56 protein-coding genes and 1 other annotated feature (2 of these 57 running past the window's edge) are annotated in these 57,671 nt (G+C 43.3%); of the genes, 44 read left to right on the forward strand and 12 right to left on the reverse strand.

Annotated elements, in window-relative coordinates; all coding sequences use genetic code 11:
• The 7 genes from L6I86_RS11840 to L6I86_RS11870 all read left to right on the forward strand — a co-directional run.
• Nucleotides 1-479, forward strand: the end of a protein-coding gene (locus L6I86_RS11840) for an acetyl-CoA C-acetyltransferase (RefSeq protein WP_236287281.1). It extends 688 nt beyond the left edge of the window; 479 of the gene's 1,167 nt are visible here — the last part of the coding sequence; the start codon falls outside the window, past its left edge; the stop codon is at nt 477-479.
• Nucleotides 480-538: 59 nt separating this feature from the next.
• Nucleotides 539-1,393 (forward strand): 3-hydroxybutyryl-CoA dehydrogenase, encoded by an 855-nt coding sequence (locus L6I86_RS11845; protein ID WP_236287283.1) that lies wholly within the window; start codon nt 539-541, stop codon nt 1,391-1,393.
• A gap of 127 nt (nt 1,394-1,520) precedes the next feature.
• Entirely contained in the window at nt 1,521-1,946 is a 426-nt protein-coding gene (locus L6I86_RS11850; protein ID WP_236287285.1) for an HIT family protein, read from the forward strand.
• Nucleotides 1,947-2,068: 122 nt separating this feature from the next.
• Nucleotides 2,069-2,467 carry a DUF1871 family protein gene (locus tag L6I86_RS11855; RefSeq protein WP_236287287.1) on the forward strand — a complete coding sequence of 133 codons (399 nt, stop codon included), beginning with the start codon at nt 2,069-2,071 and terminating at the stop codon, nt 2,465-2,467.
• Nucleotides 2,460-2,720, forward strand: a complete 261-nt coding sequence (locus L6I86_RS11860; RefSeq protein WP_056625290.1) for a hypothetical protein — start codon at nt 2,460-2,462, stop codon at nt 2,718-2,720. Before L6I86_RS11855 ends, L6I86_RS11860 begins: the two co-directional genes overlap by 8 nt.
• Nucleotides 2,721-2,869: 149 nt before the next feature.
• Nucleotides 2,870-3,427: a DEAD/DEAH box helicase family protein gene (locus L6I86_RS11865; RefSeq protein ID WP_236287289.1), complete on the forward strand. Its 558-nt coding sequence runs from the start codon at nt 2,870-2,872 to the stop codon at nt 3,425-3,427.
• Between the two features lie 34 nt (nt 3,428-3,461).
• The gene (locus L6I86_RS11870) at nt 3,462-3,914 is read left to right on the forward strand and encodes a GNAT family N-acetyltransferase (protein ID WP_236287415.1); all 453 of its coding nucleotides are present in this window, start codon (nt 3,462-3,464) and stop codon (nt 3,912-3,914) included.
• A gap of 87 nt (nt 3,915-4,001) precedes the next feature.
• On the opposite strand, the gene L6I86_RS11875 is transcribed toward L6I86_RS11870, so the two are convergent.
• A complete protein-coding gene (locus tag L6I86_RS11875) occupies nt 4,002-4,850 on the reverse strand; it encodes an SDR family NAD(P)-dependent oxidoreductase (protein ID WP_236287291.1) in 849 nt (282 codons plus the stop codon).
• A gap of 167 nt (nt 4,851-5,017) precedes the next feature.
• Here L6I86_RS11875 and L6I86_RS11880 point away from each other — a divergent pair, with 167 nt between their 5' ends.
• The 11 genes from L6I86_RS11880 (at nt 5,018) to L6I86_RS11930 (ending at nt 12,726) form a co-directional block, all read left to right on the forward strand.
• Nucleotides 5,018-5,431, forward strand: a complete 414-nt coding sequence (locus L6I86_RS11880) for a MerR family transcriptional regulator (protein ID WP_236287293.1) — start codon at nt 5,018-5,020, stop codon at nt 5,429-5,431.
• A 216-nt stretch (nt 5,432-5,647) separates the two neighbouring features.
• A complete protein-coding gene (locus L6I86_RS11885; RefSeq protein WP_173108208.1) occupies nt 5,648-6,130 on the forward strand; it encodes a DUF6530 family protein in 483 nt (160 codons plus the stop codon).
• A 5-nt stretch (nt 6,131-6,135) separates the two neighbouring features.
• Complete coding sequence (locus L6I86_RS11890) at nt 6,136-6,519, forward strand: GIY-YIG nuclease family protein (RefSeq protein ID WP_236287295.1); 384 nt, start codon at nt 6,136-6,138, stop codon at nt 6,517-6,519.
• Nucleotides 6,520-6,674: 155 nt separating this feature from the next.
• On the forward strand, nt 6,675-7,658 hold the full coding sequence (locus L6I86_RS11895) for an aldo/keto reductase (protein WP_236287297.1): 984 nt from the start codon (nt 6,675-6,677) through the stop codon (nt 7,656-7,658).
• 38 nt (nt 7,659-7,696) lie between these two features.
• Nucleotides 7,697-8,311 carry a DUF3990 domain-containing protein gene (locus L6I86_RS11900; protein ID WP_236287299.1) on the forward strand — a complete coding sequence of 205 codons (615 nt, stop codon included), beginning with the start codon at nt 7,697-7,699 and terminating at the stop codon, nt 8,309-8,311.
• Nucleotides 8,280-8,576 (forward strand): hypothetical protein, encoded by a 297-nt coding sequence (locus L6I86_RS11905; RefSeq protein WP_236287301.1) that lies wholly within the window; start codon nt 8,280-8,282, stop codon nt 8,574-8,576. The genes L6I86_RS11900 and L6I86_RS11905 overlap by 32 nt, the downstream gene beginning before the upstream one ends.
• A 65-nt stretch (nt 8,577-8,641) precedes the next feature.
• Nucleotides 8,642-9,460 (forward strand): class I SAM-dependent methyltransferase, encoded by an 819-nt coding sequence (locus tag L6I86_RS11910; RefSeq protein ID WP_236287302.1) that lies wholly within the window; start codon nt 8,642-8,644, stop codon nt 9,458-9,460.
• Nucleotides 9,461-9,494: 34 nt separating this feature from the next.
• Nucleotides 9,495-10,640, forward strand: coding sequence for an MFS transporter (locus L6I86_RS11915; RefSeq protein WP_276574845.1), 1,146 nt, complete (start codon nt 9,495-9,497; stop codon nt 10,638-10,640).
• 115 nt (nt 10,641-10,755) lie between these two features.
• The gene (locus L6I86_RS11920) at nt 10,756-11,244 is read left to right on the forward strand and encodes an SRPBCC family protein (protein WP_236287307.1); all 489 of its coding nucleotides are present in this window, start codon (nt 10,756-10,758) and stop codon (nt 11,242-11,244) included.
• A 143-nt stretch (nt 11,245-11,387) separates the two neighbouring features.
• On the forward strand, nt 11,388-12,218 hold the full coding sequence (locus L6I86_RS11925; RefSeq protein WP_236287309.1) for a sugar phosphate isomerase/epimerase family protein: 831 nt from the start codon (nt 11,388-11,390) through the stop codon (nt 12,216-12,218).
• Between the two features lie 88 nt (nt 12,219-12,306).
• Nucleotides 12,307-12,726 carry an HIT family protein gene (locus L6I86_RS11930; protein WP_236287311.1) on the forward strand — a complete coding sequence of 140 codons (420 nt, stop codon included), beginning with the start codon at nt 12,307-12,309 and terminating at the stop codon, nt 12,724-12,726.
• A 66-nt stretch (nt 12,727-12,792) separates the two neighbouring features.
• On the opposite strand, the gene L6I86_RS11935 is transcribed toward L6I86_RS11930, so the two are convergent.
• Both L6I86_RS11935 and L6I86_RS11940 read right to left on the reverse strand, forming a co-directional pair.
• Nucleotides 12,793-13,212, reverse strand: coding sequence for a DUF3995 domain-containing protein (locus L6I86_RS11935; RefSeq protein ID WP_236287313.1), 420 nt, complete (start codon nt 13,210-13,212; stop codon nt 12,793-12,795).
• Between the two features lie 73 nt (nt 13,213-13,285).
• Nucleotides 13,286-13,744, reverse strand: a complete 459-nt coding sequence (locus L6I86_RS11940) for a TetR/AcrR family transcriptional regulator (protein WP_236287315.1) — start codon at nt 13,742-13,744, stop codon at nt 13,286-13,288.
• Nucleotides 13,745-13,888: 144 nt separating this feature from the next.
• Nucleotides 13,889-14,114, forward strand: a binding site (T-box leader).
• Between the two features lie 45 nt (nt 14,115-14,159).
• Here L6I86_RS11940 and L6I86_RS11945 point away from each other — a divergent pair.
• The 7 genes from L6I86_RS11945 (at nt 14,160) to L6I86_RS11975 (ending at nt 21,140) form a co-directional block, all read left to right on the forward strand.
• On the forward strand, nt 14,160-14,972 hold the full coding sequence (locus L6I86_RS11945) for a class I SAM-dependent methyltransferase (RefSeq protein WP_236287317.1): 813 nt from the start codon (nt 14,160-14,162) through the stop codon (nt 14,970-14,972).
• A 4-nt stretch (nt 14,973-14,976) separates the two neighbouring features.
• Complete coding sequence (locus L6I86_RS11950; RefSeq protein WP_236287319.1) at nt 14,977-15,609, forward strand: NUDIX hydrolase; 633 nt, start codon at nt 14,977-14,979, stop codon at nt 15,607-15,609.
• Nucleotides 15,610-15,627: 18 nt separating this feature from the next.
• The gene (locus L6I86_RS11955; protein ID WP_236287321.1) at nt 15,628-16,149 is read left to right on the forward strand and encodes a YfiT family bacillithiol transferase; all 522 of its coding nucleotides are present in this window, start codon (nt 15,628-15,630) and stop codon (nt 16,147-16,149) included.
• Nucleotides 16,150-16,494: 345 nt separating this feature from the next.
• A complete protein-coding gene (locus tag L6I86_RS11960; protein ID WP_236287324.1) occupies nt 16,495-17,739 on the forward strand; it encodes a stalk domain-containing protein in 1,245 nt (414 codons plus the stop codon).
• A 121-nt stretch (nt 17,740-17,860) separates the two neighbouring features.
• The gene (locus L6I86_RS11965; protein ID WP_236287326.1) at nt 17,861-18,811 is read left to right on the forward strand and encodes a copper amine oxidase N-terminal domain-containing protein; all 951 of its coding nucleotides are present in this window, start codon (nt 17,861-17,863) and stop codon (nt 18,809-18,811) included.
• 267 nt (nt 18,812-19,078) lie between these two features.
• Nucleotides 19,079-19,978 (forward strand): alpha-amylase family protein, encoded by a 900-nt coding sequence (locus tag L6I86_RS11970; RefSeq protein ID WP_236287328.1) that lies wholly within the window; start codon nt 19,079-19,081, stop codon nt 19,976-19,978.
• On the forward strand, nt 19,953-21,140 hold the full coding sequence (locus L6I86_RS11975; protein ID WP_236287330.1) for an Ig-like domain-containing protein: 1,188 nt from the start codon (nt 19,953-19,955) through the stop codon (nt 21,138-21,140). The genes L6I86_RS11970 and L6I86_RS11975 overlap by 26 nt, the downstream gene beginning before the upstream one ends.
• 120 nt (nt 21,141-21,260) lie before the next feature.
• Here the strand turns inward: L6I86_RS11975 and L6I86_RS11980 are convergent, their stop codons facing one another.
• A complete protein-coding gene (locus tag L6I86_RS11980; RefSeq protein ID WP_236287332.1) occupies nt 21,261-23,039 on the reverse strand; it encodes a cache domain-containing sensor histidine kinase in 1,779 nt (592 codons plus the stop codon).
• Nucleotides 23,036-24,610: a response regulator gene (locus L6I86_RS11985; protein ID WP_236287334.1), complete on the reverse strand. Its 1,575-nt coding sequence runs from the start codon at nt 24,608-24,610 to the stop codon at nt 23,036-23,038. Before L6I86_RS11985 ends, L6I86_RS11980 begins: the two co-directional genes overlap by 4 nt.
• A gap of 186 nt (nt 24,611-24,796) precedes the next feature.
• On the opposite strand from L6I86_RS11985, the gene L6I86_RS11990 reads away from it, so the two are divergent.
• The 6 genes from L6I86_RS11990 to L6I86_RS12015 all read left to right on the forward strand — a co-directional run bounded on the left by L6I86_RS11990 (nt 24,797) and on the right by L6I86_RS12015 (nt 35,247).
• Complete coding sequence (locus tag L6I86_RS11990; RefSeq protein ID WP_057315568.1) at nt 24,797-25,714, forward strand: ABC transporter permease; 918 nt, start codon at nt 24,797-24,799, stop codon at nt 25,712-25,714.
• A 27-nt stretch (nt 25,715-25,741) separates the two neighbouring features.
• Nucleotides 25,742-26,641: a carbohydrate ABC transporter permease gene (locus tag L6I86_RS11995; protein WP_056625360.1), complete on the forward strand. Its 900-nt coding sequence runs from the start codon at nt 25,742-25,744 to the stop codon at nt 26,639-26,641.
• A 72-nt stretch (nt 26,642-26,713) separates the two neighbouring features.
• The gene (locus tag L6I86_RS12000; RefSeq protein WP_236287336.1) at nt 26,714-28,285 is read left to right on the forward strand and encodes an ABC transporter substrate-binding protein; all 1,572 of its coding nucleotides are present in this window, start codon (nt 26,714-26,716) and stop codon (nt 28,283-28,285) included.
• A gap of 162 nt (nt 28,286-28,447) precedes the next feature.
• Nucleotides 28,448-32,059, forward strand: coding sequence for a glycosyl hydrolase 53 family protein (locus L6I86_RS12005; protein ID WP_236287338.1), 3,612 nt, complete (start codon nt 28,448-28,450; stop codon nt 32,057-32,059).
• Between the two features lie 26 nt (nt 32,060-32,085).
• On the forward strand, nt 32,086-33,078 hold the full coding sequence (locus L6I86_RS12010; RefSeq protein ID WP_236287340.1) for an Ig-like domain-containing protein: 993 nt from the start codon (nt 32,086-32,088) through the stop codon (nt 33,076-33,078).
• Between the two features lie 147 nt (nt 33,079-33,225).
• Nucleotides 33,226-35,247, forward strand: a complete 2,022-nt coding sequence (locus L6I86_RS12015; RefSeq protein ID WP_236287417.1) for a beta-galactosidase — start codon at nt 33,226-33,228, stop codon at nt 35,245-35,247.
• 246 nt (nt 35,248-35,493) lie between these two features.
• Here the strand turns inward: L6I86_RS12015 and L6I86_RS12020 are convergent, their stop codons facing one another.
• Nucleotides 35,494-36,051 (reverse strand): NADPH-dependent FMN reductase, encoded by a 558-nt coding sequence (locus tag L6I86_RS12020; RefSeq protein ID WP_056625375.1) that lies wholly within the window; start codon nt 36,049-36,051, stop codon nt 35,494-35,496.
• Between the two features lie 306 nt (nt 36,052-36,357).
• Between L6I86_RS12020 and L6I86_RS12025 the strand changes: the two genes are divergently transcribed.
• Nucleotides 36,358-36,576 (forward strand): hypothetical protein, encoded by a 219-nt coding sequence (locus L6I86_RS12025; protein WP_236287342.1) that lies wholly within the window; start codon nt 36,358-36,360, stop codon nt 36,574-36,576.
• A gap of 75 nt (nt 36,577-36,651) precedes the next feature.
• On the opposite strand, the gene L6I86_RS12030 is transcribed toward L6I86_RS12025, so the two are convergent.
• Nucleotides 36,652-37,131, reverse strand: coding sequence for a hypothetical protein (locus L6I86_RS12030; protein WP_236287344.1), 480 nt, complete (start codon nt 37,129-37,131; stop codon nt 36,652-36,654).
• A 77-nt stretch (nt 37,132-37,208) separates the two neighbouring features.
• Nucleotides 37,209-38,087, reverse strand: a complete 879-nt coding sequence (locus L6I86_RS12035; RefSeq protein WP_236287346.1) for a LysR family transcriptional regulator — start codon at nt 38,085-38,087, stop codon at nt 37,209-37,211.
• A gap of 105 nt (nt 38,088-38,192) precedes the next feature.
• Between L6I86_RS12035 and aroA the strand changes: the two genes are divergently transcribed.
• The gene (aroA, locus tag L6I86_RS12040; protein ID WP_236287348.1) at nt 38,193-39,539 is read left to right on the forward strand and encodes a 3-phosphoshikimate 1-carboxyvinyltransferase; all 1,347 of its coding nucleotides are present in this window, start codon (nt 38,193-38,195) and stop codon (nt 39,537-39,539) included.
• A gap of 19 nt (nt 39,540-39,558) precedes the next feature.
• Entirely contained in the window at nt 39,559-40,614 is a 1,056-nt protein-coding gene (gene aroC, locus L6I86_RS12045) for a chorismate synthase (protein ID WP_236287350.1), read from the forward strand.
• 49 nt (nt 40,615-40,663) lie between these two features.
• Here the strand turns inward: aroC and L6I86_RS12050 are convergent, their stop codons facing one another.
• Nucleotides 40,664-41,698, reverse strand: coding sequence for an S-layer homology domain-containing protein (locus tag L6I86_RS12050; RefSeq protein WP_236287352.1), 1,035 nt, complete (start codon nt 41,696-41,698; stop codon nt 40,664-40,666).
• A 170-nt stretch (nt 41,699-41,868) separates the two neighbouring features.
• Nucleotides 41,869-43,302: a MocR-like pyridoxine biosynthesis transcription factor PdxR gene (gene pdxR / locus L6I86_RS12055; RefSeq protein WP_236287354.1), complete on the reverse strand. Its 1,434-nt coding sequence runs from the start codon at nt 43,300-43,302 to the stop codon at nt 41,869-41,871.
• Between the two features lie 388 nt (nt 43,303-43,690).
• On the opposite strand from pdxR, the gene L6I86_RS12060 reads away from it, so the two are divergent.
• The 4 genes from L6I86_RS12060 to L6I86_RS12075 all read left to right on the forward strand — a co-directional run bounded on the left by L6I86_RS12060 (nt 43,691) and on the right by L6I86_RS12075 (nt 48,636).
• Nucleotides 43,691-45,256 carry a putative bifunctional diguanylate cyclase/phosphodiesterase gene (locus tag L6I86_RS12060; protein ID WP_236287357.1) on the forward strand — a complete coding sequence of 522 codons (1,566 nt, stop codon included), beginning with the start codon at nt 43,691-43,693 and terminating at the stop codon, nt 45,254-45,256.
• A 98-nt stretch (nt 45,257-45,354) separates the two neighbouring features.
• Entirely contained in the window at nt 45,355-45,669 is a 315-nt protein-coding gene (locus tag L6I86_RS12065; RefSeq protein WP_236287359.1) for a GNAT family N-acetyltransferase, read from the forward strand.
• Between the two features lie 250 nt (nt 45,670-45,919).
• Nucleotides 45,920-48,151 (forward strand): alpha-galactosidase, encoded by a 2,232-nt coding sequence (locus L6I86_RS12070; protein WP_236287361.1) that lies wholly within the window; start codon nt 45,920-45,922, stop codon nt 48,149-48,151.
• 278 nt (nt 48,152-48,429) lie between these two features.
• Nucleotides 48,430-48,636: a hypothetical protein gene (locus L6I86_RS12075; protein WP_236287364.1), complete on the forward strand. Its 207-nt coding sequence runs from the start codon at nt 48,430-48,432 to the stop codon at nt 48,634-48,636.
• A 54-nt stretch (nt 48,637-48,690) separates the two neighbouring features.
• Here the strand turns inward: L6I86_RS12075 and L6I86_RS12080 are convergent, their stop codons facing one another.
• The gene (locus L6I86_RS12080) at nt 48,691-49,602 is read right to left on the reverse strand and encodes a LysR family transcriptional regulator (protein ID WP_236287366.1); all 912 of its coding nucleotides are present in this window, start codon (nt 49,600-49,602) and stop codon (nt 48,691-48,693) included.
• A gap of 346 nt (nt 49,603-49,948) precedes the next feature.
• Between L6I86_RS12080 and L6I86_RS12085 the strand changes: the two genes are divergently transcribed.
• The 6 genes from L6I86_RS12085 (at nt 49,949) to L6I86_RS12110 (ending at nt 56,532) form a co-directional block, all read left to right on the forward strand.
• On the forward strand, nt 49,949-50,932 hold the full coding sequence (locus L6I86_RS12085) for an SLAC1 anion channel family protein (RefSeq protein WP_236287368.1): 984 nt from the start codon (nt 49,949-49,951) through the stop codon (nt 50,930-50,932).
• Nucleotides 50,933-51,201: 269 nt separating this feature from the next.
• Nucleotides 51,202-51,879, forward strand: a complete 678-nt coding sequence (locus L6I86_RS12090; RefSeq protein ID WP_236287370.1) for a DUF7002 family protein — start codon at nt 51,202-51,204, stop codon at nt 51,877-51,879.
• Nucleotides 51,880-51,908: 29 nt separating this feature from the next.
• Nucleotides 51,909-52,835 (forward strand): hypothetical protein, encoded by a 927-nt coding sequence (locus L6I86_RS12095; RefSeq protein ID WP_236287372.1) that lies wholly within the window; start codon nt 51,909-51,911, stop codon nt 52,833-52,835.
• A 111-nt stretch (nt 52,836-52,946) separates the two neighbouring features.
• Nucleotides 52,947-54,029 (forward strand): GerAB/ArcD/ProY family transporter, encoded by a 1,083-nt coding sequence (locus L6I86_RS12100; protein WP_236287374.1) that lies wholly within the window; start codon nt 52,947-52,949, stop codon nt 54,027-54,029.
• Nucleotides 54,026-55,429 (forward strand): spore germination protein, encoded by a 1,404-nt coding sequence (locus tag L6I86_RS12105; protein WP_236287376.1) that lies wholly within the window; start codon nt 54,026-54,028, stop codon nt 55,427-55,429. The genes L6I86_RS12100 and L6I86_RS12105 overlap by 4 nt, the downstream gene beginning before the upstream one ends.
• Nucleotides 55,426-56,532 (forward strand): Ger(x)C family spore germination protein, encoded by a 1,107-nt coding sequence (locus tag L6I86_RS12110; protein ID WP_236287378.1) that lies wholly within the window; start codon nt 55,426-55,428, stop codon nt 56,530-56,532. Before L6I86_RS12105 ends, L6I86_RS12110 begins: the two co-directional genes overlap by 4 nt.
• Nucleotides 56,533-57,224: 692 nt before the next feature.
• Here L6I86_RS12110 and L6I86_RS12115 read toward each other — a convergent pair.
• On the reverse strand, nt 57,225-57,671 hold the 3' portion of the coding sequence (locus tag L6I86_RS12115; RefSeq protein WP_236287380.1) for an SMI1/KNR4 family protein. Its footprint extends 24 nt past the window's final position; 447 of the gene's 471 nt are visible here — the last part of the coding sequence; its start codon lies beyond the right edge, outside the window — the gene reads right to left on this strand; its stop codon occupies nt 57,225-57,227.

The raw sequence follows: 57,671 nt of genomic DNA on the forward strand, positions 1-57,671 counted from the left end.
TATTCGATAAGCAAGGAAGCATTACGGCCGGAAATGCACCAGGTGTGAATGATGGTGCAGCAGCTTTGGTCGTTATGGCGAGAGAAGCTGCTCTTGAACAGGGTGTAATTCCACTCGCTACGATACTAGGCCATACCAGTGTAGGCGAGCGAGCGCCTTATATCGCGACGACACCTGCGCTGGCCATTCGGAAACTGCTGCAGCAAACGGGTGTGACGCTAGATCAAATTGATCGATTCGAGGTGAATGAGGCTTTTGCCGCTGTCGTGCTCACATGCGAGCGTATGCTAGGGTGGAATTCACAGCGCGTTAACATTAATGGCAGTGCCATTGCACTCGGCCATCCTATTGGCGCGAGCGGAACACGGATCATTCTCACATTGATCCATGAGCTTCGCAGAATTGGCGGTGGCTATGGGATTGCAGCGATCTGCAGCGGTACGGCGCAAGGTGATGCGATCTTACTTCGTGTGGAATAGTCGAGGTTTCAATTAGGTAATGATAGTTCGGTTCAATGAAGCTGTAGGAGCGATGAACGATGTCTATACAAACCATCATGGTAATTGGGGCTGGGCAGATGGGAAGCGGCATTGCGCAAGTGGCTGCCTCTGCAGACCGCAAGGTACTTTGGCATGATCTATCTATGCCTTTGATCGATAAGGGCATGTTGGTCATTAGCAACCAATTAGATCGGAATGTTGCGAAAGGGAGGTTAACGGAGGAGGCGAAAGTAAGCATTCTTAGCCGCATTCAACCGACGGGAGACATGGAAGAGGCTGCACAAGTGGATCTGGTGATTGAGGCCATATCTGAGAATATGGCTTGGAAAACAGCACTTTTTCAGAAGTTAGATGGGATCTGCCCGCCTCAGGTGATTATGGCAACGAATACGTCATCGCTGCCGATTACTGAGATTGCTGCTGCGACAACACGCCCTTCGCAAGTTATCGGGATGCATTTCATGAACCCGGTTCCCGTGATGCCGCTGATAGAAATTATTCGAGGACTCGAAACGTCCCAGAATGTATTCGATGCTATCTTTCAGCTTAGTAAGGAACTTGGTAAAACACCTGTTGAGGTGCAGGATTTTCCAGGATTCGTTTCAAATCGTATTCTCATGCCGATGATTAATGAAGCCATTTTTACGGTATATGAAGGTGTAGCAACGGTTGAGGCTGTAGATACGGTGATGAAGCTCGGGATGAACCATCCGATGGGACCGCTGGAGCTCGCTGATTTCATTGGGTTGGACACGTGTTTATCGATCATGGAAATTCTCAACGAAGGGTTTAAGGATTCCAAATATCGCCCCTGTCCGCTCCTCAGGAAATATGTGAAGGCGGGGCGACTTGGACGTAAGTCTGGGCAAGGATTTTATACGTATTCAACTTGAGCGGTTAGCTTTGCAGTCACTCTGAGGAGGGGCTGTTTTTTGTTTCAGCAGGTAATTTAAAGGGATGGATGGAATTGATAAGAAGTGAATAACACTAAACGGTGCTCTGAAAGGATGGAAGTGTAAGATGGAAGGTACGTGTTTAGGCTGCCAGCTAGCGAACGGACAAGCTCAAGCTCATGTAGTATACGAGAGTGAGTGGTTGACCTGTCTCTTAGATATCGCTCCGTTAAATGAAGGACATGTTCTATTGCTTCCTAAGCGTCATGTGGTTGAATTGGAGCAAATGGATGAAGAGACATCAACAGCCATGTTGAAAGCCGTGATGAAGATGTCACGCGTAATTAACACACGCTATCAACCAGATGGCGTTACGATCCTCCAAAATGGCGGTACATTCAATGATTTAGGCCATGTGCATGTTCATATGTTCCCGAGATATGAAGGGGATGGCTTTGGTTGGTTGGAGCCGGAAGATCGAAATGACAATAGAAATAGATTGGCTGAAACGAGATTGTCTATAGTTAATGCCGTTAAAGATTTATGTGATTAAATATATAAAGTTGGCATCCTTCAGCTAACATGATAAACTGCTAGGGGCGACACTGCAGCGGATTGATCTGTTTGAACGGAATCAGCAGATAAAGCTGGTGTCCAACTAAGGAGGCAAACGCTGTGGAATTTCGTGCTGTATCGCAAGAGACCAAGATGAATTATATGCTCTGGAGTATAAAGAAGGAAATCAGGAAAGAGAATAAGTACTTAGCATCCTTACCGTTTGATCCTTCGCCGATTATTGGCGTTGTGAAGTATCATCTGGATCAGTGGGATCCGATTCAATTACTAGAAGATGGAAGTCAAGACGATGAATACGATGGTGAGGCTCGCAGCGTTACCATTTATATAATTAAGCATATGGAAGAGATAAGTGTTGCCGGGTTGGGACAAGAGATCCAATCAATTTTCAGAAAATCCTTTCTGGATGAATTTCAGTCAGATGAGGATACTTTTGAAATCGCAATTGGCATTCTGCGTGATTTGACTAATGGAAATGAGGATGTTTCGAGTGAGTGAAATGGTCGGGAAGTACTGTGCGAAGTTTTTTGGTAAGACAGGTGTCATTCTTGAAATTGGTGTTGTGAAAAAGGTCGCGAGTCGTACCATTCATGTGGATTGGGGTACGAAAACGTGGGTGTACCAGAATCGAGATTTCAATTGGACACCACTGACGAAGGAAGAATTCGAAGTTAAATACAAAAAGCCGAAATTCTCTGACGCAGCTCTGGTGCGTGCCGCAGAATTGGGCCTCAAAATTACGTATAATTAAGTTGCGGCTGCCTCGGGGCGGCCGTTTTTCTATTAGCTGAGGGCAGCTTGCCTAATTCGGAAAGATTGAATTTACTTATTTTATACAAATAAAGGGCCATTAGGCATGATAAAATAGGAGTAAGGGATGAACGATAGTGAGGTGCTGCGATGAAATTTGTACTCATTTTCGGCCCGCAAGCTGTTGGTAAAATGACAGTCGGCCACGCACTTGAAGAAACTACTGCATTGAAGCTCGTTCACAATCATATGACGATTGATCTCCTCCATCCCTATTTCGGGTTTTCGCAAGAAACTTGGCGGTTAGTTGATTTGTTTCGTTGTGAGATTTTTGAGGCTGTCGCAAATAGTGAGTTGTATGGATTGATTTTCACGTATGTGTGGGCTTTTGATAAGCAAGCCGATTGGGATTTCGTGCAGAAAGTTTGCTCGATTTTCGAAGCCAAAGGTGGTGAGATTTATTTCGTTGAACTTGAAGCACCTATGGAAGAGAGAATGGAACGGAATAAAACCCCTCATCGACTCGCGCATAAGCCTACCAAACGAAATGTAGCACAATCGGAACAGAATTTACTTGAAAGCTTGGAAAAGAATCGTTTAAACTCGCTAGATGGTGAAATCACTAGAGAAAATTACATGCGTATCAACAATGCAGGGGTAAGTCCAGAGGATGTCGCAGCGATGATTAAAGCAAAGTTTCATTTCTGAAACCCATCACACTTGGATGGAGGCATACAGCATGTTGCATATTCGAGAATTACAGCTAACGGAAGAATATCCGATTCACTTATTTCTATTGGCTGACCCAGAGCTTGCGATGGTCGAGTCGTATGTGTACCAAAGCAAGTGCTACGTCTTGGAAGAAAACCATGAAATTATCGGTGCTTATTTGCTGCTTCCAACGAGACCGAAGACGATTGAACTGGTGAATATCGCGGTGATTACGAAGAAACAAGGCCGTGGCTATGGCAAGGAACTCGTGAAACATGCGGTGGAAACGGCAAGAACGTTAAATTATAAGACGATAGAGATCGGCACAGGCAATTCTGGTGTCCAACAGTTGAGTCTCTATCAGAAATGCGGATTTCGTATTTATGGCGTGGATCTCGATTTCTTTACTAGGCATTATAAGGAACCTATTTTTGAAAATGGTATTCAGTGTCGCGATATGATTCGACTACGTCAGGACTTATAGTAAAGTAGGAAAAACTCCTGCAAAAGTGCTAGTCAAGCACGATTGCAGGAGTTTTTCTGTATAGACAACGCCGTTCGCGTCTACTCATTATTTCCCAACTTCTTTATACATATACTCGTAAATGGCACGAACTTTCTCAAGCACCCTTGGTGCATGCTGGACGAATTTCAGCTCGACAAGCTTGTTTTTCGTCAGGTAAGCACCAGGTATATGGTCACCTAGGGCACCTTGATAGAGCAGTGAGGCCCCTTTGCTAGGATGTGGAAAAAATAAACGGATGATCGGCTTGAGATAGAAAGGAATCCCCGATTGTTTGCCTTTGCGCATTGTATTATTGCCGCCAGGGTCAACAGTGATCATCTTAATCCCTTCTAGGGCGAGATGGGGAGCAAGTTCTTGCGTCCATAAGGATAGCGCGAGTTTAGACGCCGCGTAGGGGCCGAACAGCATTTTAAATTGCGCGGGGTGATCTAATGTTTCAGGGTCAAAACGCTTCATCGTTTTGAACGCGTTAGTGGAGGTATGCACGACTCGTTTCAGCGTACCCTTCTTCAAAAGCGCCATTAACTCCATCGTGATGATATAGGGTACGACGGTTTGTAGTTCATAATGCAGTTCTCGACCTTGCTTTGATAACATGAGTTCGGGGAAGCTGCCACCTGCATTGTTGTAAAGGAGATCAATTTTCGTTTCATTGTTTTTAATTTGCTCTAGCGCTACCTTTAAGCTTGTAAAATCACTTAAATCCGCTTGATAGACACGCAACTGTCGCGTTCCTATTGCTGCTTGAATCGCTGTATCGTCTTCAGGGAATCCTGTGCGAATCAGCGCTATGATCTGTGCACCTTCTAGCAGCAACTGGTGAGTTAAAGCCAACCCTATCCCGCTGCTGGCGCCTGTAATGAGGACGATTTTACCTGATAAATTCGTATTCATGTTTACTCCCTCCATATTCAAAAGCATGTATGTTTGTATGGATTTGACTATACAACTTGGAGTCGACTTCAAGTCAACCCTATATGGATTAAATGATTATGTATTGACTTCGAGTTAACTCCAAGTTTTATAATGAAATCAATGTAACTAAAGGGAGTTGGAGATTCATGAGTGAGGCGGCAGGATTTTCAATTAAAGAAGCAGCGGAGCAATCCGCTTTATCCGAAGATACGATTCGATACTATGAAAAAATTGGACTGTTACCTCAGGCGGATCGGAAGAAGAACCGTCATCGTATTTATCATCCGGAAGATCTCCAAGTCATGCAACTAATCACTTGTCTGAAGAAGACAGGGATGTCATTGGACGAAATGAAGCCGTTTCTAGGTTTGACTTATGAGTCCGATTTGACTGAGCATCCAGATCTGCAAGTCAAGCTGCAGCAGCATAGGGAGAAAATCCAACACCAGATTAATTCCTTACAAATGATCATAGATGTGATTGATTCGAAAATGACGTCCGGCAACATGCTGCCAGAGGCATGCGAGCTTGCTGAGCCCACGAAACGGATACAGCGGTAGCGCATAGCGGATAGGCAGAAATAAAACACAGTGCTTCCCTGTTGGGGTGGTTCTGTGTTTTTTTGGCTCAGATCTCCTAGGATCTGTCATACCGCTTCATACAGGCATCCATTGACTTGAAAAAGAAGCTGCGGTATACTTCATTCATCGGATCTATATTTAGTAAATTAGTAAATTACTAAATATATAATTTATTTCAAACATGGAGGAATTACAATGAAAATCCCAACAACACTCAAACATAAACCTGTTATCGTAGCTGAGAACTATGCCAATATTGACGGTAGATATACGCAAAACACGGACACACAAGGTCTTTCCTTAGGTCTAGCTCAGTGGAACGACAGAGGAAAGGTTGATATCTCGGCTAAAGTATGGCGCTATACAGGCGAGAAATGGTCACGCCAATCCGAAGAGCTGCCTTTACACCGTGTGTTGGATCTAGCGATCCTCGTGTGTCGTACGAAGCTGCATTTCCAAGAGGACGCTTATCGGTATGAGAACGGGTATGATGCCGAGAATCCAGTAATCGACAGAATCGGCCTGCAAGGGGATGCGATGACCGTAGGTGTATGTACCGATAATGAGAAAATTAATGAAGATATCAAGCTTTTCAGTCAAGCGTTAAGTGATGACGGAGAGTTGATTGGAGAACGTTTAAGTACGCTTTCCAGGATTTTAAAAGAGATGGGGTATTAATTACCATGTTAGACAAACAGAAGAAGAAGGAGCTTGCGACCCATTATAAACAAACGTTTCGTGCCATGGGTGTTTATCAAATTCGAAATATCCAGAACGATAAAATACTTGTAAACGGCAGTATGGATCTCGATGGCATGAAGAATCGGCTCGAATTTTGCAAGCAGATGAATACCAATACGTTCAATGAACTTCAGAAAGACTGGGCGACGTTCGGTGGCCAATCGTTCGTGTTTGAGGTATTAGATCGCATCGAGCCTCGAGATGAAATCATTTTGGATGCCGCGGAGTTGAAAAACTATCGAGCTGAAGTTGATGCATTGCTTGAGTTATGGCTCGAAAAGCTGGAGCCGTACGAAGAGAAGGGTTACAATAAACGCAAGCGTTAGTCTCTCATTTCACGATCGACTCAGGGGGTTCCGTCATAAGCGGACTCCTTTTTTTTGCATAAAGAGGGAGGTTTCCTCTTATCCTATGGCGAAATGGTGATAGATGAAATCATTGGAAGTAGGTTTATGAGATCTACATAGAAGGAGTGGGAATGATGAAATACCGTCAACTTGGTGATACAGAACTTCGAATTAGTGAGGTTAGCTTCGGTACTTGGGCTATTGGTGGAGGCTGGGGTGAAGCGAATGACGAAGAGTCTATTCGAGGCTTACACCGTGCTATGGAGGCAGGTGTGAACTTTTTTGATACAGCAGATGTATATGGCTCGGGTCATGCTGAAGAGCTCCTTGCGAAAGCGACGAAAGGGAAAGAAGATGAGGTCCACATTGCCACGAAGTTTTGCCGTTCGGGTGATATTCATGACCTTGCGACTTACTCCGAGCAAGCGGTTCGCCAATTTGCGGAAAACAGCTTGAAACGGTTAAATCGAGAGCGAATTGACCTGTATCAAATTCACTGTCCACCGCTTGCGATCTTAAAGGATGGTTCGGTCTTTGAGGTGCTTGAGAAATTGAAAGCTGAGGGTAAAATTCGTCACTATGGGGTGAGCGTTGAGACGGTGGAGGAAGGTTTGTTCTGTCTCACTGTTCCTGGTGTCAAAGCGCTGCAAGTGATTTTTAACTTGTTTCGTCAAAAGCCTGCTGACATCCTTTTCCCGCAAGCAAATGCTGCTGGGGTAGGCATCCTGGTTCGTCTTCCGCTGGCTAGCGGCTTACTAACAGGAAAATTCACGACTTCTAGCACATTTGCAGCGGATGATCACCGGAATTTCAATGCAAATGGCGACCAATTTAACGTAGGTGAGACGTTTGCAGGACTGCCGTTCACGAAAGGCGTAGATCTCGCTCAGGAGTTGGCTTGGATCGGTGAAGGTCGTGGGAACATGGCACGTGCTGCGATGCGTTGGATTTTGGAGAATCCGCACATTACTTGTATTATCCCTGGTTTTAAGAACGTCAAGCAGATTGAAGATAATCTAGCTACCCTTGATGTTCCAGCGTTCACTTCGGAAGAGCTAGTTCGTCTGAAGAGCTTCTATGCGACTGACGTTCACGCTCATATTCGTGGTGCTTACTAGCCTATTTAGAAGGGAAAGGGGTTTCAGAGGAAAGCGAAATGGATATAATAACACCACAACGTTTATATCATGGAACAACGAATAATCTTGTCAACCTTTTCCAAGATAAATTATTGGATAGCAGGTATTGGCGACCTGGCCGTGATTTCGGCGAAGGATTTTATACAACCATCTCAACAGCGCAGGCGAGAAATTGGGCACGTAAGGCAGCTGCTCGATCGATTATGGGGCATGAGCTTGCCTGTGTGCTTGAAATAGAGCTAATCTCGATTCCTGCGAAGATGGAACCGCTCATTTTTCTAAGTGATTCCTTAGCTTGGGCTCAATTTGTCATGTCGCATCGCAGTGTTATGAATAAGGGAGAAGATGACCCATGTCACAAACATCCGGATATCATTATAGGCCCAATGGCGGATGGTGATACTGGACGAATTATTGAAGAAGCAGTACAATTAAATAAAGATGTACATTGGTTTTATGATCAAATTTTACGCACCACACGCGGTCGGAAATTGGATGCGTTGCGTCTTGGCAATCAAGTGGTATTTTCCTCTGAGAAGTGGGAAGCATCCCTTCGGTTTGTTGGTTATAACATTTTTACGGGAGGCAGGTGGATCTACTATGAAAACACAAGTTCGGCTGAATCTGTATGAACGCGGAATCGTTGATGCTCTTGTTCAGAATTTCGGTTACACCTCGCAAGGTGCTCGAAAGCTTGTTGTCGAATATGTTGATGTCATTCGTAAATTAGGTGGCTATGACACCTGTTATGATCATGCAGAGCGATTAGTCCAAGCAACAACTAACAATTATAAGCCAGAAGAGTGGTTGAAACGAATCAATGTCCTCGCGAAGGAAGCTGTCCAAGATAAAGGCATACTTCACTTAGAGGGACGATTACACGTTCATGTACGTTAAATATGTCGAGTAGAAGCTCATCCTATGGTTGAGCTTTTTTTGTGAGCACTCAGAGGAGGGAAACGATGATTGAACATATTCGCACGAGTAATGTACAGCGATTTACCGGATTCGGTACGTTGTATGATGAAAGCCGGCCAACTGCACCGCAGGAAATGATCAAGATTTTGACAGCTTATTTGGGAAACAAACCCCAAACTGTTGTAGATGTAGGCTGCGGCACAGGGTTATCTTCGTTTCTATGGTTGAATGACGCAGAGCGGATCATCGGCGTTGAGCCTAGTGATGACATGCGTGCAGTAGCACTAGCCAAATGGGAGAATATGAACAAGCCAGAGGTTATTCAATTCGTTAAAGGTTTGTCTCATGAACTTGATCTGCCTTCTAATTCTACAGACGTTGTAACATGTTCTCAATCGTTTCATTGGATGGAGCCACAAAGCACTTTGCGTGAATTCGCACGTATCCTTCGCCCTGGTGGCGTATTCGCCGCTTATGATTGTGACTGGCCGCCTGTTATTGACTGGGAGATCGAACAGCAATATACGAAGCTAACATCGCTCGGTGATAAGCGGGCTGCCCAGCTGGCACCGAAGCACGAGCAAGCGCACAAATGGAACAAGGACGAGCATTTGAAGCAAATCCAATCATCGGGTTTATTCCGCTATGCCAGAGAAATTGTGTTTCATAATTGGGAGTCTTGCGATGCAACTCGCTATGCCAACCTCGCATTAAGCCAGGGCAGCTTACAATCCGCGATCAAGTTAGGCGCGAAAGAGCTCGAGGCAGAGGCAGCAGCGTTTCGCCAGCTTGTGGGGAAAGTATTCGCTGGTGAAGAACGATCGATATTATTCGGATACCGCATGCGGGTAGGCATCGTTTAGCAACCACAGATGAAAGAAGGGAACAGCCACGAAACTGAATGCATTTGTATTATTTTATGTCGTTATTTATATGGGAAATGCGGTTTATGGAACTTTCATGCCGGTGTATCTTAATAACGCGAAGTTTTCTCAGGAGCAGATCGGAGTCCTACTTAGTCTCGGACCCTTGATTGCCATGATTGGTCAACCTGTATGGGGGGCTTTAGGGGACCGTGCCAAATCAAAGAATTACATCCTGCGAGTATTAATTATCGGCAGCGGTATTTCGATTCTATTCTTACCGATCTCGCATCAATTTCTCTTTATTCTTGTCATCATTTGTATTTTCACCTTTTTCCAGACCTCTATATTTGCACTAAGTGATGCTATTACCTTAGAGGAATTAGATCGGCAGCCAACATGGAGCTTTGGCTTGATTCGGCTGGGAGGAACCGTAGGCTTCGCCATAATGTCACTCCTTTTCGGGTTCGTTGCCAAGTCTTACATCAATTCAATGTTCCCGGTTTACGCTTGTACGATGGCTGCCGCTTTGCTTTGTTTATGGCGCTTTCCAGCTGCCGCTGGGCGACCAGCGAATGTGATGGGGCGGAAATTCCGTGAGCTGTTCAAAAATGGCAAACTCATGTTTTATATAGGCATGAATTTTATTATCCAAATCACGCTTGGCTATTATTATGCATTTTTCCCCATTTATTTCAAGCAAATGGGCGGGGATAGTGTACTGTTAGGCTGGTCAATGACGATTTCGTCCTTGAGCGAGCTGCCTTTTCTGTTATTTTCAGCAAAAATTTTCAAGCGAATTCCTATCTCCATCATTTTACTCGTTGCAGCTCTGGCATCAGCCTTACGATGGTTCTTATTCTCCCAGATTGAAGTAGCGCACTGGTTATTACCTGTTCAAGTCTTGCATGGCGTTATCTTTATCGTACTATCCGTTACGATTGCCACGATTATTAACCGCGAAGTACCGGCGGAATGGAAGGCAAGCGGGCAAACCCTCAACGGTTTGCTCAGCCTTGGGGCTGCTCGTATTATTGGCAGCTTCTTAGGTGGTTTCATGAGCGCAGCCTACGGGATGAGACAAGTTTTCCTATACAGCTCATGGCTATCTATGGCGTGTGTCGTGGTGATTGGTGTCGTTCTATTTACGCGAAGAAAGCACAATGAACTAGGGATATAATGGGAAGGAAAGCTTTTGGACGAATCGCCTTGTGAAAAGTTGCCTGTTTGGAACTCGATGGTGAATTCGATTATGATAGTGACATAGTACTTCAATGAAAGGAAAGTGAACGGTTATGATCGAGAATGAAGCGATTCTTACCTATGAGCCTGGAGGTCAGCAGATCTGCATGACACGCGTGTTCAATGCGCCGCGAGAGTTAGTGTTTAAAGCGTTTACGGACGCGGCGCTGATCGTGGAATGGCTTGGCCCCCGGACGCTAACGATGAAATTGGACACTTTTGAGCCGAGAAGCGGTGGCAACTGGCGCTATATACATCTGGATAGCCAAGGAAATGAATATGCGTTTCGTGGCGTGTACCATGAAGTTACTGCGCCGGAACGGATTATTCAAACGTTCGAGTTTGAAGGACTTCCGGAGAAGGGACATGTTATCCTCGAAACGGCTAAATTCGAAGAACTCGAAGGCGGAAAGACCAAGCTAGTGATGGAATCCGTGTTCCAATCGGTCGCTGATCGAGACGGCATGCTGCATTCAGGCATGGAGCAAGGGATGCAGGATTCGTATGAGCGGTTAGCTGAGCTTTTGGATCGCATAAAGTAATTGGGAGAGAGCAGGCGCTGCGGCGGCCTGCTTTTTCTCATGAAAAATAGCACAATAAGACATCTAGTTGCGTTTTCGAATATGGCGATTCAGGGACGACTTTGATAAGATATGTCAAAATGAGGAATGAAAGGATGGAAGCTATGCCATTTCTATCACTAACGAGTTGGAGTTTACATCGAAATTTAGGTCCTTTGCGTTGGACTCGCTGGCAGGATACCACGCGAACGCAATTCACGGATGTTCAAGATCAACCAGAGCTGCTTTCTTTGCTCGAATTACCAGCCGTACTGGCGGAAAAGGGGTTCAGCTCGCTGGAAGTTTGTCATTTTCATTTCCCAGAGACGAATGATGCATATCTGCTTGATTTGAAGCAGGCGTTTACAGATGCGGGGCTTCGTTTCTATACATTATTACTTGAATATGGGGATATCTCTAGTCCAGATGAGGTTCGTAGACAATCCGATATCACGTGGATCAAAGGTTGGATAGATGTCGCTGCCCTGGCAGGAGCAGAAAGAGTACGTATAATTGCAGGGGAAGCGGATCCATCGGACATGGATGCCTTGGCACGATCGATCGAAGCCCTCCGTGAATTAGGACAGTATGGGAAGGATCATGGCGTACGCGTCGTGACAGAGAATTTCAAATCTCTATCCTCAACAGGCGACAATTGTCTTGCGATTTTGGAAGGATGTGGAGATGTTATTGGATTTACCTCCGATTTCGGGAATTTCAAAGGTGAGCAGAAATACGATGAGTTAGTTCAAACGATTCCACTTAGTGAATCCATCCATGCCAAAGCGCAAACGAATACCGAGGGAGATCCTGATGAGGCGGAGTTTATTCGCTGCTTAAACATCGCCAAACAGGCAAGTTATGAAGGGCCGCTTACACTTGTTTTTGATGGCCCTGGTGACATGTGGGAGGGTATAGAGCGCGTTAAGAAGCTGGCGGAGCCGTACTGTTCCTAATAGGAATTGTATCTGCTCCGATGTGAATTATGCTATGATACTAGTAATGTTATCCATTAACTTTTTACTAGAATAGGAGACTTCCACCATGACCCCCGTATGTAATTATTGCAGCAAGAACGAGGCGTTAGCGAACTTAATGATTGAAATTGGGCAATTGCGTGTATCGACGTTGTACTTATTTAGAGAACAAACGTATAAAGGGCGCTGTATTGTTGCTTTGAACGAGCATCACACCGAATTCTTTCACTTGTCTCAAGAGAATCAGGATGCATACATGCGTGATGTAGCGCAGGCTGCAGCTGCCGTGGAACGTGCTTTTTCTCCGGACAAAATTAATTATGGGGCCTTTGGCGATACGATGCCACATGTACATTTTCATATTGTACCGAAATATAAGGATGGCTACACGTGGGGCAAAATGTTCGAAATGAATCCCGCTGACAACAAGCAATTGACTGAGCAAGAGTATGATGAAATCATCGGTCAATTGAAAGAACATCTGTAGCGTCAACAGATTACAAAACGTAAAGCCACCAATCATCTATCAGATGAGAGGTGGCTTTACATACTTCTACACAACGGTTAATAGAAATGAGAATGCCAAGAAGAGACAGAGAGGACTATAGAATCGCGTGTCATAGTAGGAGAAAGCTGTGTGTTTGACTCTTTTGAAAAAACCTAAATAGTTGAAATCCCCGATCGCTCTTAGGAAGAAAACACTCCCACAAAAGATACATGCCCACTTGGTGAACGAGTTTGCTTGTAGGAAGGACACCGTTTCAGACTGGGCAACCAATACGGCACATACACCCAACATCAATACGGCAACTGCTAGTGTCTCAGGCATACGAGGTAGAAATAAAGAAGCGCCATCTTTGGTCTGCGGCAGAGCCGCGCGGCTGCCCCATCTTCCACCGAATACCCAATACACATGGACCAAGCTGATGAACACCAGGAACGTGGCTGATACATAAACAAGAAGTGAGCTCATTGTTCAATCCCCTCCCAAATAACATCCATTTGCTTGTGAAACATAACAGTGAGATCTTCACCTTGAGATTGAATCATCGCCCAAGAGATTCCCAACGTGTTTGAAACGCATGTAAGTCCTTAGCCTCGTTAATGACCTGACACAAGGTCTGTTGAAAAATGAGGATATTAGGTGATTCTTCTTTCATGAGCAAGGCGGACTTCATCGTTTCAGATAACGTAAGCTTTAACAAATCTGAATGTTGTGCATAGGTGGAGAGCAGATCATTGAAGATCAGTCGAAGACGTTCTCTAAGATTAGGGACTTGATGTTTCTGGACAATCTCGCTCATAAATTGAATTTGTGATTGACCGAGATGAAGAAGGATATGCTCCTTTTTGGGGAAATAATTGAAGAAGGTTCCCTTCGCGATGCCACAAGATGAGGCAATTTCTTCAACGGTCACATTGTCATAACCTTTCTCCTGGAACAGCTCAATCGCTTTTAAAAATAGTTGCTGCTTGAGCTCTTGTTTGCGGACTTCTCTAAGCACAAATATCACCTCGCAAATAAATGACTGTGGTCATTATAGTTCCATTTACCAGTAATTTCAAGTGGATAAAATGTCGAAAAAAGAATCCATTGACAGGAAGTAATTGGGAATATAAACTTACATCACATCCAACTCCATACATATCCAAACGCAATGATTGGGACTAGTAAGGAACACCTATTGTCCAGAGAGCTGTCGCTTCGGTGGAAGACAGCCAATAGCTTCCCCAACTCACCCTTGAGCGGTAAGATCGAAGTGTTTCGTAGATCTTAACGGTTAACCACCGTGATCGGGTCTCGAGGATTTGTAACGATTTATGTTACGAATCAAGAAGAGTGGTACCGCGAAGGTTTAACCTGTCGCCTCTTTGTAGGCGATGGGTTTTTTGGCATTTCAATAAGGGAGGGAAATACGAATGAAGAATGTGATCGATTACTATGCCAAGTTTGATGAATGGGGAAGACTAGATCGCGAGCCTATTGAGTTTACAGTAAATTGGCACTACATGAAGAAGTATCTCCCTCGCGGTGGTCATGTCCTAGATAACGGGGCTGGGCCAGGCAAATACGCAATGGAATTAGCGAAACTCGACTATCACGTGACGCTTACCGACCTTACACCTAATCTTGTCGAGCTAGCGAAAGAGAAAGCAAGTGAGTTGGGGTTATCAGACAAGTTTAGTGGCTTTCATGTGTTGAACGCCACGAGTTTAGAGGGGATATCAGATGAAACCTTTGATGCTTCGTTGATGTTGGGACCACTTTATCATTTGCAAGTAGAAGAGGATCGCGTCGCTGCTGCAAGGGAATTGTATCGTGTGACCAAGAACGATGGCATCGTGTTTGTCGCTTTTCAAAGTCGGACGCGGATGCTGCTAACTTCGTTGCTCTTCCCCAATGCTTGGAAGCCAAATGACAATATGGCTGCTATTGAGCATTTTATAGAAGAAGGTATTTTTAATCATACAGATGCTGGTCGTTTCACGGGGGCTTATTATTTCAATGTGGAAGACATCAAACCATTTATGGAAAGCCAAGGATTTGAGACATTAGATCTGATTGGATCTTCCAATCTTGGGGCTTTGTTATCGCAAGAGCAGAAGCAATATTGGACGGATCGAGGAGAAAAGGACATGCTCATTGAACTTCTCATTCGATTGGCGCGTGATCCATCGGTGTTAGGGGTTTCCTCGCATTTGTTATATATCGGGAGAAAGCTAGGAGAGTGAAGAGATGACAGAACGTGATGTAAGCCTGAAATGGTTAGATTGGGCCAAACAAATTCAAGCGATTGCCCAAATCGGTTTAACGTATTCGAAGGATGTCTACGATCTAGAACGTTTCCAGGCGCTCCGGGAAATAAGTGTTGATATTCTGGATACGTACACTTTGGTAGGCAAGGATACAATTAACCTTAGCTTTGCCAATGAAAGCGGGTACGCAACGCCGAAGGTGGATATTCGAGGCGTTGTTTTTGAAGAGGATAAAATACTACTTGTGAAGGAAAAAGCAGATGGCGCTTGGGCGCTCCCTGGGGGTTGGGCCGATATTGGCTACTCACCTTCGGAAGTTGCTGTGAAAGAGATTAAAGAAGAGGCAGGCTTTGATGTAGTGCCTGTTAGATTGCTTGCTGTTCTAGATAAAAAGTTTCATGACCATCCACCAGAGCCCTATCACATCTATAAAATGTTTATTCTTTGCCAAATAGTTGGCGGAGAAGCGTTGGTCGGCGTGGAAACGAGTGAGGTGCGCTTTTTCGGTGAAAGTGAACTTCCCGAATTATCAGCAGAACGGAATACGATTGCTCAGGTGAAAAGCATGTTTGATTATTTAAGAGATCCGGATAAAGCGGTTAGATTGGACTAAGAGAGGAAGGCAGACGTTATGGAACAACTGCGATACCCGATTGGGAGATTCGAGCGGATCGAGCAGCCAACACAAGCGAATCGGGATAAATGGGTGTCTGACATTGCGGAGACAGCTGATCTTTTGCGGATGACTGTCTTAAACCTCAACCAGGAACAACGTTTAACGCCATATCGTCCAGGCGGTTGGACGGTTCAACAAGTCGTTCACCATATGGCGGACAATGATATGAATGCTTTTCTGCGTTTTAAGCGAGCCCTGACGGAGGATAGCCCCGTTGCAAGCTCATATCGGGAAGATTTATGGGCAGAGCTGAGTGATTATCAGGTACCTATTGAAGTTTCGATTCAACTATTGGAATCCATACATATTCGATTTGTAGCTGTGCTCCGCTCATTAGATCCTGCGGATTACAAGAAGACTTTTACTAGTCCAGTCCTTGGTGTACTTAGTCTGGAAACGGCACTGCAACGTTTTGTTTGGCATGACCGACATCACATTGCTCAGATCGCATCACTGAAAGAACGGATGGGTTGGTAGGTGCATTTCTTAGGGCAATACAAATCTCTATTCCAAAATTGAATAATAAATTTATAGGGCTGCCGAGTCTGATCTCGGTGGCCTTTTTATAAGCGCCAGAATTTATATGTTTTGGGTTTTGGGGTAAGCGAAGCTTAGCCCTTATTTATGGCTGAGATAGTCGAAATAATCGACTATCTCGAGAGTCCCCGGCATCTTTAGAGGTAAGATAGCCAAAATAATCTTAGTGAGAAGACAGATTCGCACGTGTGATCTGTCTTTTTCATCTTCTTTTGCAGGAATTAGGAGGGATTTTGTCGAAAAGGGATGATTCGTGGAAATCAAACCGTGTGTTACGGAGGTACAATGAAAAACTGGTTGAAAAAGAGTGTCAAGTTAGCAACTGTTCTTACTGGGGTATCCCTGGTAATCGGGAATCTCAGTGCACTAGCAGCAGGCAACGACGATCAAAGCGCTGCCTTAGATTATTTAAATGACGTCAGAGCACATATGGGCATTCCACTGATGGAATTAGATCCTTCGCTTACAACTGCAGCTGGCAAGCATGCGAATTATCTCCTCATGAATCAGGAGAACGGACATACAGAAACACCAAGTAAGCAAGGGTTTTCTGGCAAACTTCCCTGGGATCGGGCAGCCGCGACAGGTTTTGATACAGATAAATTCGGAGTATTTGAGGATGTTTCGTTTACGACCGATTCGCCAGAGAATGGCGTGCAGTCTTTGCTGGATGCTCCGCTTCATAGATCGAGTTTGATTCTTCCGGACATGTCGTTACTAGGCGTAGGGTATAACAAGCATGCGCTTGTTCTAAATCCTGCTAAGAAGTGGTTCACTCACACAGGAACGGGCGTTTATCCTTACGATGGACAGACGGGTGTACCGATTGGATTTTATGGTTTTGAGATACCGAATCCATTGGAACAATTCGATTTAGAGAAATCAGGTTATTTTATTACATACGCAGGGGTAGCTCAAGATAAGACGGACGTGACTGCCTCGCTGACGAATAGTCAAGATGAACCTGTTGAGATTTACAAATTAAAGCAAGAGCTCGGCGATACGAACGCTTGGCATATCATTCCGAAATATGAGCTTGCTTATGGAGAAACGTATACGGTAACTGTTGAGAATAACTCATGGTCTTTTACAACGGTTGAAAACCCAGCTGCACCTTCTACAGAACACAAAGGGAATCCGGTCAAAACGGACCAGCCAAAGAAATTTACGTCGAATGATGTTGGTATTCGTATCAATGGCACCTACGTCGACGTTTCTCCTAAAGCCAAAATCATTGGCGAAAGTACGTTCATCCCGCTTCGTGGCGTATTTGAAGCGATGGGAGCCAAAGTGATTTGGGAGGGAACCCGTCAAGAAGTTACGATTGTGAAAGGATCAAAAACAATTGTTTTGCCCATTGGGAAGAAACAAGCGCTAGTTAACGGAACATGGCAGGCACTTTCGAATGCGCCTTTTATTTCCGCAGAAGGTTCTACGTATGTACCCCTACGATTTGCTACCGAAGCACTTGGCGCGCAAGTGGCCTGGGAAAGTGATAAGTGGACGGCAGTCATCAATCAACTTGAATAAGCGAGAAAAAGTCGAGCGTAAGAGGCTCGGCTTTTTTATTTTGAAACAATTTCGAAGATGGTGCGTCTAATGAGTTATCATTGTTAAAATATGGAATAGATGCGTTTGGGAGGAGTCAACCATGAAGAAATATATGTTAGGTCTGGGTTGTGGCCTGCTGCTTGCAGGCTCATCTGTAGCTATCGCTTCTGACACGATTCAAGCGTTATTGTTTCCAGCTAGCTTTGAGATCAATGGCAGTCAAGTTAAGATGGATAGTGACTATCAGATTCTGAATGTAGATGGGCATGCTTATGTACCCATTCGCTTTGTAGCTGAAAATTTGGGAGCGACGATTGATTATGATGCAGAATCTCAAAAAATTGTCGTTAAAAATAAACCGTTAGACATCAAAGATCCAGATTACGCTAAGATCTCTGTGGGAAATTTAATCCTAACCAAAGCAGGCAATCAAACCAAAGTGACAGGTCAATTGGAATTCGAAGGCGTAGGAAACAGTCTTAACATGGTCGGAGCGGGATTGTCCTTTTACAATGAAGATAATCAGAAAATAGGAGAAGCTGTTATTTCGGGAAATAATTTCGGAGTAGATCCCCAAACATTTGTAACCAAGGGAGAGGGAGATTTCAAGAATTACGATGCGGTTTACCTTCATATTGGTGCAATCAATCACCGGATAATGATTGACGCTCCTACTATGTTATACAGAAATTCAAGCTATCGTTTCACACTCGCAATCCCGTCTAGCTGGGAGGAGAAATACGAGGTCGTTGAGCAGAAAGATGAAGAATCTGAACGTAACAATTTCCTGTTTATCAATCAGGCGAATAAAGCGTTCGGTGGTGTGATCTTTAGCATTTCCATATGGTCAAAGGGAGATTGGCTTGCAACTGGTGCTACCACGAAGGGAATTGGTCAAGTATACAAGTTAGGCGAAGATGCGGACCATGTGTTTCTCTTATTCCCCCCAGGAGATGTAGAGTATAATCCCAATGACGAGAAGCTAACAGCCGAATTTCATGCAATGGTGGACCAAATTAGTGAAATTAGAACGAGTTTCAAATTCGAATAATAGCAGACATGAGAGCAAGTACCGAGCGAATAGCGGTGCTTGTTTTTTGCGTTCAACAAACCCTTGATTTAACACTTATTCCACTTGCATCCTACCCATATATCACAACTCGTTCGTATTCCTATCAATAATTGACTGCCGATAGAAAGAGGTTAATTCAAGATAGGTTTTATCAAGTGAGCGTTCTATCTAGGTGATGTCAGGGATGGTATGTTCTATCTAGGCTAAAGAAAGCGCTTAATAAAAGATGTTAGGAGTGTGTAGGCATTGATAAAAAGAAGTATATCTAGTGTGATCTGCGTGATGATGATGTTTAGCCTACTTGTAGGGGTCTTGCCTCAACCGTCGTATGCCGCTAGCGGCCCATGGGATTTGCTCAATGATAATTTGAGTAGTTTCACGAGTACTGGCTGGACAGAGCAGAAAACAACGGGTTTCACAGGATCGGTTACGCAAAATACGGGGAATGTAACCATTATGGATGCGTCTGATAAATCTACGTATCTTTTAAAGCAGCCAGTCGCACCAGCTTCAGGCGCGTTCACATTTGAAGCTATAGCTAAGGTAAATGCGACAGGAACACTCAATGAGTTTACGGTACGGGGTGCTTCTTATTTAATTAGCTTTTATTTAACCTACGGAACAAGTGGTGTGGTGCAAAATAAAGCCTCCAGTTCGACCAAATCGTATGTAGCCGTACCGAAAATCAATGCTGCGGGCTTCGATATGTTTATGTTTGACGATGGTTGGAACAATGCGAATGATACGGGCACATCAAGAGATGGTGTCGAAGCACTTCCATCGATTACGAACGATATGAAGGGGCTTGCGGATTATTTTCAAAATAAAGGATTGCTGCTTGGTATGTGGTATTCCATGACCGGTGGTTATCATAATCGCGGGAACGATTTGGCCGACCCTGCCGTGATAGCAGCGAAGAAAGAGAAGATTAGCTACTTGATTGATAATTATCATTTATCACATCAAATGGTTGACTTAACCGAATTCTGGCCGAATTCAGATGTAACGACGTATTCACATCCGACGGATAATGTGTATCGCAAAAATGTCTTGACGAACCATGTGTTGAATGAAGTTGTTGATGAAAATCCGGACTATATGGTGAAATATACGACTGAGGTTGATATTTGGCCTACGCAGGAATGATCGTACGAATGAACTGCTTCATGTCGTAGACAATGGCTGGACTACAGCGACGACAGAGTATGGTGAAGACTTGGATAATGTGGCTGCGGATGTGAGCATTGCGGGAAAAACGACGGTAAGTGGTGGAACACAGTCTGTCGTTAGTAGTGGAAGTACACCGAATGCGTCCCCGCAGGGCTTGAATTTCGCATCTACGGCTACAACAGCGGGCAGTTACATTGATTTCAAACTTAATGTGACGAAAGCTGGTGTCTACCGGATTCAAGTAGCAGCGAAAGTGAATGCTAACAGAGGTATTGGACAGTGGTATGTGGATGGTGTAAAAACAGGTCCTGTGTGGGATCAGAGAATGGAAAATGGGCAAGTGCTTGCCGCTGAGAAAATTGGATTCTTTACGTTAGGCGATGTTACTTTTGAAACGGCTGGAGAGAAAACATTGCGGTTCGAGTTCCAAGGTGGATCGAACAAAGTGATTAATACCGATCGGTTTATTATGACACCTGTATCGGAAGTGTCGGGGCAAACTCCAGGTATTGCAATCACTGGTGAAGCATCCCTTGATGTTAATCAAGCAGTGACCTTACACGCAGCCATTACAGGTTTGCACGCTTTCTATGCGTCAGGCGATTATGTCAAATGGTTCGTAGAGAGTCAACGTGCAACCAATGGCAGAAATAAAGTAATTTCCATTGTCGCGAATGGATTAGATGTACTAGTGACAGGCGTAAATCCAGGAACGGCCCGATTGAAGGCCATGAGTACGGTGAATGCGAAGGTGTTCAATTATTATGATGTCGTTGTAACTCAGGCGAATGTCATTACTTCCATTACACCGGTGAATGTGACAACGGTGGCTGGCATAGCGCCAGTATTGCCTGCAACGGTAACGGCTTTCTATACCGATGGAACGACAGCTCAGCTTGGCGTTACATGGGATGGCGTGAATGCAGCTAGCTATGCGCAAGCAGGGACATTTGACGTATCAGGGTACACTGCATTTGCAGATGCGACAGATATTGCAGGATACGCGGCAGATGCGATTGCGTTGATGCAAAGCGCAGGCATTATTGAGGGCAGCGATGGCAAATTCATGCCACTGGCGCAGGCAACCCGTGCGCAAGCTGCTGTTATCATTCAACGATTAGTGAAACTTAATCAGTAAAAGAAAAAGCCAGCGGGTTGGTATCCGCTGGCTTTTTCTTAGCGTACATATGTTCCGTATCGTTGCGAAATTTGAGTAAACAAGTAAATAGCGTCCCTATGTTCCGCACCTACAGACATCTTATTCTTCCTCTTCGGTAAATGGGAACGTAATCTCAACCTCGGTCCCAACTCCCGGGACACTTCGATAAATGAGCTTCGCAGGCTCACCGAAATAGTGGCGAATACGTTCGCCAACATTCTTAACGCCGAAGCTGCTGCCACCGATCCGACTTCGACTAATGCCCGCCATCATATCTTCGATGAGGTTGGGACTCATGCCCACACCGTCATCCTTGATGAGGAGGTGCATCGTAAGATCTTCCAGATAGGCCCTGATCGAGATGCTGCCTTCGCGCTGTGTTCGACCTAATATCCCATGAAGAATGGCATTCTCAACAAGGGGCTGCAGGGTGATTTTCGGAATCGGATGGCTGAGCAGCTCTTCAGGTACGTCAATCTGGAAATCAATTTTATTTTCAAAACGAATATTCTGAATCTGCACATAGAACGAAACATGCTGCAGCTCTTCACGCAAGGTGATAATGTCTTTGCCGCTGCTGAGGCTGACTTTGTAGAAACGAGCGAGAGCCTTGACCACCTTCTTAATGTCCGTGTTCAACCCGCTGTCGGCCATCCAGTTAATGAGATCCAATGTATTATAGAGAAAATGTGGATTGATCTGCGATTGCAGTGCTTTTAATTCGGCGTTTTTGACCTCTTGTCCCAGCCGGTAATGCTCCTTATTCATCGAGCTTATTTGTTCGATCATGTAATTATACGTTTGGATCAGCTCACCGATTTCATCTCTACCCTGTGTCTGAGCGAGCGCGATGAGATTTCCATTCTGCACGTCCCGTAAGCGGCTAGTCAATTGCGTGATACGCCGTGTGACGGAGAAGGAGAAGAGGTAGGCTAACAAGTAGGCGATGACCGTCACGATGAGCAAAATAACCAACAAATCATTGCGCAATTGGTGACTTTGCTGCACAACCTCATGCAGTGGTATGACGGTGACCATCCCCCAATTGGAAGGCAGTTGCCGGAACAAATAGTAATTGTTATTCGTTTGCCAAGTAGTGGAGACTGCATCATCTAGCGTATCAGGCAAATTGACTAGCGTGGTCACTGACGGATCCGAGGATAGGACGATTTGTTGATTCTGATCGACCAAGAAGGTCGTACTGTTTCTGACCACATTCGCCTTACTCAGCATGGAACGAATCGTTTCCGCTTGTACATCAACGCGTAATTGACCGATGGGAATGGCATAATTGTTCGGATCCAATATACTACGGACTACGTAGAGCGAAGAATTGTCACGGGTAGCATTCTGCCCAAGTTCTGGGGCTGAGCACCACAAATATTTGGCATGCAAATCATTTAACCGGTTGAAACAAGGACTGTCCTTCGTTTCATTAAGTGATAAGAAATTCTCAGTCTCATTGGCGAAAATAAAAGCACTAGGCACGTAAAGGATGACACGTGAAATATCAAGGCTATCCTGCATAGAGCGCAGCAGCTTCTTAAGATTAGCGTATTCCTGCAGCTCACGATTGATATCACTGGTTACGTTGTTATCCATCAGAATGTCCGAGATGGCGGAGTTGGAAACCAGAATATTCGTTGTCTCTGCAATCCGTTGGACGCGATAATTCAGAAAGGAATACGTCTGATCAAAGCCTTGTTTAGCCGAATAGGTGACATGATTGATGATGATATCGGACATTTTCTCGGAAGCAATGAACTGATAGAAGCCGAGTGGAAGCATGATCAGAAGCAAATAGGTGTACATAATCTTATGACGCAGCTTCGTATTGTACAGCCATTTGCGCAGAATTTGAATGAAAGAGAAGATCATGATTGGCATCGCTCCCGATACTCGGAAGGCGTCATGCCCGTGGATTTGCGGAATATTTTGGCGAAATGTTCCCCGTCCTTGAAGCCCACTTGCGAAGCGACATCGAGTACTTTCAGTCGGTTGTTGCGTAGCAGCTCTTTCGCTTTTTCCATCCGATATTCGGTCACATATTGCTTGATCGTTTTCCCAGTAGCATCTTTAAAGATCGAAATAAGATGAGAAGCCGTCATCTGCATATGATCACTTACATCCTGCACGGAAAGATCGTCGTCAGCGTAATGCAGATGTATGAAACGTACGATTCGGGAGCTTGTCGAAGACATGCCACCGCTCGAGCGATCTTGAATAGCTTTTCTCAATTCGTCTAGCTTCATGGCGGTAACTCGGTGGATATCGTCCAAATAATGACATTCCAGAATCAGCTTCCAAGCCACATCATTTTCCTCAGAGGTATCGAAGAGGGTGATGTTCCGACTTTGTGCAAATTTATCCATTTCCAGAATGAAGCGGTAGTAGAGCTCTTTCACACTAACAATCAGCGTGCCTGGATGTTGGCGAATATCCGCGGTTATCGTTGCGAGCATCTGATCGGCGTCAGCGAAATGCTCTTCAGACAACGCTTCCGTGAAGCGAACGTGTTGTTCAGGCTGCGTTACATAATGCAGCGATTGCGCATCACTTCCCGTATTATCATGCAAAATGAGGGAGCACGGTTTGTGAAAGAACGACTCCTGTAAGCGGAGCACAGCACTCGTATAGGACTCCTGCAGCTTATAGGCGGAAGGGACAATTTTGCCCGCAGCGATGGAAAATAAACCGTACTCCCGCTTCAAGGCGGTTGATAGCTCGTAGCACAGATGTTGAACATGGCTGATCTCGACACCATCATGCTGCTGCGAAAAGAAGTGAATGATCGCGTGATAATCATCTTTCCAAGCGTACAAATAGGGCTGCTCACTGTTAGCAAGCGCTTCATCAATTAAATGTCCCAGCGTTTCTTTCTGCGATCCAGGTGAAATCAGTTTGATGACGGCCGTTGCTGCGGGTGCTTGCATGACAGCTGTGAAATCAGCTGCAAATAAGCGACTATGCAGCATGTCCTCATCGTAACCGCCGCGAATCAGCTGTAAAGCGGCTTCTTGCTTCATATAACTCTTGTTTTCTTTGGCTACCGTATCATTGGCAACATGGCGCTGTTCTTCCAATACGATATCAATCGCACCCCGCAGGGCATCTTCTAATTCTTCCACATCAATTGGTTTCTCTACATAACTAACCGCTTTCAACGTTATCGCGGCTTTCAAATATTCTTTGTCGGCATAGCCGCTCATAAAGACGATTTTGCATTGCGGGTATTTGCGGCGAAGATGAAAGGCAAGCTCGATGCCATCCATCCGCGGCATGCGAATGTCGGTGAGCACGATGTCCGGCTTGAACTGTTCCGCAATAGCAACAGCATCCAGACCGTCTACTGCTTCTTGGAGTTCGGTGATGCCAAGGCGCCCCCAACTGACGGATTTGAGTACGCCTTCGCGCGTGAATTTCTCATCTTCTACAAATAGAAGTTTCATGACGGGCAACCCCCCTTAGATGTAGCTATAGATTATCTCATATTTACATGCAATACCACTAGCTAGCGGGGTTATCTGCAAAAGTTACAGGGAATCGATATTTTGTCGGGTTATCATGTTCCGAGTAACCTGTTAATTTAGATACAGGAGAGAGACAACTAGAAACGGATGGGGGAAAGGATAGAGATGAGAACAGGACTCCTGTATCGCATGAGATCCAAGAAAGCGCTGTTATTCATGATTGCGCCGGCAGTACTTTACTTCTTGCTTTTCAGCTATGTACCGATGGCAGGCATTGTGTTGGCATTCAAGCAGTATCGCTATGATTTAGGAATTATGGGGTCGCCTTGGGTAGGTTTGGACAACTTTAAGTTCTTCTTTCTGACAGGAGATGCCTTCCGAGTAACCAGGAACACGCTGCTCTACAATGCGGCATTCATTCTTATTAATAATGGTTTACAAATTATTGTCGCCATCTTCATGGCGGAAATCGGGTCCAAGCTGTTTCGTAAAACAGCGCAGACGGTCATGTTTTTACCCTACTTTTTATCCTGGGTGGTCGTAGGAGCGGTTGCTTACAATTTGTTTAACTACGAGCATGGAACGGTAAATACGCTGCTGCGTGCGTTGCACATTCCTGAATTAGATATCTATACAACGACGGAGTATTGGAAATATATCTTGGTTTTCTTCTCGGCATGGAAAGCAGTGGGGTATGGTGCTGTGTTCTACATGGCCTCCATTCTAAGCATTGATCGTGAGACTTATGAAGCAGCGGAAATCGATGGTGCTAACGTGTTCCAGCGCATTCGATACATCACGTTACCATCACTCCGACCAACGATTACGATTCTTGTACTTTTGGCAATTGGCGGCATTTTCCGTGGCGATTTCGGACTGTTCTACCAGCTGGTGGGTAATAACGGCCTACTGTATGAAACGACAGATGTCATTGACACTTACGTGTATCGCTCTCTGTTGGTTAACAATGAAATCGGCATGTCATCTGCAATCGGGTTCTATCAGTCAATTCTGTGTTTTGTCACAATTATGGTGACGAATTTCCTAGTACGTAAATCAGATAAAGATAATGCGTTATTCTAAACTTACAGCAACTTGCGAGGTGGAACTATGAGTACGACTAGTGTGAAAAAGAGTCAAATCGATCAACGCATCTTGGATACGGTTGGCTATGTCTTTATAGCAGTGATATGTTTGGCTTGCTTGATTCCTTTCTTGCTCATCATTAGCGGATCATTAACAAGTGAGTCATCGATTACTAGCGATGGGTTCCGCTTATGGCCGAAGGAATTTTCGTGGGATGCCTACACGTTTGCGCTTAAGCATCCTGAGCAATTCGTGAGCTCATATTTGCTTACTATTGCATTGACGGTAACAGGTACAGTTGTGGGATTATTCATCTCCGCGATGGCAGCGTATGTGCTGCAGCGTCAGGATTTTGAATGGCGCAGCGGATTTTCGTTCTTCTTCTACTTTACGACGCTGTTTAACGGTGGACTTGTACCTTGGTATATCTTAATGGTTAACTATTTACACATGAAGAATACCTTCTGGGCTTTGCTTGTCCCACCATTGTTAAATGTGTTCTATATCATCATCTTACGAACGTTTCTGCGCAGCATCCCGGATGCGATTACTGAGTCAGCGAAAATCGATGGAGCAGGGGATTTCACGATCTTCGTGCGATTGATTATCCCTTTAGCGAAGCCCGGACTAGCTACCATTGGCTTGTTCACCGCGTTGAATTATTGGAACGATTGGTTTAACTCGTTGCTGTTTGTGCAGAATGAGAAACTGTACACCCTGCAATATTTACTCTATAAAATGTTAGGAAATCTCGAAGGGATTCGCAAAGTTATGGCGATTACCGGTATGCAGGTAACAGACTTGCCTGGCGAGAGTTTGAAGATGGCCTTAGCCATTCTAGTCACAGGACCGATCATTTTCTTGTATCCGTTCGTACAGCGTTATTTCGTTCAAGGCTTAACGGTTGGAGCTGTAAAAGGTTAAAAAAGGGTAGCCCCGGGAATTCCATTTCCCGGTTTATCATAACTTATCTATCATTTATAAGGGGAGAATAACATGGCAAACACGAAAAAATTAGCCACACTCAGTCTGGCATCCTTATTTGCAATGGGAACTGTACTGACAGCTTGCAGCACCAAAGAAGCTACGCCTTCACCAAGTGCGTCTTCGTCATTAGTTCCACAAGCAAGCGCTTCCGCGACTGCAGCTGCTAATACGGGAATTGATACAAGCAAGGAAGTTAAGCTGAAAACGGTTCTGTTAGGCTCCAAGCCGAAGGCTTTTGATGAGGTATACGGAGAAGTCAATAAATTAATGAAGCAAAAGATTAATGCCACTCTCGACATTAGCTTCTTGGATTGGGGCGAATATCAACAGAAATATCCCTTGATGTTTGCTGCGAATGAAGACTTCGATCTTGTGTTCTCCGCGACTTGGTCCTACTATGCCCAACAAGCTACGAAGAATGGTTTCATGCCTTTGACCGAGGATCTGATCAAGAAATTCGCGCCAAAAACATGGGCCGAAGAGCCGAAGGTCGCTTGGGAGCAAGCGAAAATCAACGGCAAAATTTACATGATTCCTCAAAACAATTTTGAATATAGCTATCATATGATTGGTATTCGTGGTGATCTGCGTCAGAAGTATAATTTGCCTGAGCTGAAAACGTATGATGATTATGTGAATTACTTGAAAGTAATCTCGGAGAAAGAAAAAGATTTCAAACCAAGCATTGGGGTAAGTGAGTTTAATTCGGTAGAGTTGATTCAGCCGAACGAATGGAACTTTGTCGTCCCGCAGCTGCCTATCGTGTATAAAGTCACTGAAGCAACAGGCAAACTGTTCAACTATGTAGATACACCTGAATTCGCTACTTTCTCTAAGAAAATGTTCGATACCCAAAAGACGGGTGCTTGGTCCCGTGATGCGATTGCCAATAAAGTAGATAAAACACAAGCTTTCAAAGATGGTAAATTAGCTTCAGTTGAGTGGAATCTAGGTACCCTGCTGCGCACAAAATCCGAAATGCAAACAACGCATCCGGATTGGAAAGTCGAGTTATACGATCTAAGTGCAGACAAGAAACGTCTATCCAATCCATTCATCAACAATGGGATGTCCATTCACGCGGGTTCCAAGAACTATGAGCGCGCATTGATGGCGATTGACCTTCTTCGTTATGACCCAGAGATTCATGATTTGACGAACTACGGTATCAAAGGCAAGCACTATGAGCCAGTAGGCAAAGACCAATTCAAGCCTCTTCCAGCTTCGGCCGATTTCCCGCCATCTGGTACAGATCCGTGGGGCTGGAACTCATTGAATGAGCGTCTGGATTCGACTGTAGCTGAAGAAACGATAAAGTTCACGGAGAATTGGAAAAAAACCGTAACGGTTAACCATCCTTTGGAAACATTTACGTTTGATGATACCAAAGTGAAGAATGAAGTAGCAGCTGTCAGTAATGTAATGGAAACTTATGGAAAACCATTATTCTACGGCTTAGTTGATCCTAGCGATGCTGGGCATGGTTTGCAAATCTTCAAAGATAAGTTGAAGCAAGCAGGTATCGATAAGATTGTGGCTGAAATGCAAAGCCAAGCTGATCCTGTTATCGCTAAAAAATAAGTGTAGACCGCTTCCTGGTGCAGGAGGCGGTTTTTTTGTGCGTCTATAAATTGAACAGGTAATCGATATTTTTGCGGGTTATGCTGCTATTCCGATGTTGGTAAGATGTAGCAGTGGGAAAAGAAAGCGTTCACATTAGAGCGTGAGAGAGGATTTGAGACGATGAAGAAAAGCTTAGTAATCGCTATGGCTGCAATGTTAACCACAGGAATACTGCCTACGGCAACTCCAACCGTACTGGCAGATTCGCCGGCTACAACGACTTCGAGTGACATCCACATTAACCCAATCCCTGGTTTGTCTGCGGATTTCATTAAAGGCGCTGATGTGTCCATGTTGAAGCAAATTGAAGTCAGCGGGGGCAAATTTTACGATGGGGGCATTGAGAAAGAGGCTCTCCAAATACTAAAGGACCATGGGGTGAACTGGGTCAGACTACGTGTTTGGAATAATCCAGTTGATGCGAATGGAATTGGGCTTGGCGGTGGAAATAACGATAAGGCGAGAACGATTGAAATTGCCAAAAGAGCTCATGAGCTCGGTCTTAAGGTGCTGCTCGATTTCCATTATAGCGATTTCTGGGCAGATCCTTCTAAACAAACGAAGCCTGCGGCTTGGGAAGGGCTTAACGCTGTCCAGCTTCAACAAGCGTTGTACACGTATACAGCGGATGTAATTCAAAGCTTAACAGATGAAGGCGTAATGCCGGAAATGGTACAGATCGGGAATGAGACGAACACTGGAATGGTGTGGCCAGAAGGACAGACTACGGGAAGCGGCGGCTATGAGGGATGGGCGAATTTGATCAAACAAGGTGTCCAAGCTGTTCGTGACCATGATCCGAACAATGCGAATGCGCTACGCACAAAAATTATGATTCATCTTGCCGATGGTGGGAACAATGAGCTGTTTCGCCGGAATTTTGATCAATTGACCTCGCGTCAGGTGGATTATGATGTGATTGGCTTCTCGTACTATCCCTATTGGCATGGGCCACTGGAGGATCTCCAAACCAATATGGTTGACATTTCTAAGCGATATGGCAAAGAGGTGCTTGTAGCTGAGAATGCGTATGCATACACGCTGAAGGATGGCGACAATTTCTCGAACAATTTCGGGCCTAGTCAAGAACAATTAGGCGGATATAAAGCGACCGTTCAAGGTCAAGCACAAGAGGTACATGATGTAATGAACGCTGTCGCACAGGTTCCCAATCAGAAGGGACTTGGAGTGTTTTACTGGGAACCCGATTGGATTCCAGTGAAAGGTGCGGAGTGGAGTTCGAAGGCTGGAGAGGGAAACGGTTGGGAAAATCAAGCGATGTTTGATTTTAACGGTCATGCATTGCCATCGTTGGATGTCTTTAATCGTGTCTCGGCTAGCTCGAGCGGCGAGCTCTTTGTTGCGGAGGCAACAGTGATACACCCGGAACAAATTAAAGTAACGGTTGGTAGTACACCGGTGCTTCCAAGTAAAGTGCAGGTTGAATTTACGGATGATTCCGTTCGTGATTTACCCGTGACGTGGGATGTCTTTGAAGAGGATGCCTTGCAGCATCCAGGTACGATTCAGCTTCAGGGCACTGTGGCGGGTGTTCCGTTAAGAGCAACTGGAACAATTACTGTTCAGGGCTCTACCAACTTGGTGAGCAATCCTGGATTTGAAAGTGGTAACAACGCCAATTGGACGATCACTGGGGGGAGCAACGCAATTAAAGTGGTATCAGATAGTGCAAATGCGCATGATGGCAGTACCTATGCACTCCACTACTCCTTACCGCAGGATATGCCATTTTCGGCTACGCAAACGATTACTGGTTTAGCTAACGGGAAATACACCCTGAAAGCTTGGTCACACGGCGGCGGGGGAGAAAGCAGCATGCAGTTGTTTGCCAAGGACTACGGCGGTGCTGAATTGTCTGAGAGCATTGTGAATACAGGCTGGTTAGCATGGAAGCATCCGATTCTGATGAATATTGAGGTTACTAATAATACAGCAGATCATGGTACAGAACCGAATGGTACAGCGACTATTGGGATAAAGGCCGAAGGTAAATCCGGTAACTGGGGCAATTTGGATGATTTCGAGTTCTATACGGATCGCACAACTGAAACACTGTCTGCGCCAAGTCGAGTTACGAAGGGATCAATCTTTAGCGTGAACGTTGGAAACGGAGGATTAGTAGATACGATTTTTGCAGAGGATCTCGTCATCCGTTATGATTCGGAAGCGTTTGAGTTTATATCGGAACAAAGCGCATCTCAAGCAGTGCAGCTGCTAACCACGGATGCGCATTCACCTGGGGTTGTAAGGCTCATTCTTGGCCATTTGGGCGGAAAGTCATTGAATTCGAATTCTGTCGCGCTTACGTTGCGTGCGAAGGGTGAAACCAATGCGGCAGAGGGAGTCGTTGAGGTAGCTTCTGCGGGATGGGGTACGGCACCAGCAGGTGGAATTATTACGCCAGCTTCGTTGGGTTCGGTGAAAGTTAAGTTGGTTACGGAAGACATTAAACAGATCGGAGAGACTCCATCTCAACCAACGGAAATGCCAAGTACAGGAGCAGCTCAACCAAATCCTGTGCCTGCTATCGAACTTAGTTTAGAAGGTGCTGCCAGCCTGAAACAAACGCCTTCTTTGAATGACAGCCATACGGCCGTTGCATCCGTCTCACTTGAGGTGTGGAAGCAAATGGTTGAATTGGCGAAAACGGATGCTAACGGAAATAAGAAATTATCGGTAATTTTGCCCAAAGTTGATGGCGCTAACTCCTATGAGCAAGAGCTGCCTAGAGCAGCTTTACAAGGCTCTGCAGAGAATCAGTTAGTGGAGGTCATCACCCCACAAGGAACGGTATCATTGCCAAGTAACATGCTTAGCTCAACGAGTGGTAAGGAGTCGGATTCCATAAGTTTGACAATTGGTTCCTTAGATCCTTCTCAGATACCTGATGCATTGAAAGCGAAAATTGGCAGCAAGCCCGTGATTGATTTGAAATTGAGAGCAGGCGCAGAAGTACTCCATTGGAACAATCCGGCTGCCCCAGTGATGGTTACGATTCCTTACGAGCCAACAGGGGAAGAACTGAAAAATCTTGATCATATCGTCATTTGGTATGTCGATGAGAACGGTCAAGCCATAGCTGTACCCAATGCGAAGTACGATGCTGTAGCACATAGCGTTGTATTTACCACGACACATTTCAGTACGTATGCTGTGGCTTACGTAAATCGTACGTTCGGCGATTTGGCCGGCTTCGCTTGGGCACAGAAAGCAGTGGAAGCACTAGCTTCCAAAGGTGTTACTACAGGTACATCATCGGATACATTTAGTCCGGAGCAAGAAGTATCTCGAGCTGATTATATTGTGATGTTGGTAAAAGCCTTAGGACTCACGGCGAATGCAGGGGATAGTTTTCAAGATGTGACGACTGCTGATTATTATTCTGAAGCGGTAGGAATTGCCAAAGCACTCGGCATTATCGAGGGTAGTGATACCTACCATTTTAACCCAAAGGCAAATATAACGAGAGAAGATCTGATGGTTATTACGGCAAGAGCACTTCACCAAGCGCATCGATTGGATTTGAGTAATGAGACTAGCACCTTGGATACATTCTCGGACAACATGGACGTGTCGAGCTATGCGAAAGCAGCTATTGAAACGTTGCTCAAAACAGGCCTCGTTCAAGGCAATGGACAGGGAATTGTACCTAAAGCATACACAACTCGAGCAGAAGCGGCAGTTATTCTTTATCGGTTGTTTCATTTTTAACTTAAAGGAGGAGGAGGTTTACTATGATGCAAATGAAACAAGTAGTTCAATCGGGTGTGTTAGCGGCTGCGTTATTGATGGGGTGTCTACCTTTTGCTGGCCCCGCTCAGGCAATAGCGGTAGTTCTACCAGCTCCCGTGAATCTAGCTTTGGACGGAGATTTCGAAGGCACGGATGCATCTCCATGGTTAATTGAAGGTGACCAGGCTTCGGCTGTCAGTATCAAAAGTCAAGATAATCATACGTCTGGCGGGACACATTCTGCTGCCTACTGGTCAGCTTCGGCCTTCCATTTCAAGGTATCACAACGAATCGTAGGCTTGGAAGATGGGAGATATCTGCTGTCTGCTTTTACACAGGGCGGCGGCGGGGAAGTGTCCTCCCGAATTTTCGCAACGGTTGAAGGTGATAACCCCATTCAAACCGACTTTATTAATACGGGCTATGCAGCTTGGAAAAATCCACAGCTTACCCATATCAACGTCGTGGTAACGAACGGTAGCTGTACGATTGGTTTTGAAGTGAATGGGAAGGCTGACAATTGGGGATCCGTTGACGATATTACATTCACGCGTATCGGTGACGTAGAAACGGCTCCTGTTTCCATGACCGTTCAACCGGTGCTAGCCACCTCGTGGTTACATGCTGCGCCGGAGCTGCCATCGGTAGTAAGAGCAGTTTATAACGATGATCATTCGTATCTCCAGGTGCCTGTTCAATGGGAGACGAATCCTGCAACGAATTATGATCATCTTGGCGTGTATCAACTAACTGGCGCGATTCAGGGTTCGGATTCAACCGTACTCGCTACGATATTAGTCAGGATGAAGCCGGCCGATCTTAACGCAGACGGGATCGTGAATGTCGGAGACTTGGCGTTGGCTTACTACGATATGCAGGCAAGTGCGGGCTCAGTAGATTGGGAAAGAGCGAAAAAGGCTGATCTCAATAACGATGGCAAAGTCGATCTCGCCGATGTCCAGTTCATCGCTGAACAAATGATTCAACCTGCTACTTGAAAAATGACAGGCAATCGATAAAATAGTGGGTATAAATTGGGACAGGAAGTTGATAGAATGGGGTCATATTTCTTCTAAATATGAATCCATGAGGTGATCCGTTTGTCTTCTACATTTCCACCGATTAGCCCGAAATTGCCGGTTTTTATGCACGGCGCTGATTATAATCCTGATCAATGGCAGCACGATCCGCAAGTCTTAGAAGCAGACATCCGCATGATGAAGCTGGCCAAATGTAATGTAATGGCCATCGGCATCTTCGCTTGGTCCGCACTTGAACCCGTCGAAGGCACATATACCTTCGAGTGGTTAGATCGCGTGCTCGATACCTTCGCCGCGAACGGGATCTATGCTTGGCTTGCGACGCCGAGCGGCGCAAGGCCTGCCTGGATGGCGGAGCAGTACCCGGAGGTACTGCGTGTTGGTGCGAATCGCGTGCGCAATTTATTCGGCGCGCGTCACAATCATTGCTTCACATCCCCAGTGTACAGGGAGAAGGTTGCCATGATGAACAGTCGGTTGGCAGAGCGCTATGCTCAACATCCGGCCGTCGTGGGTTGGCATATCTCCAATGAATACGGTGGGGAATGTCATTGTTCGTATTGCCAGGAAGCTTTCCGCGGCTGGTTGCAAAAGAAATATGGCACGCTAGATGCATTAAATATGGCGTGGTGGACGTCATTTTGGAGCCATACGTATACGAGCTGGTCTCAGATTGAATCTCCTGCTCCGCACGGTGAAAACTTAGTTCATGGCATGAACTTGGACTGGAAACGTTTTGTGACGGATCAAACCGTTGATTTCTGCCGTCTTGAAATTGCCCCATTGAAAGCTGTGAACGCGCAATTGCCTGTTACAACGAATCTGATGGATGCGTTCGAAGGGCTTAACTACTGGAAATTCGCGGATGTGCTTGATGTTATTTCATGGGATGCGTACCCGACGTGGCATGATGCGAAAGATCAACGTAACTTGGCTGCTTGGTTCGCTCTCAATCATGACCTATTCCGCTCGCTGAAGGGTGGACAGCCGTTCTTATTGATGGAAAGCACACCGAGCTTGACGAATTGGCAGGCAGTTTCCAAATTGAAGAAGCCTGGTATGCATTTGTTATCTTCTTTGCAGGCAGTCGCGCATGGCTCTGATTCCGTTCAATACTTCCAATGGCGGAAGAGTCGCGGTGCTAGTGAGAAACTGCACGGTGCGGTTATTGATCATGTCGGACATGAACATACGCGTGTATTTCGTGATGTAGCTGAGCTAGGCTGTGCCTTAGAGAAGCTCTCTGAAGTGATTGGGACTTCGGTTCCGGCGGAAACAGCTTTGATATTTGACTGGGAAAATCGCTGGGCAGTGAAGAATTCGCAAGGACCTCGTAATATGGGAATCAAATATGAAGAGACCGTTCTTAGTCACTATCGCGCTTTCTGGGATAGCGGCATTCCCGTCGATGTCATCGATATGGATGTTGATTTCAGTAAATACAAGCTAATCGTGGCGCCGATGCTATATTTGGTTCGACCTGGTGTCGGGGAGCGCATCGAGCAATTTGTTGCGGATGGTGGAACGTTCGTAACCACGTATTGGTCAGGAATCGTTGACGAAAATGACCTCTGTTTCCAAGGTGGCTTCCCAGGACCACTTCGTAAAACGCTCGGGATTTGGTCCGAGGAAATCGATGCACTTTATGATCATGAGAAAAACCGTTTGATCTTTACGGAGGGGAATGGGCTTGACTTAGAAGGTGAGTACGAGTCCCATGAGCTCTGTGAGCTCATTCATACCGAGGGAGCAGAGACGCTAGCTGTCTACGGAGATGATTTCTATGCAGGTCGTCCAGCGTTGACCGTGAACTCATTTGGCCATGGTAAAGCGTATTATATCGCGACGAGAACAGATACTGAGCTTTTGAAACTTTTGTATAAGCAAGTAGTTGAGCAGGCGGGAGTTAAGGCTGTGTTACAAATGGAGTTACCTCCTGAAGTAACTGCACAAGTTCGGACGAATGGGGAATATGACTATGTTTTCCTGATGAATTTCGCTCAGCAGACGCAGATAGTCGAGTTAGATGGGGATACGTATTGGGATATGCTTTTGCAGGAAACGTGGGAAGCCAAGGGTGTGCAACTGGAGCCCTATGGCGTTCGTGTGTTAAGAAGATCCAAGTAGAGATCATCACATAGGTGAGCAGTAAGCTGAATTGGGGAAACCTGATTCAGCTTTTATTCCATTCAATAGATAACATAATATAAGTTATGTAAACAAATATGTAAATAGAAGGAATTCGTTATCTCCCTTTGGTTTTTTTACGGGCGATGATGTTCACCTAACACTTTGATGAAATAGATCGAACAAGCTGATTTAGAGAACCCTATATCAGCTTGTTATCACATGCATGTAGATATAAAGTAGGAATTAACGCAATGTTTTCAATGCACCACTCCAAGCAATGACTTGATCAAACATGGTGTTCGCAGCGGTCTCCTGACGCGGATTGGGCTTGAGCACGGTGAAGTTCTCAAAATCAGTAAAGAGGGACAAAGTTACCTGGGCACGTACACTAGCTATATGCAACTCACTCAAGATGAGTCTTAGGTTCTCGGCTGCACGCGCTCCACCTGTACCTCCACCATAGCTGACGATTCCAGCGGCTTTATCTTTCCATTCATTGAATAGGAAATCTAGCGCATTCTTCAGCGCCGCGGGTACGGCATGATTATACTCTGGTGTCACGAAGATATAACCATCGTAACCTTGAATTGCATTGGACCAAGCAATGGTATGTTCCTTCGTATATTTCATCATCATAGGTGGATGAGGTTCGTCATAAAGTGGCAAATTAAAATCTGCCAGATCGACGATCTCGAATAAGGCATCGGTGCGTTTACTTGCAACTTCATGTACCCACTGAGCGACGACTTCGCCTCTACGTCCTGGGCGAGTGCTGCCGAGAATAATTCCGATTTTCAACATCGTTATGGCCTCCAAAAGTTAAAGTATTTACAAGTAGCATAACGGTTGAATGGAATCTTGTGCAATTGAAAATACAGTTATAACAAATGTTTCCCGTAAGGGATCAATAAGAAATGATATTTGTTTACATAATATAAGTTAAGTTTACTTTTATTTTAGAAATGACATTTTCGCATCATAAATAACAGATACTTTTTGAAATTTGTATGAACATGGAAGAGGATGTATATGATTTATCATACAAGTTCCTATATAATTTAGTAAAAGATATTTAGAATAGACAAAAGAAGGGTGGTCGCTTTTCTTATGAATACATCCATTTACTTTGTGATATTTTCCGTTATTTTATTGTTTGGCCTATTGTCGACATTCTTCATCGGTTTTTCTCGTAAAAATCGTGAAGGGGATCAGTCCTATTTTCAGAAAACAGGCACGAAGTGGGTAAGGCTCACTTCTTTATACGTCATCTCAATTGCAGCAGGCTTATTAGCTTTGCTAGCCTTTATTCGATACTCAATTGAATAGACGCAAATAAACAAAAAAATCTCCATTTATTGGAGATTTTTTTGTTTTGACGAAGTATTGGGAGGAAGGTAGGATTCAAGCTGGCATCATTGGAAACGTGTTGATTTTAATAAAGTGAATCTGTAACGATCCGAAAAATGCTTTCCCTTGATTGTAATGAAGCTCACATTTGTACCCGTACTCACTAGCAATGGCTTGTAAGGATTTGAACCCTGGGAGCGATTTAACCATAGTCGTGATTTGCTTCGTGATATGATTGGGTAGTTTCATAACCATCGTGGATGCATGAATACCATCAACAACGGAGATAAAACTGGGGAACTCGGGTTTCTTGAACAGTCCAAGGTGGATATGATCCTCAGCAATTTGTAAGATTTCTTTATTCAAACGATTGAGGTTTAAGGTCATGTTTTTATAAAAGTAGATGCCAAATCCAATTTTGTTCGTCAATGGATTTAAGCGTTTTTTCCATTTCAGCACGTTCGCTTCCCAATAAGACTCCAGTTGTTCGCTAATTCTAGTCCAGTTTAATCGTGATGTGAGAAAATTTTTCATCCATGTACTCCTTAAACAGTTAAATTTCTATCTTAATACAGACGTTTTAATAAGGAATATCGTTCATTTTCGTCCAACTACCTATGCAGAATCTGCACAAATCCTTCAGCGGCTACGGATAATTTCATATCCCGACGAACAGCTAACCCGATGCTGCGCGGTGGTAGTGGTTCCTCCAAGGTGAGCTCAAAGAGAGTGCCTGATCGAAGCTCATCCTGTATAAATGATCGGCTTATGAAGGCAACCCCGTACCCAAGTCTTGCGAACTCCGCTAAAAGATCAATATTTCCTAATTCAATATCTGGATTCACCGCGAATCCTTGTGCTGCAAACCATTTTTCTATAGACACTCTAGTACTGCTCCCTGGCGATAAGAAGATAAGAGGTAGCTCCGCGAGTTCCTTCGTAGAGATGGAACGGTTCGTCCATTCTCGGAAATCTTCCCCAACCACGAAACAATCCTCCAACGTCGCTAACGTGTGAATCGTCAAATCCGAATCTTCGATTGGTAAATGAACGATGGCACAGTCAATATCACCTTCCTTTAAACGCCTCGTAATATCGCCTGTTTTTCCATGTGATAACCGAATCCGTATTCCAGGATATTGCTTATGATACGCATTCAACTGTGGTAACAGAAGGTGCTTAATCAACGAATCACTTGCCCCGATCCGAATCTCACCTTGATGTAATTGCTTCAGATTGAGCAGATGCTTCTGTCCCGAATCCAGCATAGCAAAGGATTGTTCCACATAGTCAAAGAGCGTACGCCCTTCTTCTGTGAGCTCAACACCTTTCGATTGACGATGAAATAATTTAAGCCCAACTGCCTCTTCCATTTGCTTAATGGCATAGCTCACGGACGGTTGCGTTATATGAAGTTCTTGCGCAGCTTTCGTTAAATTCCGGCATTTGGCCGTATGTAAAAAAATACGATACCATTCTAAATTGATCATTTGATATAGATCACCTCTATGACAAGTAGCATATATTTCAATTTCATTTATTTCATATAACTCATTATAATTGGCTTATAGCAAAAACACAAAGAGGTGGCGAATATGGCGATGCATCAACCAGATTGGGAAGCGCGTTCTCCGTGGACGACGAATAAGGGGATTTCGGAAGTACGTATTAGTCCTCCTAAATCGATCGTGTCAGGAACCATCCGAGTACCGGGGAGTAAAAGTCTAACGAACCGGGCGTTACTGATTGCCGCACTCGCTGAGGGTAAATCACAGTTAAATGGCATTTTGAAAAGCGATGATTCGTACTGGTGTATACAAGCATTAATCAAATTAGGCGTGTCAGTCGACATCGATGGAGAAACTGCTTATGTGGATGGCTGCGGGGGAAATTGGCCAAATTCATCTGGAGAGCTATACATGGGTGCAGCTGGTACGGTTGCACGGTTCTTGCCAGCAGCATTGGCTATCGGGCGAGGGAAATGGACGATCAAAGGGAGTAAACGATTAAGTGAGCGGCCACTTGCACCATTAATTTCGGCACTTTCAGCGCAAGGAGCTTCGTTCAATTATTTGGAGGCTGAACATCGATTGCCTTACGAATTGGATGTTGCTGGACTCAAAGGTGGAATTGTGAAGCTGCCTGGATCAATGTCGAGCCAATTTATAAGTGGGGTTTTATTAGCAGCTCCCTATACACAAGCCCCATTAATCATCCAGATCGAGGGTGAAATTGTGCAACGGGATTATGTACAACTGACTTTGGATATGATGAGTGCTTTTGGTATCACACCGCAGGTTTCTGAGGACGGACAATCGATTAAGGTTCCTTCTGGGACCTATCAAGCGCAGACTTTGCAACTTGAACCAGATGTCTCTACCTGTTGTTATTTCTGGGCATTAGCAGCCTTAACATCAGGCTGTGTACGGATCGATGGCATTGACGCTCGAAAAACGAGTCAGCCTGATATAGAAATGTTAGATGTACTGGAGCGAATGGGGTGTATGGTACAACGCGGTGAGAACTTTGTAGAAGTACAGGGTACACAACAGCTCAAAGGTGGCTTTACACTGAGCATGAAGAAATGGTCCGACCAAACGTTGACGATAGCGGCGTTGGCTCCATTTACGGATGGCCCCATTACGCTTACCGATGCGGCTCATATTCGACATCATGAATGCGATCGTATTGCTGCTATATGTAGTGAGCTTAGCAAGCTTGGCATTCGTGTAGAGGAACATCAGGATGGTTTAACGATTTATCCTGGGGAACCGTTGCCTGTTTTGGTAGATTCGCATGATGATCATCGCATGGCGATGGCATTGTCTTTAATCGGCCTAAGGGTCGAGAACATCCGTATTACGGATCCAGGTTGCGTATCCAAGACATGTCCAGGTTTTTTCGAACAATTATCAACGTTAGGCGTAGAAGTTATTTACTAAATAGGAGGCTTACACTTATATGGCAGGGAATACATTCGGTGAAATTTTCAAAATTACGACTTTCGGAGAATCACATGGGACCGCGGTAGGCGTCATTGTGGATGGTGTAACACCAGGCATCGAGATCGATGAAGCCTATATTCAGAAACAGATGGATCGAAGAAAGCCCGGTCAATCTTCGGTGACCTCCCCACGCAAAGAATATGATATCATTCATATCTTATCAGGTGTATTCGAAGGGAAAACGACAGGTACGCCACTTTTTGTTAATCTCTATAATCAAGATATGAAGCCGGAGGCTTACAATGATATCCAGAATTCTTTTCGACCAGGCCATGCGGATTTCACATATCTACAGAAATACGGAATCCGTGATCATCGCGGAAGTGGGCGAGCTTCTGGAAGAGAAACAGCAGGCAGGGTAGCAGGTGGTGCAATTGCTCGTAAGCTGCTTGAACATAGAGGTGTACAAGTGTTGGCCTATACCCTTGAAATCGGTGGAATTCGATGTCAGACCTTCGATGAAGATGCGATTGAACGCAATGCGGTACGTGCATGTGATCCGATTGCTGGAGCCAAAATGATTGAAAAAATTGAGCAACTAGCTTCGATTGGTGATAGTTGTGGAGGCATCGTAGAATGCCGGATTCGTGGGGTTATGCCTGGTCTTGGAGAGCCTGTATTTGATAAATTGGATGCTGAATTGGCGAAAGCAATGCTATCGATCGGAGCTGTGAAGGGGATCGAATTTGGTGCGGGATTCTCAGCTGCTTCCATGCTAGGTAGTGAGCATAATGATGAAATGGACAGTGACGGATTTCTCAGTAACCATTCGGGTGGAATTCTAGGCGGGATTAGTACGGGACAAGAAATAATATTCCGAATTAGCGTGAAGCCGACTTCTTCAATTTCTGTTGCCCAGAAGACGTTAAATGTGAATGGCGAGGAACAAGAAATTCGAACTATAGGTCGACATGATCCATGTATTTGCCCGCGAATTGTACCTGTGGTTGAAGCGATGGCGTGCTTAGTTTTGGAAGATTTGTATAAACGACAAGCAGCTAATCTTGGATAAATAGGAAAGTAAAGCAGACCCATTCAAGAATGGGTCTGCTTTTTTACATTTACTTCTTTAACCCCTCGACGGCTTTAAGCGCCTGATTTGCGATTTCTGTTGCCTCTGCAAGGGTAATGCCATCTTGCGGATGGAAAGTACCGTCTGCTTGTAACTCGACAATATCTAAAGCAAGCGCGGTTTGGATGGCGCCAACATTGGATACGTCAATCTTGTCATTATCTTTGATATCGACAGGATTTAATTTAATCATAGGTAATTTCTCACTGGTTTGAAACGTGTGAACAAGAAGATAAGTGAACGATTCACGCGTCATTTTGGCATCTGGATCTATTTTGATTTTGATATCCGTACCCAATTTACCAAGTGCATCCGTGATAATCTGAACACCTTGTGTTGCTGAGATAGGGTCATTGCTTGTGACTGGTGCTTGATGAGTTTTCAGATAATCAAGAGCGTTATAAACTTCCTCTGCAGCATCAGCACGCGTAATTTCATCTTTTGGATTGAATTTACCTTCCGTATTCAATTTAATAATCCCGTATTTAAGTCCACGTTGGATCGATCCCGAGTACTCAACTGTTAGTTGATCACCATCTTTAATATCAACAACAACGGGGTTAATCAATGGGAGGTTCTTACTCACTTCAATTGCTCGAACGAGCTGATGTGTGAACTCTTCGCGTGTTAATTTTTTAGCAGGGTTTAGATCTTTGGGAAGATCAACATTGTTGACAGCTGCAACGATAAGCGCCTGTGCGTACCAAGCGTCATTTGAGGCATTGGCAAAATAATCAGTTGCTTTCGGCTCTTTCACGAATTTGACCAAATCTAAATTAAGTCCAAGTGCATTCACCAGTAGTTGTACTGATTGGGCTTCAGTAATTTTTTCTTGTGGAGCAAATAGCGTAGAAGTAATTCCACCTACAATACCACTTTGTTGTAGGGAAATAATTTTATCTTTTGATGCAATGTTGTTTAGGTCAGAGAATGAGCTACTAGCTGCAAAGCTTTGGCCGACCAAAGATAGGGATAGTAATGCAGTTGCTGCAGTTAGCGTGAAGGTTTTGATTGTTTTTTTCATTTTATTTCACCTCATATGGTTTTTTGTGTTTCAGAAACTTAAACGGCACTGTTAATAAAAAGGTTGCACCTACTCTTAAATAAGTTACTATCATTTAAAAGGTTGGTTGATTTGTGGAAGTGAATACATATGAAAAAGGCCGCAAATTTGCGGCCCTGTTAAGTGATTAATTACTGGCACATTTCTAAAGCAGCGTGGAGTTGTTGAATGCCTGGACTAATTTCATGGAAAAATGGCCTTGCAAAGCTTAAGCGGATCCACCCTTTTTTGGACCCATAAACAGTTCCCGGAACAAAGATAACGCCTCTTTTGGTGGACTCTTCGAGCCATTTAAATTCATCAACTTCACGATTGATTCTACACCAAAGCGTAAGCCCGCCTTGAGGTACGGAATACGAAATAGTATCACCCATGATTTCTGTTAGTCCTCGCATGAGTTCATTTCTTTTCTTGGTTAATTCTTTGCGTAAGAATTGAATGTGATTATCCAGATGACCTTCCTTGATAAAATGATTGGCAACCCACTGCGGAATACTGCTCAGGCCGAAATCCATCTGCTGTCTGGCATCGGATAACCGACAAATAACGGATTGTGGAGCAATTAACCAACCAATTCGTAAGCCAGAAGTAGCCGTTTTGGAAAGAGATCCAATATATAAGACATTGTTATTTTTATCTATTGATTTCAAAGTAGGAGGTGGATGACCATCGAAAGCAGTTAATGTAAAGGTGTCATCTTCAACTATGGGTATGCCAAGTTCCGATGCAATTTCAAGCAACCGAATTTTTCGCTCTAAGGGCATTACACTTCCCGTTGGATTTTGGAAATTAGGGTTAACAAATAACATTCGAATTTTGTGCTTGCGATATAACGCCATAACCTCTTCTGGATTTATCCCGTGTTCATCCGTAGGTAAGCGGAATAAACGAAGACCAGCCGATTGAAACATGGGCAACGAATAACAGTATGAAGGGTCTTCAATCGCAACGGCGTCTCCGGGATTTAATAAACACTGTAAAATTAAATATAAAGATTGCTGGGAACCAGATGAAATTAATATAGATGATTCCGTCGTTTGAATGTGAAGATGCTGTGCAAGAAATGAAACAAGCGTTTCTCTAAGTTGTGCGCACCCCTGCGGGTTATCGTAACCGAGTTGTTCATGAAAGGGCCGCTTTTGTAAAAGTTCACGGACGATTTCCTGCGGATATAGATCCGGTGACAACTGGCCACTTGCAAAGTCGATAAGCCCCTTTTTGTGAAGTAATTCTTCGCGAATACGGCGTACGAATGGTTGATTGGGAAGGAAATTTCCTCCTTCTACATACTCTTTCCAGTTAGGAGTTTGGTTCGTCGAGTTCTCCTCATTGAGGTTGGAAACAATGGTACCGTTGCCTTTACTACTTACCAGTATGCCAGTAGCACGAAGTTCTTCATATGCAGCAACTACGGTACTTCGGTTAACGCGTAGTACGGCGGCCAATTTTCGTTCGGAAGGAAGCGTACTGCCAGGAGGGAACTCTCCAAATGCTATGCGGTGTTCCATGTAATCTGCAATTTGTTGATAAATAGGCGTTTTGCTTGATCGATCCGGCTTCCACATAAAATATACCAACTTTTATCAAATTTTTGTCATAACTATTGAAGTTACGCTAAAGGAGCAACGATAAAATACAAAAAAACACCCAGCTTTCCATAGTTAGGGTTGTCATTTTTTACTATTTTTCTCACACTTGGCAACAGTTCTTTGTAATTTTTAAGTATCATATCATAAATGTTAATCGCTTGTGTATGCTTATTAAGTAAAATTTTATTATTAAGTTATTAAAATGAAGTGCAAGAATAAATAGGTTTCTTGGGTAATCTTGGATGGTTTTTTTTCTTGATGAGTGGATGGTTACATCGTGATCAATTCTAGTTATGATGAGGATTGTGTGCCTTGTCATTTTAAATATCGGATGTAATTTTGAACGCCATGAGGAGTTTCACAGATGAGAACAATGAATTCACGATCAATTAGTGAAATAAATTCAAGGAATAGAATCCTTCAAATAAAAACCGACATCTTATCGCTATTCGCATCCGGTGAGTCTCTATCTACGATATTAAGAGCAATCGATAAGACCAAACGATCCATTACAATTCCGAACAAGCGCAGTCATTCCTTACTGTCTTCGAAACAAGTCAAGATAAATCAGCATGAACAACTGGAGCTTATAGAGATTTTAAGAGAACTGAAAGCTTATGCAATCAAACGTAACGAGGAAAAAAAGAAATTATTAGCGTTAGTTTATCACGATTCTTTAACAGGTTTACGAAACAGGAGATATTTCAAAGAAAAATTAACAACTATGATCCAAAAACATCATAAACAGGACATTAATCTTGAACTGATGTTTATTGACTTAGACCACTTCAAATGGATTAATGATTCACTCGGCTATGAAGCAGGAGATCGTTTGCTCGTTCAGATTGCTGGTCGAATTAAAACATGCGTTGGCCAATTGGGCACTGTCGCTCGCTTAGGTGGCGATGAATTTACAGTCATTTTAGAAGGGATTCATTCTAGTGGTCAAATGGTCGGTGTAGCAGAGCGAATTATTGAAGCGTTTAAAGAGCCGATATGGCTAGACAAGCATGAAATAAGAGTAACGATGAGCGCTGGCATTAGTATATTTCCAGATCATGGTATGACTGCGAGCATGCTTATGAAAAGAGCAGATAAAGCAATGTATCATGCGAAGCAGGAGGGCAGAAATCAATTCGTTATTTATCAGTCATCCTTTGATGATGGAGAATATAAACGATTTGTGTTTAAATCACAATTTGTGAAAGCTCTTGCGGATCGACAGTTTTTCTTAGAGTATCAACCAAGAGTCGAACTGGATAGCGGTGAAATTAATAGTCTTGAAGCGCTGGTGCGATGGAACCATCCTGATCAAGGGATTGTTGGACCGATGGCATTTATTTCGCTAGCGGAAGAAACTGGATTTATTGTGCCATTAGGTGAATGGGTCATTCGAGAAGCTTGCAGGCAAATTAAACAATGGCAACAAAAAGGTCTACCACCGGTTAGGGTTGCTATTAACGTGTCTGCGAAGCAGTTTCTTCAAGCTTCTTTCGTGAATAGAATGAAGGAAATCCTTAGTGAGAACGAGATTAAACCTGCTTTCATCGAAATTGAAATTACAGAAAGTGAGTTAATGAAAGATGAGCAACCTATCGTCGATGCTTTGAAAGTGATTAAGGAAATGGGTGTTTTTCTATCCATTGATGACTTTGGAACCGGTTATTCTTCTTTGCAGTATCTCAAAACCTTTAAATTGGATGCCTTAAAAATAGATAGAAGTTTCATCAAAGATTTGCCACAGGATAAAGCCTTAACGAAGATGATTATCTCATTGGCTCGCAAATTGAAGCTTAAGGTCATAGCTGAGGGAGTGGAAACACATGAACAGCATACTTGGTTGTTGAACAGTGGATGTCATCAAGCGCAAGGTTACCTATATAGTAAGCCACTTGGAGCGTCGGATATTGAATACATATTGAACGAATGAGGTAAAGTTACATGTGTAGTTTAAGGCTGTTAAAAAATTGTCATTTCGAGGAAATTGTTGAGCTCAAATTATCTTTTCATCATCAGGAGTTCATTTCCTTGAAAGAGAATAAATGGGGAAACACCATGGAGCAGATGAACACACATGATATCTTTCCTATTAAAAAATTTTTTATATATATCGAAAATCGTGGAATTGAGCTATCTTTTGGACAAGAATTATTTGATATCATTTTTGAGTATGCGTGGCAGCAAGGAGCTACAACCGTTTTCTTGGACACGCCTTCAATCGCAAAAAAGCCACCGCATTTTTTTGAGAAAAATGGATTGATCGCGATAACTAAACAAGATTTGCCAATTCGTTATGATTACCCTGATCGAAATTCTTTATTTTATCGACTTGATTTCAAATAGGGATGGATCCCAAAGAAAATCCACTTCGCTAATAAAACTTATTAGGGATCGTCTGACTGCGAAGCAGTCGGCGATCCCTATTTCCCTTTTCATTGAATAAGAAAGTATTCAATCTACAATTTTTATGAGTCACCCTAAGAAAAGACCCATTTTCTCACAATTTTAACCTACTTATCTTTAGGGGAAAGTGTTATTTTGGTTAAGAAAGTGATTTGAATGATGAAACAGAGACTATATGAGAGGTGTCTGCATGCCTATTCAGTACGATGAAGTTCAGCAATTATTCCATCTCCAAACAGTACGAACGAGTTACGCGTTCCAAGTTACCAAATGGGGATTACTCGCTCACACGTATTGGGGAAAAAGCGTGCGCTCAGATTATCTACATCGGAACTTAGAACTTCGCGCCAGAAGTACAGTATCGCCTCGTCCTGATCCGACCGAACCTGCATACTCTCCAGATACGATGCCTCAAGAATTTCCAGCCTACGGCGCTGGTGATTTCCGCTCGCCGGCTGTTGAAGTTTTGCTTGGTAATGGCACATCCGTACTGGATTTGAAATACCGTTCCCATCGGTTTGTCAATGGAAAACCCAGTTTAGTCGGATTGCCAGCCACTTATGTGGAATCAGAGGCAGAAGCACAGACGCTTGAGATCGAGTTAAACGATTCCTTGATCGGTTTATCTGTGTTTCTTACCTATAGCGTCTATGAGTCTTATGATGTGATCACGCGTTCGGCACGTTTTGTTCTTAACGGCAGTGAACCGTTAAATCTTCAGCGTGTGTTATCGATGAGCATCGATATGCCTCATGCTGAATTTGATTTCCTGCATTTATCAGGCGCTCATCTACGAGAAAGAGCCATATACCGACGTTCACTCTCGCCAGGGGGACACACGGTGGAAAGTAGACGCGGCGTGAGCGGACATCAGCAGAACCCTTTCATTGCCCTTTTGTCCAAGGGAACGGATGAAGATCATGGCGAAGTATACGGATTTAGTCTTGTCTATAGTGGCAGCTTCTTCGCACATGCGGAAGTGGACCAATTTTTTACTACAAGAGTACAATTGGGTGTTAATCCTTTTGATTTCAGCTGGCTGTTAGAGCCGGGGGAATTCTTCCAGACCCCTGAAGCGGTACTTGTGTTCTCTGATCAGGGGTTGGGCGGAATGTCCCGTATTTATCACCGTCTCTATCGTGACAGATTGTGCCGTGGCGCATACCGCGACAAGGAGCGACCTATCCTGATCAACAACTGGGAGGCCACCTATTTCGATTTCGATGCCGATAAGCTGGAGCACATCGCGAAGGAAGGCTCGAAGCTTGGTATGGAGCTGTTTGTACTTGATGACGGTTGGTTCGGTAAACGCAATGACGATAATACCTCACTTGGTGATTGGGTTGTTGATGCGAGTAAACTACCAGATGGGCTAAATGATTTGGCTGAGCGCATTACGAGGCATGGTATGAAGCTTGGACTTTGGTTCGAACCGGAGATGGTGTCACCAGATAGTGACTTGTATCGTAAACACCCCGACTGGTGCTTGCATATACCTGGACGGCGGCGGACGGAAAGCAGAAGCCAACTGGTCCTCGATATGTCTCGCAATGACGTAGTCGATTACGTCGTAGAGTCGGTCTGTAACGTGTTAGAAAGTGCAGCGATCGCCTATGTGAAGTGGGATCTCAACCGAAATTTAACAGAGATTGGCTCGCAAATACTGCCGAAAGAACGCCAGAGGGAGACATCTCACAGGTACATGCTTGGTGTGTATCAAGCGCTCGAACGGATAACAGCCAAGTTTCCTGATATTTTATTCGAAAGTTGTGCAGGTGGCGGTGGTCGATTCGATCCAGGCATGCTATATTACATGCCGCAAACGTGGGCGAGCGATAATTCCGATGCTGTGAGTCGCATGCAAATTCAATATGGCACAAGTCTGGTCTATCCGCCTGTGACAATGGGCGCGAACGTGTCTGCGGTTCCCAATCATCAAATCGGCAGGATATCTCCACTTCAAACCCGTGGCTATGTGGCCATGTCAGGTTCGTTCGGTTATCAACTGGATTTAACGAAACTGTCTGCAGAGGAGAAGTCTGTGATTGGCGAACAAGTTGCGCTCTATAAAGAAATTAGGGAGATCGTGCAATTTGGTGATTTCTACCGACTGTTGAACCCTTTTGAGTCAGGAGAAGCTGCATGGATGTTTGTATCAGTGGATCGAAGGGAAGCAGTTGTGTTCTACTTTCAGATACAAGCCGCTGTTGCAGGTCCAATCAAGAGGCTTCGACTTAAAGGGCTTGACGATAGGCATGACTACTTAGTTCTATCTGGGGAACAAATGGAGAACATAGATCAAGGGAACCTCTACGGTGGAGATTATCTCGAGCGAGTTGGGTACATTCTCCCACCATTTAAGGGGGATTACCAAAGCTTGATTTTTCGTTTAAGGTCTGTCGACTTGGAGCAAATAGAATAGTTCGATAAGGATCCGCTTACATGGCGGATTTTTTTATGCTTTTTCGTAAATTGATTCAATTCATTAATGATAACAATAGAATATCGAATATTGATACTTTTCATCAATTATTCAATAATGAGGCTGTAAGAAGCAGAAGCGAGTGACCATTAAGTAAGAGTGAATCGAGCACGATAGCTAATCTAGCTATACATGATATGAAGACAACTATAAAGAGTTAGAACGATGCGATATATGAAATAAGGAGTCCATATTTCATTTAGGAAGGTGGAAAAGCGATGGAAACAGTTAAGTATGACATTGAATTAGACAATGCTATTTTATTTGGGCAATTTATCATGGTCATGAAGGATGGAAGAATTGTTGGATGGGGTATGATTGACGCATGGAATGAAAATGAGGTCAAAGTAGGTGACGAATGGTATTCACGTAAAAAATGTTCGTTTATTGTTTCGCCTGCGCCACAAACCTCTTTTTTTTCCTAATTAGGTAAGGAGCCGTCTAACGGCTCCTTTTTTCTTTGTAATTTTGAACCACGACTAAGCCAGTATCGTACTTTCTTCTGCTAATTTCAATTTAACAATATGATTTGATAATAAGTCGATAAATAACCGGGCAGCCTGGCTTACATACTTATCTTTATGATGGATGATACCGATTTCCCTTTGCAGCATAGGATTCACGATTTTAATAGCTGTTAATTGTTCATCGTTGTACATATTCAAGTAAGTTCTGGATAGCGCGGTCACGCCAGCACCCGACTTTACAAGGTCTATAATCGTTTCAATCGCCGTTGTCTCGATGATCGGCTCCATATTTATGCCACAGACGCTGCTGTTTAGATCGATAATTTGACGGCATTTATGGGATTGGGGGAAAAGGATGAGCGGGTAACTGCTGATTTCGTCAAAGTTAATGCTTTCACGGTCGGCTAAAACGTGGTCTCTAGAAACTGCTAAATAGATATCTTCTTTGTACAATGGAATTTTACGAATGCGTTCATCTTCGACAGGAAAAATGGTGATAGCCAGATCAATTTGATTCTGTATGACTCGCTCCACAATATCGTCTAGATTTAGAATTTTAATTTGTACCTCAGGATAAATATGATGAAAGTCGAGCAATAAAGACGAAACAAGCTGAGTTAACTCACCAGGAAGTGCACCTATGGATAAAGTTCCGCGATTAACCTTCTGAAGCTCCAAAATTTGTACTTTGACGTTATTTAAAGAAGAAAAAATCACTTTGCACTCATCTAATAAAATTTTACCTGCTTCGGTAATTGCAATCTTTTTGCCAATACGATCAAATAATGGAACCCCTAACTCATCCTCTAGCGATTTAATTTGATGACTCAGCGTCGGCTGACTCATGCCCAGTTTCTCTGAAGCCCTTGTAAAATGCAACTCTTCACAAATGGCTATAAAATATTCCAGCTGTCGAAACTCCATTGGTATACCTCACTTTTAAATTGTTATTGACAATTAGTAGTATGTATGTCGCGAAAAGTAAATGTGTTGTATCAATCCTTTAAACTTATACTTTATCATAAACTCCCTCAATTTATGTAGAAATTAAGTGGAGTCAATCATCCATATTATTAATGATAACAATAGAATATCGAATATTGATACTTTTCATCAATTATTCAATAATGATATTTATGTTGATAGAACAACTACCTTTTAATAGGTAAATTAGGGAGGGGATAAAATTAGTTTACAAGGTGGGAAATCGAATTCCTTTTGAGTTTGATCATATACACAAAAAAATGATAGAAAGTAGTGACCATCAAACATGCAAACCATAACTGCCATACCCAAACAAAAAAGCATTGGTTCTGTACAATTTTTACCTGTTAATCTATTTGCGTCGGTTATGGGAATTTCAGGTCTGTCATTGGCTTGGAGACAAGCAAGTAAGCTATTCGGTACTTCACTTGTAATCGCTGATATTATTGGAATTGCCGCGGTACTCATGTTTATCGTATTAAGCTTAGGATATATTTCTAAGTGGATTCTATACCCACAAAAAGTCAAAGATGAATTTAAGCATCCTATCATAGGAAATTTCTTTGGTACGATCACGATTGCCATTCTATTGCTATCTTCCGTGGTCGGGACTTACAGTGGACTGACTGGTCAAGTGCTCTGGATCATCGGAACTGTAACGACGTTAGCGCTAAGTTTTATCATCGTTACACGCTTGTTAGACGGGAATCACGAGCATGGTCATGCGGTACCTGCTTGGCTTATTCCTGGGGTTGGGACCCTTGATATTGCGGTTGCAGGTGGGAGTATGCCGTTTGCATGGGCGCATGAAATTAATCTACTTTCTTTAGCGATCGGCGGAATTGTGGCTTTAGTTTTCCTTACCATGATCCTATCCAGATTGATACATCATGCTCCAATGCATTCAGGATTAACGCCTTCAATGCTTATTATGATTGGACCGTTTGAGGTAGGATTTCTTGGCTATATTAATTTTGAGCATAGAATTGATCAGTTTGCATCGATCTTGTTTTACTTTGGTCTGTTCTTGTTCATTGTATTGTTCTTCAAAGTATTTAAAAAGTCAATTCCGTTTGGCGCTTCCTGGTGGGGTGTTAGTTTTCCATTGGCTGCACTCAGCAACGCTGCCTTGCAATATGCGATATTTGTACATTCCTGGCCGCTAATTGCCATTGCTACAATCATTCTTGTCTTGATGAACATCGTTTTGGTCGTTCTCTTTGTTCGAACAATAAAAGCGCTCTTTAATGGGAATCTGCTTAAAGGGTGATCAAAATTTAAAAGGCAGCAAGACTGTCGGATAATAGAGATCCATTCTTCAGATACTATTAGTGAACTTCTTAATTTTAATAAACACAAGAAAAATCAAACAACAGTCCAATGATTCTCAATAAATCTTTGGACTATTCTTTATGATACAAACGGATCCTGTTATAGAAATGAAGCATCATTATGATAGAAAACGTGATATTGATCGTATACATATTGATTTACTATAATTAAATTGCGCACAAAATGAGAGCTGAGAGGTATCCAGCTATGAACGATTTCATTGTAAAAAAAATAACGAACAGCTCAAAGAGGAAGTCATTATTTCACTTTACGAGGGCACGAAATTTGCCTTCCATATCACATGTGGATGCTTTGTATTCTTGTAATCAAGCAAATCCACATTTATCAGATGAAAGGAGGGAAGTGAGGAGAGAAATTCAATTTCATGGACATGTTTTTGTAGCAAACGCGCATTTAAAGATTGCCGATCAGGTAATGGATGCAAACACCACTCATCTGGAATTTCATAAATATGTGGATAAGCACGTATTTTTTTGGCCGACGCATCTAGATTGTCAGAAAATGCTGGCCATTTACTCAAAAAGAGAACCAAATGAAGTTTTCGCTATCCTGCAATTAGATGCTCAATCTCTGATGACTGACTTTTATGACATGATTAAGCTAACAAAGTACGATTCGGGAAGCTCACCACGCTATCCAGCTCGCACTTCATATAAAAAAAGTTTGCAAATGTTTTTACCAATAGATCAATTTGAGATTGTAAAGCGAAATGATGTGCCTTCAAAACCATCTGAGATACGCGAGGTCCTGGTAGAAGGGAAAGTAACGAATGTGACCCACTATTTACAAACCGTGTATTGTGATAATCGTAGCTGGATAAATGAAAATTGGAGGAAGTATACACAATCTTTACAAGGATTTTAAATGGGGGGCTCGAAAGGAGGGCTATAGAAATGATTTGGAATACGTTAAAATCAAGAGGTTTTCTATCGGGATATGGGTTAGTTGTTCTTATGCTTATATGTTCAGTATGTCTACAACAAAAGGAAATTCTCTTCCCAGAAATTGCTGGTATGGCCATGGGTGTGATGGTATTTACAGTTCCACATTGGATGAAGAAGCCCCTTCATCTGTGGCTTTCTCCGACAATAGCTGCATTCCTGGGAACTTCCTTGAACGGGCTATCCATAACGCCTCTGTTCAAACTTTGGTTAGGTTTTGTTATTATAGTCGTTCTCATGCACATATTTCGTGTCAATTTTGGACCAACAATTCCAGCTGCCTTGCTGCCGATCTTTTTAGGTTTGCAGGACTATGTATTTGCGATTACGACTGGCCTGTTTACTTTTGTGATTATGTTAGCCGCTTTTAAATTGAGGAAGCCAGAAAAGTTAACGCCAAGTGGTCCGCAAAATTTTCGGAAAATAACGGATACGGTTATCATTAGCATCATTTTATGTCTTTGGATCGGACTGGCATTCGCAACTAATCTAGAAGTTATCGTGGTTCCACCTGTATTTGCCCTCATCTTCGAGGTGTTTCATACGGAGAAATTTAGTTGGAAATTGATTCCACCTCGGTTAGCGGTATTGACACTCACAGCTCTTCTTGCGGTTGGCGTCTATCATTTATTGCCCGGTTCAATCGTTTGGGTTGGTGTAATTAATGTCCTGATAACACTCATTTTCTGTATGTTGTTTAAAACACCTGTACCTGTTGCATTCGGTGTCTCGTTAATGCCACTGATCGTTCCAGCATGGGGGAGCTGGGGTTTTCCAGTAGGTGTCTTTGTCACTTCAGGTGCTTTGATGTGTATATCAGCAGCCTACCGTCAATTAAGAAATAAACAAGCGATACAACAACTGACTGAACGCAGCTAAAATAAATCGGAAAATCCGCCGAAAAGCGGATTTTTTGGCTTTCAATCTAATACCTAATCTTGGGATAAAAAACTAATGTGAAGGAAAATATAGGAACAGGAGGTGAGCTCAATGTCTACATTTTCCAATCCTAAAATAAATCCTTTACATGCCTGCATTCTATGTGTGAGTGGAACTTTAGCCTTAGCACAAATTTCAGGCGCAATCATTCTCATTGAACAAGCAAAACGGGATGCTTTTGTCAGTAGCATTTTCGGCTGCATAGTGTACCTTTTATATGCCTTTTGGATTTATAAAATTGCAAATAATCATGCGCCTAACCAATCCTTCCTTGATGTTCTTGAACTTAAAATGGGGAGATGGGTCGTGTGGGTAATCAAATATTGGATAACCTTATATTTGATCTGTGAATTGTTTGTCATTGATAAAAATATTGTCATCTGGGTTAAATCTTTATTTCTGCCATTTACGCCTATATGGGCAATTTCGTTGCCCTTATTAATTGTTTGTGCTTATTTAGCTGTGAAGGGTATTAAACCGATCGCTATTTCCTATTCTGTATTAATGCCGATAATCATACTATTGATTGTATTTATGGCGGTGTTTACTTTTAAATATAGACATTTTGACCTGCTGATGCCGCTGTTCAGTGAAGAAACGCGGCACATTGTACTAGGCACTTCTACCACTGCTAGGGTTGGCATGGAATTGTTTTGGGTATTATTACTGAAACCTCATACGGAAGGTACATTCAAATGGAAACACTTTGTAGCATTGGTGTCCGTTAGTTCGTTTTTTATTATCAATGCTGTTATGAGTATTTTGACGATATTCGGTACATATGAAGCTTCTAAACAGCGATTTCCGCTTTTTACACTATGGCGATTAGTTAGAATCAGCAGTTTTGTGGAGCATCTTGACTTTTTATCAATTTACCAGTGGCTATGTAGTACTGCAATTCTAATGAGTCTCGGGTTGTTTTTAATAGGTGACTTGCTGACAACCAAGCGTCGGAATAATAAAATTGCAATCGTGGTATGCACGACAGCCTTATTTATCGGTGTAGAGGTTCATTTTAACGATACCGATTTTTTAGCTTTTACTAAAAACTACTTCTACCCACTATCTATGTTTTCTATTCTCTGTTGGACTTTCATCGCCTACTTGACAACAAGAAAAAGAGGGTTGTTATGAACATCAAACATGCCAAAGAAGCTGATTTTAGGGCATTATTCTCGTCTTGTTACGATGTCAAATTTCAGATGCGAAGCGGTGCTCAAGTTGTTTACTGCGAAGGTATGGTGGATAGTAAGCAGTTAAATGAGAATGTACTTCCGCGCATGACCGACATGATTCGAAACGATGAGTTAAAGCTAATTGACGAGAACGAGGAGCTAAGCCTAATTGAGCAACGCGTTTTTTCAGGAAACGTGATTGTTTTATTTTTTCACGAAAATGGCACACATGTCTATGAAGCAGATATATCCAATCCGCCAAAACGCCAGCCCGAAGAATCCATCAGCGAAATATCGATTCGCGGTCCACGTGATGGTTTTACAGAGGAAGTAATCACGAATGTTGCTCTCATTCGCAAACGCTTAAAAACCAGATCCCTTCAATATGAACATTTCACTGTAGGGAGCAGGGGGAATGTTAGTTTAGCTATTCTGTATATCAAAGACATTATTAACCCTGATTTCATCGTTGAAGCAAAACGTCGAATTACTCAAATCGATGTGGACTCCATTATTGGATGTGCGCAGTTGGAAGAATATTTAAGTGACTCTAGCGATTCCATATTTCCATTAGTGGATACAATTGGAAGGCCTGACTTCGCTGCAGAGGCGCTGCTACGAGGTAGATTTGTGATCATTTTGGACGGATCTCCAATGGTAATCATCGGACCCTCTAATCTTACCGAGCAATTAAAATCACCCGAGGATGCTCATTCTTCTTACTACTACACGATATTTCAACGTATATTACGACTCATCGGTTTAGTAACGGCAATGTTTCTGCCTGGATTCTATATTTCATTGATCTGCTTTAATATTGACCAAATTCCTTTTCCTTTACTTGCAACTATTGGTGAAGCACGTAAGGGAATACCTTATTCAACGACAATAGAAAACTTCTTGATTTTTGGCTTATTCGAATTGTTCCGTGAAGCTGGCATACGTCTGCCGAAACCAGTAGGACAAACGGTAACGGTAGTAGGGGGGCTTATCATTGGGGATGCTGCGATTCGTTCTGGACTTGCCTCTTCAGCGTTGCTCATGGTTACAGCAGCTTCTGCCGTTGCATCCTTTACGTTGGTTAACCAATCCTTAACAGGTACTGTCACTCTTATTCGAATTTATATGTTGCTGATATCCTCCATTTTGGGTATATATGGATTTTGTATTGGTTTAATTTCAGTGGTAGCATATACCTCAACACTGACGTCATTCGGTATTTCGTACTGGTCTCCAATCGCCGAACTCAATGTGAAGTCATCCATAATCGCACTATTTAACCGACCTTACAAATCCAAAAACAAGAGACCTAGCATTTTACAACCGACAGATTCTACGTCACAAGGAGAGAGAAAATGAAACCAGTGGTGCTCATAATTACTCTCTGTTGTACGATGTGCCTGTCCGGATGTTGGGACAATAAAAATCTTCAAGATCTGCTTTATGCGACTGCAATAGGGGTTGATTATAAAAATAAAATGTATGAGGTATACATCCAAACCGTATCTTTTGGCAATGTCGCTAAGTCGGAGACTGGAGGTGGAGTGAACGGACCACAGGTGTATGTCGGTAAAGGAAGAGGGAAGTCGCTCGCTTTGGCATTAGGTGATATTTATAATACGGTACAAAGAAGAATATATTGGAGTCATGTTCGCACATATCTATTTACCGAAAATGCAATTCAATCTGGTGGTGATGATTACTTCGATAACTTAAAGAGATATAGAGAATTTCGATATACGCCATGGATATTCGGCACAAAAGGATCGATAGAAGAGATCTTTAAAACGCCATCTTTTTTTCAAATGTCACCGATTACCAACTTACTTGGCCAACCAGAAGAAAATTATCTTCAAAGATCATTCATAAAGCCATTGCTTGCTCAAGAATATCAAATTAATCTCAATGAACCCGGTGAGACGGCTAAAGTGCCAACCCTAACCATTGATACAACAGCATGGCAGTCTGAAAAGAAAACTGAAGAAAAATTGAAAATAAACGGTGTGTTTGTCGTACGAAAAAACGGCTTTCAAGGCTGGATGGCCAACAGTCAGCTTAGCGGATTGCGTTGGATGGAAAAAGAGACAACAAGATCACCCATTGAGATTAAACCTGCGATCATTTCACTTGAATATCCCAAATCTAAAATTACAGTTACAGAAAAAGATGGGAAGACAGTTTTTAATATTGAGGTTAACGTTACGGGGAATATAGTAGAGTTACTTGACAGCCATCCATCCGAGCAAGAATTGCAGAAAGAGGCAGAGGAACAAATCATAAAAGAAATCCGAGCTACATTTGAAGAAGGGTTACGCATAGAGGCTGATTTGTACAATTTTCGCAATGTGATGTTTAAGAAGAAAATGAAAAACTGGCAAGATATTGAGCTTACTTCTTCATCCTTAAACCAAATCAATGTTCATGTTTATATTCAACATACTGGGGAGCTTAAGAAAATGTAAGTGAAATATAACTGAATCTGAAAAAGGTACAGTTATATTTCAGGACTTTAGATTAAATCAAAAATCAAAGATTACAAACACTACAAACACTACAAACTACAAACACTACAAACTACAAACACTACAAACACTACAAACACTACAAACACTACAAACACTACAAACACTACAAACACTACAAACACTACAACAATTAAAAGACTAAATCAAAAGACTACTTCACAAAATCCGTATTTTATACATATGTAGTTTGGTTATTTTTATTTGTCCAGAGTGAGTAGTGTCGGATGACAAGAAAGTGTTCCGATAATTGACAAGAAACTGTTCCGATTCCCCATCCATCCAATGTTAATTAAACAATTCCAATACGTAGCAAATTCCGAATGAAGTTATCATCCCTTAATATAGAATTCTTTATTCCAAAGATCCCATTCTTCCATTTCTGAATGTTTTTATTGAAAGGGCTCCCGCACCCTTTCCAATAATACTGTTTACTTTTTGCATGAAGAATTGGATTAAAAGGCACTTTCAATCTCCTGTTATGAAAAATTTATCGCCGTCATACAAATATTTCCTTCTCTTTCAATTTCGATATATTATCCTGCCCGTTACTTAAACGGATAACGGCAGCCGATCGTATGCCGGCTGCCGTTATGTCGTGATTGAACTATCGTTCCCAGTTAGTTGAATGGTTATATGATTGCATTCTTAAATAAATCAACTAAGCTCCCAGCTAACAGAACATTTCTAAAATCATCATGGTATATTCGAAATACCTTTGGTTCTTCTGTATTTAGATTGATAAAAATAGGGTCGCCGCTGCCATGTGAACAAGTCGCTATATAAATATAACCGTCTTGTAATACAGAAATCCCAGGCTCATACTCAGTACATTCTTGAATTATGCTATTTACATCCCCCCACATCATATATGAAATTCCATCATAATCATCATCTGGTTCGTTTTCTTGGACTCCGAATTCAGCATCTATTATTGGGACGGTTGTATATAGTTCATAAAACCACTCAGGTAATTTCGTTTTTAATTTGCGTTCTAACTCAATAATGTCGGCTTTACTTGCTATTTGACCGACGAACTTTGGATATTTAGTTTTGATTCTTTCAACTAAACTCTGAGC

It is taken from the genome of Paenibacillus allorhizoplanae (assembly GCF_927798215.1).
Lineage (GTDB): Bacteria > Bacillota > Bacilli > Paenibacillales > NBRC-103111 > Paenibacillus_E > Paenibacillus_E allorhizoplanae.

Bases quoted from the DNA above. Each gene is read 5' to 3' on its own strand.
- L6I86_RS11845 (WP_236287283.1), top strand. From the start codon at position 539: ATGTCTATACAAACCATCATGGTAATTGGGGCTGGGCAGATGGGAAGC.
- L6I86_RS11850 (WP_236287285.1), top strand. From the start codon at position 1,521: ATGGAAGGTACGTGTTTAGGCTGCCAGCTAGCGAACGGACAAGCTCAA.
- L6I86_RS11865 (WP_236287289.1), top strand. From the start codon at position 2,870: ATGAAATTTGTACTCATTTTCGGCCCGCAAGCTGTTGGTAAAATGACA.
- L6I86_RS11875 (WP_236287291.1), bottom strand. From the start codon at position 4,850: ATGAATACGAATTTATCAGGTAAAATCGTCCTCATTACAGGCGCCAGC.
- L6I86_RS11880 (WP_236287293.1), top strand. From the start codon at position 5,018: ATGAGTGAGGCGGCAGGATTTTCAATTAAAGAAGCAGCGGAGCAATCC.
- L6I86_RS11885 (WP_173108208.1), top strand. From the start codon at position 5,648: ATGAAAATCCCAACAACACTCAAACATAAACCTGTTATCGTAGCTGAG.
- L6I86_RS11890 (WP_236287295.1), top strand. From the start codon at position 6,136: ATGTTAGACAAACAGAAGAAGAAGGAGCTTGCGACCCATTATAAACAA.
- L6I86_RS11895 (WP_236287297.1), top strand. From the start codon at position 6,675: ATGAAATACCGTCAACTTGGTGATACAGAACTTCGAATTAGTGAGGTT.
- L6I86_RS11900 (WP_236287299.1), top strand. From the start codon at position 7,697: ATGGATATAATAACACCACAACGTTTATATCATGGAACAACGAATAAT.
- L6I86_RS11905 (WP_236287301.1), top strand. From the start codon at position 8,280: ATGAAAACACAAGTTCGGCTGAATCTGTATGAACGCGGAATCGTTGAT.
- L6I86_RS11910 (WP_236287302.1), top strand. From the start codon at position 8,642: ATGATTGAACATATTCGCACGAGTAATGTACAGCGATTTACCGGATTC.
- L6I86_RS11920 (WP_236287307.1), top strand. From the start codon at position 10,756: ATGATCGAGAATGAAGCGATTCTTACCTATGAGCCTGGAGGTCAGCAG.
- L6I86_RS11925 (WP_236287309.1), top strand. From the start codon at position 11,388: ATGCCATTTCTATCACTAACGAGTTGGAGTTTACATCGAAATTTAGGT.
- L6I86_RS11930 (WP_236287311.1), top strand. From the start codon at position 12,307: ATGACCCCCGTATGTAATTATTGCAGCAAGAACGAGGCGTTAGCGAAC.
- L6I86_RS11935 (WP_236287313.1), bottom strand. From the start codon at position 13,212: ATGAGCTCACTTCTTGTTTATGTATCAGCCACGTTCCTGGTGTTCATC.
- L6I86_RS11945 (WP_236287317.1), top strand. From the start codon at position 14,160: ATGAAGAATGTGATCGATTACTATGCCAAGTTTGATGAATGGGGAAGA.
- L6I86_RS11950 (WP_236287319.1), top strand. From the start codon at position 14,977: ATGACAGAACGTGATGTAAGCCTGAAATGGTTAGATTGGGCCAAACAA.
- L6I86_RS11955 (WP_236287321.1), top strand. From the start codon at position 15,628: ATGGAACAACTGCGATACCCGATTGGGAGATTCGAGCGGATCGAGCAG.
- L6I86_RS11960 (WP_236287324.1), top strand. From the start codon at position 16,495: ATGAAAAACTGGTTGAAAAAGAGTGTCAAGTTAGCAACTGTTCTTACT.
- L6I86_RS11965 (WP_236287326.1), top strand. From the start codon at position 17,861: ATGAAGAAATATATGTTAGGTCTGGGTTGTGGCCTGCTGCTTGCAGGC.
- L6I86_RS11980 (WP_236287332.1), bottom strand. From the start codon at position 23,039: ATGATCTTCTCTTTCATTCAAATTCTGCGCAAATGGCTGTACAATACG.
- L6I86_RS11985 (WP_236287334.1), bottom strand. From the start codon at position 24,610: ATGAAACTTCTATTTGTAGAAGATGAGAAATTCACGCGCGAAGGCGTA.
- L6I86_RS11990 (WP_057315568.1), top strand. From the start codon at position 24,797: ATGAGAACAGGACTCCTGTATCGCATGAGATCCAAGAAAGCGCTGTTA.
- L6I86_RS11995 (WP_056625360.1), top strand. From the start codon at position 25,742: ATGAGTACGACTAGTGTGAAAAAGAGTCAAATCGATCAACGCATCTTG.
- L6I86_RS12000 (WP_236287336.1), top strand. From the start codon at position 26,714: ATGGCAAACACGAAAAAATTAGCCACACTCAGTCTGGCATCCTTATTT.
- L6I86_RS12005 (WP_236287338.1), top strand. From the start codon at position 28,448: ATGAAGAAAAGCTTAGTAATCGCTATGGCTGCAATGTTAACCACAGGA.
- L6I86_RS12010 (WP_236287340.1), top strand. From the start codon at position 32,086: ATGCAAATGAAACAAGTAGTTCAATCGGGTGTGTTAGCGGCTGCGTTA.
- L6I86_RS12015 (WP_236287417.1), top strand. From the start codon at position 33,226: ATGCACGGCGCTGATTATAATCCTGATCAATGGCAGCACGATCCGCAA.
- L6I86_RS12020 (WP_056625375.1), bottom strand. From the start codon at position 36,051: ATGTTGAAAATCGGAATTATTCTCGGCAGCACTCGCCCAGGACGTAGA.
- L6I86_RS12025 (WP_236287342.1), top strand. From the start codon at position 36,358: ATGAATACATCCATTTACTTTGTGATATTTTCCGTTATTTTATTGTTT.
- L6I86_RS12030 (WP_236287344.1), bottom strand. From the start codon at position 37,131: ATGAAAAATTTTCTCACATCACGATTAAACTGGACTAGAATTAGCGAA.
- L6I86_RS12035 (WP_236287346.1), bottom strand. From the start codon at position 38,087: ATGATCAATTTAGAATGGTATCGTATTTTTTTACATACGGCCAAATGC.
- aroA (WP_236287348.1), top strand. From the start codon at position 38,193: ATGGCGATGCATCAACCAGATTGGGAAGCGCGTTCTCCGTGGACGACG.
- aroC (WP_236287350.1), top strand. From the start codon at position 39,559: ATGGCAGGGAATACATTCGGTGAAATTTTCAAAATTACGACTTTCGGA.
- L6I86_RS12050 (WP_236287352.1), bottom strand. From the start codon at position 41,698: ATGAAAAAAACAATCAAAACCTTCACGCTAACTGCAGCAACTGCATTA.
- pdxR (WP_236287354.1), bottom strand. From the start codon at position 43,302: ATGTGGAAGCCGGATCGATCAAGCAAAACGCCTATTTATCAACAAATT.
- L6I86_RS12060 (WP_236287357.1), top strand. From the start codon at position 43,691: ATGAGAACAATGAATTCACGATCAATTAGTGAAATAAATTCAAGGAAT.
- L6I86_RS12070 (WP_236287361.1), top strand. From the start codon at position 45,920: ATGCCTATTCAGTACGATGAAGTTCAGCAATTATTCCATCTCCAAACA.
- L6I86_RS12075 (WP_236287364.1), top strand. From the start codon at position 48,430: ATGGAAACAGTTAAGTATGACATTGAATTAGACAATGCTATTTTATTT.
- L6I86_RS12080 (WP_236287366.1), bottom strand. From the start codon at position 49,602: ATGGAGTTTCGACAGCTGGAATATTTTATAGCCATTTGTGAAGAGTTG.
- L6I86_RS12085 (WP_236287368.1), top strand. From the start codon at position 49,949: ATGCAAACCATAACTGCCATACCCAAACAAAAAAGCATTGGTTCTGTA.
- L6I86_RS12090 (WP_236287370.1), top strand. From the start codon at position 51,202: ATGAACGATTTCATTGTAAAAAAAATAACGAACAGCTCAAAGAGGAAG.
- L6I86_RS12095 (WP_236287372.1), top strand. From the start codon at position 51,909: ATGATTTGGAATACGTTAAAATCAAGAGGTTTTCTATCGGGATATGGG.
- L6I86_RS12100 (WP_236287374.1), top strand. From the start codon at position 52,947: ATGTCTACATTTTCCAATCCTAAAATAAATCCTTTACATGCCTGCATT.
- L6I86_RS12105 (WP_236287376.1), top strand. From the start codon at position 54,026: ATGAACATCAAACATGCCAAAGAAGCTGATTTTAGGGCATTATTCTCG.
- L6I86_RS12110 (WP_236287378.1), top strand. From the start codon at position 55,426: ATGAAACCAGTGGTGCTCATAATTACTCTCTGTTGTACGATGTGCCTG.